Genomic DNA, 55,080 nt, shown 5'->3' on the forward strand with positions numbered 1-55,080 from the left:
CAGTCTTGTCAGGTGCATGTCGCTTCTCTAAAGTCCCTGCCGAACCGAGGGATTGGGAGCGCTCCCAAAAAAGTGCCTGCGGAAGTGCTCCGCGTCAACTCCCCCACCCCTTCGGAAGGAACCCGTATGCGACCGTCACCGCACCATGTCCGCAGGGCGCGCGGCCTGTTCGGCGCCCTGCTCACCACGCTCGTCTCACTGGCCGCACTGCTGACGACCGCCTCGGCGGCGCGAGCGGACACCGTCATCTGCGAACAGTTCGGATCGACGACGATCCAGGGCCGCTACGTCGTCCAGAACAACCGCTGGGGAACCAGCGACCCCCAGTGCGTCACCGCCTCGGACTCCGGATTCCGCGTCACCCAGGCCGACGGCTCGGTGCCCACGAACGGAGCACCGAAGTCCTACCCGTCCGTCTTCAACGGCTGCCACTACACCAACTGCTCACCGGGCACGAACCTCCCCGCCCGGCTCAGCACCATCTCCGCGGCGCCCACCAGCATCTCCTACAGCTACGTGAACAACGCGGTGTACGACGCCGCTTACGACATCTGGCTGGACCCCACGCCCCGCACCGACGGCGTGAACCGCACCGAGATCATGGTGTGGTTCAACAAGGTCGGATCCGTGCAGCCCGTGGGATCGCAGGTCGGCACGGCCACCGTCGCGGGACGCCAGTGGCAGGTGTGGTCCGGCAACAACGGATCCAACGACGTGCTGTCCTTCGTCGCCCCTACGGCGATCAGCGGCTGGACCTTCGACGTCATGGACTTCGCCCGTCAGGCCGTCTCCCGCGGACTGGCCCAGAACAGCTGGTATCTCACCAGTGTCCAGGCCGGTTTCGAACCCTGGCAGGGCGGCGCCGGGCTCGCGGTGACCTCCTTCTCCTCCACCGTCGACACCGGTGGCAACCCGGGTGATCCCGGTGGCTCGGCAGCCTGCAAGGTGACCTACGCGACCAACGTCTGGCAGGGCGGCTTCACCGCCGACGTCACCGTCACCAACACCGGCTCCTCGCCCCTCAACGGATGGAGCCTGGCGTTCACCCTGCCGGCCGGACAGCAGATCACCGGCAGCTGGAACGCCGGCCTCTCCGCGTCCTCGGGAACGGTCAGGGCGAACAACCTCGCCCACAACGCGCAGATCGCGCCCGGTGGCCAGACGTCCTTCGGCTTCCAGGGCGCCTACTCCGGCACGTTCGCCAAGCCCGCCGGCTTCAGCCTCAACGGCGCCGCCTGCACGACCAGTTGACATCACCGGCCCCGCCGTGGCCCGCCCGCCTTCCTCGCAGAGGGCGGGCGGGCACCATTCACGTCACGAGGGGAGACGCAGGGCGGCGAAGCCGTTCCGCCAGGTCGGCCACGCGGGCCGCCAACCCCGGCTTCGGGCGAGCCCGTTGAGCGCGCCGCGCTCCCAGTCCTGCCGGCCCGCCTCCGGGGCGGGTGCGGGCACGCCGAGCGCTTCGGCCAGGACGGGCAGCCACACGCGGGCGGGGGAGGGCTCGTCGTCCACGACGTTGACCGGTCCGCCCGGCCAGTCGAGCGCGGCCAGGGCGGCCCCCGCCGCGTCGGCGACGTGGACGAAGGAACCCACCGCGTCATTCGCCGCGGTGCTCCCCAGAAACGGCGTCGACCGATCGCCCGCCAGCGCCGCTGCGAAAGCACCGCCCGGCGCGTACCAGGTGCCGGGGCCGTAGAGCAGGCCGTACCGCAGCACGACCGCTGTCTCCACCTCGGCCACGGTCTCCTCCAGGGCCCTGACAGCGGCGACCATCCGGGCTCGTGGCTGAGCGGCTGTGCTGTCGAGCGGCACCGCCTCGTCCGCCGGATCGTCACCCGGGCCGTACGCCCAGGAGATCGACTGTGCGACGACCCGGCCGACCCCCGCCGCCTTCGCGGCATCCACCAGGTTCCTCGTACCTTCCCGGCGGATGCGGGAGTTGGCCGCCGCGTCCGCGCCGGAGAGGTCGGTGAGCTGGTGGACGACGGCTTCCGGAGCCGCCGCGCGGACCGCGCCCCGCAACCTCTCCGCGTCGAGCGCGTCCACCCGCAGTCCGGTCGCTCCGAGGCGTTCGATCCGCTCGACTCCGGCCGGTGACCTGGAGGTCCCGGTGACGGTGTGTCCGGCCTCCAGCAGCATCGGCACGAGCAGACTGCCGACGGCGCCGGTCGCGCCGGCGACGAAGACATGCATGACGACTCCCTCGTCCCGCACTGGGTGAGCTACCGGGCTGACGATACGTCGGCCAGCCCCGCCGAATCGTCGCGGGGGCGCCGTTGTCGCCGTGATGTGTGCCGTACGACATCCCGGCCGGCGACCGGGCCGTGAGCGCGCGGACCGGAGCCGCAGCGGTGCGCCCCGCCGACCGGCGACGCCGTGGTGGCGTCAGCCCGTAGGCACGGCCGGCGGCACCGGCGTCAGCAGGCCGCGCGCCTCGATGGCGGCGAGAGACAGGGTGCGATAGCCCACGCTTTCGAACAGGACCGTGATCCGGTCCCCCTCCTCGCTCATCACCTCGCCCTCGCCCCACACGCTGTGCCGCACCCGCGTCCCGGGCGAGAAGGCGCCGTCGGCCGCCATGGTCTCCAGCGGGCCCGGGCCCGGGCCCGTACCGGACAGGATGTCTCCCGGCCGGACGGTGACCTCCTCCCGCTCCTGCGTACGGCCGCAGTTGTCGCAGCCCGCGCAGTCGCCCTCCGCGAGACTCTCGCCGAAGTATCCGAGCATGTGGCGCCGTCGACAGCCGTTGGTCTCCGCGTACGCCCGCATCATCTCCACCCGGGAACGCTCCAGGTCCACCCGTGCGGAGGCGATCCGCACCGCCTCGCGGACGCAGACGTCCCGCCGGGCTCCGGTCACGGGCCGCACGCCGCCGCGCTTCTCCGTCGTCACGGCTCCGGCCTCCTCCAGCAGGTGCAGCATCGACGTCAGCGATGTCTGGGACAATCCCGTGCCCTCGCGCAGGCGGGTCGCCGTGACCGGCCCCCCGTGCTCGCGCACCGCGTCGATCAGCCCGCCCAGCACCTCCGGGTCGGGGTGGGCGCCCGTCCGGAAGCGCTGCACGCCGAGGTCCTCGGGCCGGTAGGCGAGGATCGCCGTCGACGGCTGTCCGTCGCGGCCCGCCCGCCCGATCTCCTGGTAGTACGTGTCGAGGGAACCCGGGACCGACGCGTGCAGCACGAAGCGGATGTTCGGCTTGTCGATGCCCATCCCGAACGCGGAGGTCGCCACGACCACGTCGAGTTCACCGTCCCGGAAGAGGTCGTGCGTCCGGGAGCGCTCCGCCGCCGGCAGCCCCGCGTGGTAAGCGGCACTGTCGAACCCGAGCGCCGACAGTTCCTGCGCGTACTCCTCGGCCTCCCGTCGCGTTCCCGCGTAGACGATGCCCGGTTTGGCCTCGGCCGCCGCCCGTTCCACCACCCACCGGCGCTTTCCCGCGTTCTCCCGGTGCCGTACGACCTCCAGCGTGATGTTGCGGCGGTCGAACCCCGCGACCACCTCGTGCGGCTCGCGCATGCCGAGCCGCTCCACGATGTCCGCCCGCACGGGGGCCGCCGCGCTGGCGGTGAGGGCCAGGAGCGGAGGCCGGCCGATGCGGTCGCGCGCATGGCACAGGGACAGGTAGTCGGGCCGGAAGTCGTATCCCCACGAGGACACGCAGTGCGCCTCGTCGACCACCATCAGCGCGGGTGCGGCCGCGGCGATCTGCTCCAGCACCTCGTCCTTCGCGAGCTGTTCGGGCGAGACGAACAGGAAGTCCAGGCTGCCTTCGCGTACGCGCTCCCACACGGCTTCGTTGTCCCGTGGGCGCTGCGCGGAGTTGACGGCCGAGGCGCTGGATCCCTTGACACGGGTGAGATGGGCGACCTGGTCCCGCTGGAGCGCTATCAGGGGGGAGACCACGACGGTCGGCCCCGGGAGCAGCACGCCGGGCACCTGGTACACGGCTGACTTCCCCGCGCCGGTCGGCATCACCACGATGGTGTCGCGGCCCTCCATCACAGCCGTCATGGCGTCGAGTTGGGACGGACGCAGACTCTCCCAGCCGAACACCTCACGGGCACAGCGGTGCAGGCGTCTCCTGAGTGACCTGGTCCTGAAGTATCCGACCTGCACGCGCATGGCACTCCTGACGCCGCTCTCCAGTGGGGTTCGGCGCTCGTGTACCCCCGGACGGGACGAAAAACGGTCTGCTCGCCGGGAGTTGTCGTTCCGTGTCCTCGGGGAGGCGGCGGGTGCGGTGTTCTCGGGCCCTGCCGATCGCACCCTGCGGGTTCAGCAGCCGCCGGCGGCCACCGGGGCGCCGGTCCCGATCTTGAGAGGGGTGGGAGCCGCGCAGCAGCCGCCGCTGTCGGCGGCCGGGGCGGCCTCGGAGTCGTCGAACAGGCCCGCTCCACCGCAGACTCCGGTCTCCGGCAGGATCAACTCGACGCGTTCGGCGGCCTCCTGGTCCCCGGCGATCGCGGCGGCGACGGAGCGGACCTGCTCGTAGCCGGTCATCGCGAGGAACGTGGGGGCGCGGCCGTAGGACTTCATGCCGACCAGGTAGATGCCCTTGTCGGGGTGTGAGAGCTCGTTCACGCCGTGGGGGTGGACGGTGCCGCAGGAGTGCTGGTTGGGGTCGATGAGAGGGGCCAGGGCGGTGGGGGCCTGGAGGCGGTCGTCGAGACCGAGTCGGATCTCGGACAGCAAGGAGAGGTCGGGGCGGAAGCCGGTCAGGACGATGACCTCGTCGACCGGTTCGAGGCGGCGTCCGTCCTCGCCGACGAGGACCAGGCGGCCTGCTTCGTCGCGCGCGACGGCATGGGTGCGGAACCCGGTGACCGCGTCGGCGTGGCCGTCGTCGACCGCGGCCTTCGCGGCGAGGCCGAGGGCGCCGCGGGCGGGAATCCGGTCGGCGGTGCCGCCGCCGAAGGTCGACCCCGAGATGCCGCGGCGCAGGACCCAGACCGCCTTGGTGCCGGTACCGTCTCCGGTCGCGGCGAGGTCGGCGAGACAGGCGAGCGCGGTGAACGCGGAGGCACCGGCGCCGATGACCGCGGTGTGCTTGCCCGCGTACCGGGCGCGCACGGCTGGGTCCTTCAGGTTTGGTACGCGGTAGGTGATCCGGTCCGAGGCGGCCCTTTCACCCAGGGCGTGGAGGCCGCTGCCGCCGGCCGGGCCGGGAGTGCTCCAGGTGCCCGAGGCGTCGATCACCGCGCGGGCGAACAGTCGCTCCTCGCAGCCCTCGGCGTGGGCGACGTGCACGACGAACGGTTGGGCCTCGCGATCGGCGTCCACGATCCGGTCCCGGCCCGCACGGGAGACACCGGTGACGGTGGCGCCGTAGCGCACGTGCTCGCCGAGGACGTCGGCGAGCGGCTGGAGGTACTGCTCGGCCCAGTCCCCTCCCGAGGGGTAGGTGGTCGCGTCAGGCTTCCTCCATCCCGCCTGGGCCAGCAGCTTCTCGGCGGCCGGGTCGGTGACCTCGCCCCAGGTCGAGAACAGGCGCACATGGGCCCACTCGCGCACCGCCGCTCCCGCGAACCGGCCTGCTTCGAGGACCAGGGGAGTGATGCCGCGATCGACCAGGTGAGCGGCGGCGGCGAGCCCGGCGGGGCCTGCTCCGATCACGATGACGGGCAGGTCTACGGGCAGGTCTGTGGTGGCGGGCGCGTTCACGGTCGACTCCTCGGTGTTTCGACATCTGTCGATGGCTTGCGCGGCTAGCATGGCGCCTGATTCGACAGGTGACAACATAGACATTCATCGAAATAAGATGGGCCCCATCTCATTGGTTCGATGTATGTCAACATAGACGCATGTCGAACACGAAGGCGCTGCCCCTGCTGGAACCCGAGGCGTCCGGTGGCGTGACAGCGTGCTGCCCGCCGCTGACCGAGCGCCCCTTCAGCGCGGAGGAGGCCGAGACGGCCGCGCGGATGTTCAAGGCGCTGGGCGATCCGGTGCGGCTACGGTTGTTCTCCGCCGTCGCCTCCCACGAGGGCGGAGAGGCGTGCGTGTGCGACATCTCCGACGTCGGGGTCTCCCAGCCGACCGTCTCCCACCACCTGAAGAAGCTCAAGGAGGCCGGTCTGCTCACCTCCGAGCGGCGCGGCACCTGGGTCTACTACCGGGTCGAGCCGTCCGTCCTGGCGGCCATGGGCCAACTGCTGACGACGGCGCCGGCCGCGCTTCCTGGCTGAGAGGTCCTTAACAAAGGCGTTGGACGTGGCGGTGGGTGATGAGGCAGGTCGCGAGGCCGAGGAAGGCTTCGTGGATGTCGTCGCGTCGTTCCCAGCGGATCCGCAGGCGGCGGAAAACCGTGCAGCCAGGCGATCGTCCTCTCGACCACCCAACGGAAAACGCCGAGGCCAGAGCCGTGTTCCGTGCCTCGTTCGGCGATGACCGGGCGGATGCCGCGTTGCCGGAGCAGGCGCCGGTACTTGTCGTGGTCGTAGCCGCGGTCGGCGAGCAGGGCGTCGGGGCGGCGTCTGGGCCGGCCGACGACGGACTACCGGCTGGTGGACGCGGGAGCACGCTGGGCCGACGGTGGCGGGACGACGGGTTCGGTGGCCCGGCGGCAACGGGTCGACGTCCGCCACGGGTTCCGCCTCTGTGGCGGACGCCGCCCCGTCCGTTCATGTGCTGCCGTCAGCGGTGAGCGGCCGGCGTGGCGGCTTCCCAGTCCCAGGAGTCGGAGGAGGTGGTGAAACTCGGGGTGACGGCCCCGATGATCCCGACGACGAGGAAGAGGACGAGCAGGGCCTGTCCGCCGCTCGAGATCAGCAGCGGTCGTGTCGCCGAGTGAACGGGCACGCCGACCGCCTCGGCGCGGTCACCGAAGAGCTTCTTCGGGTAGGCCGAAGTAAGCATCATCGTGTACGCGTCGAAGCGGGTCATGTAGCGCAGCGTCGCCGCGGTCGCCTCGAAGAGCGGGCCGGGCATCCGGCCGAGGATCAGGGTGATGAGCCACCAGATGAAGGAAAGCCCCCACCAGCCCGAGCCGACCAGGCTCTGCACGATCGCCGCGGGGATCATCAGGATCAGGCGGAAGAAGACGGCGAGCCGGTTGAGCGGACCGGGCCGCACTTCGATGCGGACCGGGAGGTCGGGCGGTGTGAGGGCGAACGGCGGATAGCTGCCAGTGAGGAGCATGAGCGAGGCCACCACACGCACGCGGTAGCCGAGGTAGTGGGTCAGGAACTCGGCGATGGGGTCCGGGAGCCGGCCGAGGACGAGGGCCGCGAACCAGCCCGCCACCGTGGCGAAGAAGGCGGCGATCGACAGCACGAACAGCACGATGAAGTGCGGGATCAGCAGCAGGGCCCGGAACAGCACGGTCAGCCTGTTCTGGTGTTCCGGAGCGGGGATGTCCAGCGCGGGCAGCCACTCGACCGGGGCCGGTGGGCCTCCGCTGCCGCCCCAGGGCTGCTGAGTCACCATACGATCGTCGCCTCCTCGGGCAGCACGGGCATCTCGGCGCGACGCGTGCACTGTTGCCGATGGTCGGCCGAGAAGGCGTCGAGCGCATCCGCCGGGGTCCGGACAGGTGACCTCGCCTGTGGGTGCGCCCGGCGTGCGGTTCCAACCGCTCGCTGAACAAGGAGTGGGTGGAGCTGACGAACACCTCCCGCTACGCGGTCAACCTGGACGGTTGGACCCTGAGGGACGAGTCCGTTCACAAGCACCCCATCGACCACTACCGTCTGGCGGGCCGCGCCACGGTCCGGATCCATGCCGGTGAGGGGCGTGACACCCGCAGCGACCTCTGCCAGGGCCGCCGCGCGTATGTGTGGAACAACGACCCGGACACCGCCACCCTGCGCAACGACCACGGCTGCTTCGTCGACGACGGGGCCTGGGGGCCCCAGGCGGTGTGCCCAGCCCACCCTCTCCAAGGGTGGGAACGCCGCCCGGCGTCATGCGCCGGCCACGGTGACCGCGGTCCCTGTTCGTAGCCGACCGTGGTGTCAGGGCAGGACTCCGCCGGGCGGGTCAGTGCGTCGCGCTCGGCAGGGTCGGCGGGAACCTGCCAGCGCGGCTTGGCCGCCACGACGGGCCGCCGCGGCAGGCGCACGGGTGCGTCAGCCGTCAGGTCGAGCGGGGTCTCGAAGAGCCGTGGACCCGGATGGCGAGGAACATGGAAGGCGGGCTCCCGTCCTGTGCACTCCCCCGAGCCGGGGCGGGAGTTCCCGGGCGGTGCGGACGGCGGGCGGGCGTGTCTCGGGGATGCGGGAGTGGCAGCTGAACCGCCACGCATCGGGGAGTCGGGCCGGCCGTATCTGAGCAAGTGCTTCACCGCGGCGCGTACAGGCGTTCCGGGTCTCGCCGCCCGGTGCCCGCTCCCCGCGCAGCGCACTGACGTCCGGAGTCACCGCCGTGGTCGCGCCCGCGCCGCGATCTCACTCGTTGCGTGGTGACGTCATCCGCGGTGCCTGCCGGGCGATCGTCCGCCCCTCCTGTGTGGCGGCCCAGGAGGCGAGGAGGCGCAGGCCCTCCTCCGAGGGGGAGCCGGGTTCGGCGGTGTAGACGGTGAGGGTGAGGCCGGGTTCGGCGGCCATCTCCAGGCCCTCGTAGGCGAGGGTGAGTTCGCCGACGGCCTGGTGGTGGAAGCGTTTGGTGCCGGTGCCGTGGTGGCGGACGTTGTGGGCGCCCCAGCGGGTGCGGAACGCGTCACTGCGTGTGGAGAGCTCGCCGACGAGGTCGTGCAGGTCCTTGTCGTGGGGGTTGCGGCCGGCCTCGGTACGCAGGATGGCGACGGCGACGTCGGCCGCCTGGTCCCAGTCGGGGTAGAACCGGCGGGAGGCCGGGTCGAGGAAGTTGAAGCGTGCCAGGTTGGCCTGGTTGCCGGGGGTGGCCTGGACGTCGGCGTAGAAGGCGCGGGCGAGCTGGTTGGCGGCGAGGATGTCCATGCGGCCGTTGCGGACGAAGGCGGGGCCCTCGGTGACGGCGTCGAGGACCCATTGCAGGCTGCGGTGCGGTGTCCACGCGCGGCCCGTGCGGCGCCGGGGGCGGGTGAGGGCGTCGGAGCCGTCGGCGGCCTGCGCCAGGTTCAGCAGGTGGGCGCGCTCGGCGTCGTCGAGTTGGAGGGCGCGGGCGACGGCTTCCAGGACGGCGGGTGAGACGCCGGCGAGGTTGCCGCGCTCGAGCTTGGCGTAGTACTCGACACTCATGTCCGCGAGCGCCGCGACCTCGCTTCTGCGCAGGCCGGGAACGCGTCGGCGGCCGCCGGCAGGCAGGCCCGCCCGCTCGGGGGTGATCTTCGCTCGCCGCGAGCTGAGGAACTCGCGGACCTCTGCTTGGTTGTTCACGCCTTCGACGGTACGTGCCGCACGCGGCCGCAGGGGTGTACTGCCGGTACACCTCTTGACGGTGACTCGCTGCGGGGACCGGGAGCGGGTTACCTGGATGGCGTGGTGCTGTCCGCCCGGCCCTGAAGGCGGAGCAGGCGGACGGCGCCCCTCTGGCCTTGCACACGGCGACGGCCGGTCCACCCGGCACGCACGCCCCGGTACGCAAAGGAACCTCCACATGCGCGGCGCAGTGATCCACGCCCCCCGTGACGTCCGTTTCGAGACCCTGGACGACCCCAAGATCCTCCATCCCACCGATGCGATCATCCGCACGGCCGTCAGCTGTGTGTGCGGCTCCGACCTGTGGCCCTACCGCGGCCTGGAGCCGATCGGCGATCCGCACCCGATGGGCCACGAGTACGTCGGCTTCGTCGAGGAGGTCGGAGCCGAGGTCACCACCGTCCGGCCCGGGCAGTTCGTGATCGGCTCGTTCGCCACCTCCGACAACACCTGCGCGAACTGCCGCAACGGGTTCCAGTCCAACTGCCTGCACCGCGAGTTCATGAGCACGTGCCAGGCCGACCACATCCGCGTCCCCAACGCGCAGGGCACCCTGGTCGCCACCGACCAGGTGCCCGGCGAGGAGCTGTGGCCCAGCCTGCTGGCCGTCTCCGACGTCATGGGCACCGGCTGGTGGGCCGCCGACGCCGCCCAGGTCACGCCGGGCTCCACCGCCGTGGTGGTCGGTGACGGTGCCGTCGGCCTGTGCGCGGTGATCGCCGCCAGGGAGATGGGCGCCGAGCGGATCATCGCCATGAGCCGCCACGCCTCACGCCAGCGACTCGCCCGGGAGTTCGGCGCCACCGACATCGTCACCGAACGCGGCGAGGAGGGCATCGCCCGGATCAAGGACCTCACCGGCGGGATAGGCGCGGACAGCGTGCTGGAGTGCGTCGGCACCGCCCAGGCCATGCGGCAGGCCCTGCACACCGCCCGCCCGGGCGGCAGCGTCGGTTTCGTCGGCGTCCCCCATGACGTCGCCGTCGACGGTCAGGAGCTGTTCTTCTCCCACGTCGGTCTGCGCGGCGGCCCCGCCCCCGTACGCCGTTACCTGCCCGACCTGATCGACCGCGTCCTCGACGGCAGGATCGACCCGGGCAAGGTCTTCGACCTGACCCTGCCGCTGGACCAGGTCGCCGAGGGCTACCAGGCGATGGACGAACGCCGCGCCATCAAGGCCCTCCTCAGGCCCTGACCCGCCCCGCACCGTGCCCTCGTCCTCGGCGGGCCGCCCGTGCGGCCGACCCGGGCCTGACTCGCTCTCAGGAGTACCAGCATGACCACCTACGCCCTCGTCGGCGCCGGCCCCGGTCTGGGGCTGGCCTGCGCCCTTCGCTTCGGTGCCGCCGGACACACCGTCGCTCTGCTGTCCCGCAGCGGCGAACACCTCGACAGCCTCGTCGCCGACCTGGACGGCGACGGCGTCCAGGCCCGCGGCTACACCGCCGACGTCCTCGACGCCACCTCCCTCACCACGGCTCTGCGGAAGGCGGCCCAGGACCTGGGGCCGGTGGAGATCCTGCAGTTCAGCCCGGTGCCGCGAGCCGACTTCATGAAGCCGGTCCTCGACACGCGTGCCCACGACCTGGAGGACCCGCTGGCCTTCTCGGTCAAGGGCCCCGTCACCTGCGTGAACGCCGTCCTCCGCGGTATGCGGGCGATCGGCCGCGGCACGCTGCTGTTCGTCAACGGCGCCAGCGCCGTGCGGCCCCACCCGGAGCGGGCCGGCACCTCGATCGCGTTCGCCGCCGAGAGCGCGTACGCGGCGATGCTCCACGACGCGCTCGCCGCGGAGAACATCCATGCCGCCCAGCTGATCGTCCCCGGCGCGATCCGGCCGGACGCGGAGCACTCCAGCCCCGCCTTCCTGGCCGAGCGCCTGTACGCGCTGCACACCGAACGCCAAGGGTTCCGTCACTACTCCGAACCGCTGCCGGACTGACGGGAAGACGACACCCTGCCCGCCCGCGAGGCCACACCCATGCCCGGCCGGAAGACCACACCCATGCCCGCTCGCAAAGCGACCCCCATGGCCGCTCGCAAAGCGACCCCCATGGTCGGCCGCAAGACGACGCCCCTGCCCGCCCCACCCCGAGGGGCCTTGCTCCGCGCCGTCCCGGCAGCCGCGTTGCTGCTGGCACTGACCGCCTGCTCCGATCCCTCACCGGACGCCGTCCCGTCGTCCGCGCCCTCGCCGGCGGCGCGGCGGACGACGCCGGCGTCCCCCACCTCGACCCACACCGACAGGAGCAGGGCCATGGACATCCGTGTCACTCTCGACGGTCGGCCCGCCGGCGCGACCCTGAACGACGGCCCCACCGCCCGGGACCTGCTCACCCTCCTTCCCCTCACCCTGGAGCTGGAGGACTTCCACGGCACGGAGCGGATCGCGTACCCGCCGCGCAGGCTCGACACCGCCGGCGCCCCCGAGCCGGTCGCGGCCGAGGCCGGGGACATCGCCTACTACGCGCCCTGGGGCAACCTCGCCCTCTTCCATCGGCGCGGCCCCGCCGCCTCCGCCGAGCTCCTCGTCCTCGGCCACATCGACACCGACCCCGACCGACTGGCCCGGGCCGAGCGGATCACGATCGAAGCCGCTCCCTGACCGCGCGCACGCCCTCCCTCAAGGAAAGAGGCTCCCCATGTCCTCAGCAGCCGGATCCGTCACCGGCAAGCTGCCCTTCGTCGTCCGGGTACTCGCGGTCGGCACGTTCCTGATGGGAACCACCGAGTTCGTCATCGCCGGCATGCTCCCCGAGATGGCCGGCGACCTGAACGTCAGCGTCTCCCAGGCCGGCCTGCTGATCACCGCCTTCGCCGTCGGCATGATCGTCGGCGGGCCGGTCATGGCCATGGCCACCCTGCGCCTCCCACAGCGCAGGACGCTCGTGCTGGCCCTCACCGTCTTCTCGCTCGGACACGTCGTCGCGGCACTCGGTACCTCGTTCACGATCGTCCTCGCCGCTCGGGTGGTCACCGCCCTGGCCACCGGCGCGTTCTGGGCCGTCGGCTTCGTGATCGCCACCGCCGCCGCGGGTCCCGGCAACTCCACCCGCGCCGTCAGCGTCATGATGGGCGGCCTGACCCTGGCCAACGTCATCGGCGTGCCCATCGGCTCCCTCGCGGGCCAGGTCACCGGCTGGCGCGGCCCCTTCTGGGCACTGGCCGTGCTGTCCGGTCTCGCCGCCGTGCTCGTCGGCCGGTTCGTCCCCACGACCAGGCGGCAGGCCGAGGTGTCGGTGCGGGCCGAGATCCGCGCCCTGCGGCAGGGCCGCCTGTGGCTGGCCCTGTCCGCGGCAGTCCTGATCATGGGCGGTGTCCTCGCCACGTACACCTATCTCACGCCGCTGCTGACCGACCGCGCGGGCATCGCGGAGAGTGTCGTCCCCGTCGTCCTGATCGCCTTCGGTATCGGCGCGCTGGGCGGGAACGCCGTCGGCGGGCGTTTCGGTGGCCGGCGGCCCATGGCGACGACGATCACCGCCGCCGCGGCCACCGCCGTCACACTGATGATGCTGATCCGGCTGTCGGACAGCCCGGTGGCGGCCGTCGTCCTGGTCTTCCTCATGGCGCTGACGGGCTTCACCGTCAACCCGGTCGTCACCTCCCTCGCCGTTCGCTTCGCCGGGGACGCCCCCACTCTCACCTCGGCCCTGACGACCTCCGCCTACAACACCGGAATCGCCGCGGGGTCCGCCCTCGCCGGCCGCGCCCTCGACTCCTCCCTCGGCCTGACCGGCCCCGCCTTCGTCGGCACCGTCTCCGCCGCCCTCACGCTGCTTCCGCTCACCGCACTCGCCCTCGGCGGCACCGCACGCCCGGCACGCATCGTCGCCGAGCGCACGGAGGCGACCAGTCGGCGAACGTCCCGGCCTCCGGTGACAACCACCCGCTGAAATCCGCACCGCGTCAACCCAGTTGGAGAGACCTCCATGAACCCCACGTACGACTTCACCGGGCAGGTCGCCTTCGTCACCGGCGCCAGTTCCGGCATGGGCCTGGCCACCGCCGCGGCGTTCGCCGCCTCCGGTGCCGCCGTGGCCCTGGCCGACATCGACGAAGCCGCCGTGAACAAGGCCGCGAAGACGCTCACCGACGCGGGCCACCGGGCCCTCGCCCTGGTCTGCGACGTCACGGACGAGAACCAGGTCGCCACGGCCGTCGACCGTACGGTGGAGACCTACGGCCGCCTCGACATGGCCTACAACAACGCGGGCGTCCAGATCCCGCCGGCGGACGCCGCCGAGGAGAGCGCCGACGTCTTCGACAAGGTGAACGCCATCAACCTGCGCGGCATCTGGGCGTCGATGAAGCACGAACTGCGCCACATGCGCACCCAGGGCAGCGGCGCCATCGTCAACTGCTCGTCGCTCGGCGGACTCGTCGGCATCCCCGGCCGCGCCTCCTATCACGCCTCCAAGCACGGCGTGATCGGGCTGACCGGCAGCGCCGCCCTCGAGTACGCGCCCCGTGGCATCCGCGTCAACGCCATCTGCCCGGGCACCATCGACACCCCCATGGTCGGCGACATGATCTCCAGAGGAGAGCTGGACCGCGCCCGGGCCGAGGCCGGCCAGCCCATCGGCCGGCTGGGAACCGCCGACGAGATCGCTCAGGCCGTCCTGTGGCTGTGCAGCCCCGGCGCCGGCTTCGTCGTCGGCGTCGCACTGCCCGTCGACGGTGGCTACGTCGCCCAGTGATCACGTCCGGTTGCAGCCCGAGAGGTTCGCTGTCTCGCGGGCCTCCGCATGACTACCCTGACGTCATCGGTGCCACTAGAATTGACGTCATGACCGCCATCACGTTGCGCATTCCCGACGCCATGGACAAGCAGCTGCGCGACGCCGCAGCCGGTTCCCCGTCATTGAACGACTACATCCTTCGAGCCGTACGGCGGCAGATGACGCTCGATGCCGCCCGCAGGCTCACCTCCCTCGCGCCCCTCGACCTCGCGGGCGAGGGCGACGCCCTGTGACCGTCCGCAAGGGCGACGTCTGGGACGTCGACACCGGCAAGGGCACCCGCACGGTTCTGGTCGTCAGCCTCGACGGGCTCGCCGAGGCGTACGGTGCCGTCGTGGCCCTGGTGCTCCACGCTCCGGCGCAGCACCCCGACACGGCGATGAGCGTGCACCTGACCGCCCCGGTCGACGCCTCCCTCGTCGCCGTCAACCTCCTTCAGCTGTCCGCCCTTCGCTTCGAGACCGGCACGCTGCACGGCAACATCGGCTCCGAGCAGCAAGAACTCGTCGACAACGCCCTCCGTGCGGTCCTCGACCTGTAGCTGCCGGGTTCAGTCGTCGCGCCCGGTACCGCGATCGGGTGCGGTCATGTCCCCCGTAGCGGGCGTGCCTTCGGCAAGGCCGTAGCGCAGGTAGACCGTGCCCTTGGCGTTGGCCACCGGCGGTTGGAGGAGGGTGAGGTTGGTGGGCACCGCGCCACCGTCGAACAGCTGCTTCCCGACGCCGAGCACGATCGGGTGCACCCAGAGGTCGAGACGGTCGAAGAGCTTCTCGCGCAGGAGGGTCTGCACCAGGTCCAGGCTTCCGACGACCCTCACGTGCTCGTGCCGGTCGCGGATCTCGCGCACCGCGCCGGGCAGATCCGGGCCGAGCTGTGTGGACCCGGCCCACGAGAGGTCGGGCGTGCCGCGGGAGGCCACGTACTTCGGGACGCTGTTGAACAGCGTGGCGATCTCGTTGTCCGGGCCGCCCTTCTGGTGCGGCCAGTAGGCGGCGAAGATGTCGTAGGTCCGCCGGCCCAGGAGGAGCGCGTCCGTGTCCTCGTATGCGGCGAGGACCTGAGCCCCCGCGACCTCGTCCAGCAGGGGTGCCTGCCAACCGCCGAACGGGAACCCCTCCGGGTCCTCGTCGGGGCCGCCGGGCGCCTGCCCGACGAGGTCGAGGGTGGCGAACAGCTCGACGTGGATGAGGCCCATGACGTACTCCTGATGCCTTAGTTGTCTCGGTCGGGTTGTAGACCCGCGGAGGTCGGCAGACTCATCGCTTCCACGAATTCCGGCTGTGCCGCACTCACCGGCTCAGTTGCCCGGCGCATCGAGTGACACAGGCGCCGGTCCGGGCGCGCGCGGCCCCGGTGCGCGGCTGACACCGCCAGGGCCCGGTGCGTCTGCGGTTGCGGTGGGGCGAGGTGCTGTTTGAATCATCGTATGACCAAGCGTGACGATGCGGCTCTTTTCGGTAACCGGTTCCTGACGGTGTCCGCTCCCTCGGAGACCTTCCCCGAGGAGGGGATGGTCGCGACGGACGCGATGAGGCTGGTGGACGAGGACCTCGCCATGGAGGGCGATCCGCAGCGCAACCTCGCCACGTTCGTCACCACCTGGATGGAGCCCGAGGCGCAACGGCTCATCGCCGAGAATTTGCACCGCAACTTCATCGACCACGCGGAGTATCCGATCTCGGCCGAGATCGAGCAGCGCTGCGTGCGGATGCTCGCCGACCTGTTCCACGCGCCGGGCAGGACGACCGGATGCCGGACCCAGGGATCCTCCGAGGCGATCATGCTCGGCGCGCTGTCGCTGAAGTGGAAGTGGCGCGAGCGGCGCCAGGCGGCCGGTCTGTCACCCGACCGGCCGAATCTGGTCTTCGGCGGGGACGTCCACGTGGTGTGGGAGAAGTTCTGCCGCTACTTCGACGTCGAACCGCGGATCGTGCCGCTGGCGGAGGGCAAGTACACGATCGGTCCGCAGGACGTGGAGCCCTACCTCGACGAGAACACGATCGGCGTCGTCGCCGTGCTGGGTACCACGTTCACCGGCCACATGGACGATGTCGTGGGCATCGACAAGCTGCTGCGGGACGTGCGCAAGAAGCGGGACCTCGACATCCCCATCCACGTGGACGGAGCCAGCGGCGCCTTCGTGTGGCCTTTCCTCTATCCGGACACGGCATGGGACTTCCGGCTGGAGCAGGTCCGCTCGATCAACGTCTCGGGACACAAGTACGGCCTGGTCTACCCCGGGATCGGATGGCTGGTCTTCCGTGAGGAGGCCGACCTGGCCAAGGACCTCGTGTTCTACGAGAACTACCTGGGCAAGACCGACGCGACGTTCACGCTGAACTTCTCCACCGGCGCGTCGATGGTGCTCGCGCAGTACTACAACTTCGTTCGGCTCGGTCGCCAGGGCTACACCTACGTCATGAAGATGATGCAGGACAACGCCCGCGCGTTGGCGGACAACCTGCGGAGCACCGGCCGATTCGAAGTGATCGGGAGTGATCTCGAGCAACTGCCCCTGGTGGCCTTCCGTCTCGCCGGTGAGCACGCCTACGACGAGTCCGACATCGCCTGGCAGCTCTCGGCCGAGCGGGGCTGGATGGTGCCGGCCTACACGCTCCCGCCCAACGCGCAGCGGGTGAAGATCCTGCGTGCCCTGGTCAAGGAGACCCTGAGCCGTGAACAGATCGACCGCCTGAGCCAGGACATCGCCGACGCGTGTCGCACGCTGGACGACAAGGGCGCGGCCCACGGAGCCGAGCGGGCCCAGGTGAAGCGCGGCACCGGCTACTGACGCACCGTCCGTCCCACCCGGTACGGCAGACCGCCGTATCCACGACGCACCCCGCCGAACGAACACGTCATCAGCGAGTGAGCCTCCGGCCCAGCGCTACAAGGCTCGAACCATCGAGGGAGCACTACGAGCCTCTGCGAGAACGGCAGCAGCCGGGGCGGCGGGGGAGTGCGTCACAGGCAGGCCTCCCCGGTGCGACACAGGCGAGGCCACCGACGCCGTGTCCTCCGGCTGCCGCGCCCGCCGTCGCCGGTTACCGCCCCCCGGCCGACCCGCGCGATCCGGGCGCGCGCCGTTCCGCCTGCGAAGCGCTGAGGTCGTGTCGTCGGCGTGTCAAGAGGTGCGGCGGAGACGGGCCCGGAAAGATTTCAACTTTCGAAGGCTTGCAGAGCGTGTAACTCATTAGTTAAATCAAGACGTGAACTAAGCGTCGCAGTAGTCGCCTTGGCGCACTGCCACGTCTGCTGCCCACGCCCTCGTGTCCTTTCCCCACGCACCCGCAGGGACCTTCATGAGACTCAGATCCCTGGGTGTCGCGCTCGCCGCCACGGCAGCGCTGATCACCCTGCCCACCATCCGGCCGACGGCGGCCGCGGCCGCCGACGCCAACCTGTCCCAGGGCAGAACGGCGACGGCATCCTCGAACGAGAACGCGGGCACGCCCGCGGCCTACGCGGTCGACGGCGACACCGGCACCCGGTGGTCGTCGGCCACCACCGACGACCAGTGGCTTCAGGTCGACCTCGGCACCAGCGCGACGATCAGCCAGGTCGTCGTCAACTGGGAGGCGGCCTACGGCAAGGACTACAAGATCCAGTCATCGTCCGACGGCAATTCCTGGACCGACCTGCGCACGGTGACCGACGGCGACGGCGGCACCGACACGCTCGCCGTCTTTGGCCAGGGCCGTTACGTACGTCTGCAGGGCGTCCACCGGGCGACCCAATGGGGCTACTCCGTCTGGGAGTTCCAGGTGTTCGGCACCACCGGAACGACCCAGCCCGCTACCTGTTCGACCGCCAACGCGGCACAGGGCAAGACCGCTTCGGCGTCCTCGACGGAGAACGCCGGCACGCCGGCCTCCGCCGCGTTCGACGGCAACGACGCCACCCGCTGGTCCAGCCAGGCCTCGGACCCGCAGCGGCTGCGCGTCGACCTGGGCTCCTCCCAGAACATCTGCAAGCTCGACCTGAACTGGGAAGCCGCGTACGGCAAGGACTTCCAGATCCAGACCTCCGCCGACGGTCAGAACTGGACCACCCTCAAGACGGTCACTGGCGCGACCGGCGGCCGGGCCTCCTACGACATCGGCGGCACCGGCCGCTACGTCCGCGTCCTCGGTACGGCTCGGGGCACCGGCTACGGCTATTCGCTCTGGGAGGTCGCCGTCCACACCACCTCCGACGGCACCGGAGGACCGGTCCAGGGCGGAGGCGACCTCGGCCCGAACGTGATCGTCGTCGACCCCTCCACGCCCAACCTCCAGCAGAAGTTCGACCAGGTCTTCGCCCAGCAGGAGTCCGCCCAGTTCGGCTCCGGGCGCTACCAGTTCCTGCTGAAGCCGGGAACGTACAACGGCATCAACGCCCAACTCGGTTTCTACACCTCCATCTCCGGTCTCGGGCTGAACCCCGACGACACGCAGATCAACGGTGACGTCACCGTGGACGCGGGCTGGTTCGACGGCAACGCCACGCAGAACTTCTGGCGTTCGGCGGAGAACATGGCGATCACACCCTCCAACGGCACCGACCGCTGGGCCGTCGCCCAGGCCGCTCCGTTCCGCCGTATCCACGTCAAGGGCGGCCTCAACCTCGCCCCCAACGGCTACGGTTGGGCCTCCGGCGGCTACATCGCCGACTCCAGGATCGACGGCACGGTGGGCCCCTACTCCCAGCAGCAGTGGTACACCCGTGACAGCTCCGTGGGCGGTTGGACCAACGGTGTGTGGAACATGACGTTCAGCGGGGTCCAGGGCGCCCCGGCCACCAACTTCGACACCGGGCCGTACACCACGCTGGACACCACCCCGGTCTCCCGCGAGAAGCCGTTCCTCTACCTCGACGGCAACGACTACAAGGTCTTCGTCCCCGCCAAGCGCACCAACGCGCGCGGCGTGTCCTGGCCGGCCAACGCCGGAACCTCCCTTCCGCTCAGCCAGTTCTACGTCGTCAAACCCGGGGCGACGGCCGCCACCGTCAACACCGCACTCGCGCAGGGCCTGAACCTGCTGTTCACGCCCGGCGTCTACCACCTCGACCAGACCATCAACGTGACCCGCGCCGACACCGTGGTGCTCGGGCTGGGCCTGGCGACCATCGTGCCCGACGGAGGAATCGACGCCCTGCACGTCGCGGACGTCGACGGCGTCCGGCTGGCAGGATTCCTCATCGACGCCGGCGCCACCCGGTCCGACACCCTGCTGCGGATCGGCCCCGCCGGAGCGGCGGCGGACCACTCCGCCGACCCGACCACCATGCAGGACGTGTTCATACGCATCGGCGGTGCCGGCCCCGGCCTGGCGACGAACTCCGTCGTGGTCAACAGCGACGACGTCGTCATCGACCACACCTGGATCTGGCGCGCCGACCATGGCGAAGGCGTCGGCTGGGAGACCAACCGGGCCGACTACGGACTCCGGGTCAACGGCGACGACGTCCTGGCCACCGGCCTGTTCGTGGAGCACTTCAACAAGTACGACGTCGAATGGAGCGGTGAGAGGGGGCGAACGATCTTCTACCAGAACGAGAAGGCGTACGACGTCCCCAACGCCGCCGCCATCACCCACGACGGCATCGTCGGATGGGCCGCCTACAAGGTCGACGACACCGTGGCCGTGCATGAGGCGTGGGGACTGGGCAGTTACTGCAACTTCACCTCGGATCCCACGATCGTGCAGCGGCACGGCTTCCAGGTCCCGGTCAAGGCGGGCGTGAAGATGCACGACCTCCAAGTGATCTCCCTGGGGGGCAAGGGCCAGTACGCCCACGTCATCAACGACTCGGGCGCCCCGACCTCCGGAACGGACACCGTGCCCTCGAAGGTGACCTCCTTCCCCTGATCCACCAGATCGCCGGCGCACCACGCCGTTGAACCGCTGCCGGGGGCGATGCGTCACCCGCCCCCGGCAGCGGGCCGACGGCAGGCCGGCCTCGGGGTTCGGGTGCCGCGTCGCCTGGTCCGGTCGACATGATCGCGTGACGGCGGTATCACCGCAGAGTGATCTCCTCGCCGACCGACCTCTCGCGGGCGGCGGCGACGACCAGGGCCGTGGCGGCGGCGTCCTGCACCGCCACGCCGACCGACTTGTAGAGGGTGATCTGGTCCGGCGCGGTGCGCCCCGGTCTGCTGCCGGCGACGAGTTCGCCCAACTCGGCGTGCACGTGATCGGCTGTGATGAGGCCATCGCGGATCGGCATGAGCAGGTCGTTGCTGCCCGCGGGGAACGGGGCGAGCGCGGCCTGTCGTGACTCGACGCACACCAGTGCCTCGGTGACCGTGGCGTCGTCGATCTCGCGGCCGGCCGGGTTGTAGCCCACCGACGTGATGTGCGCTCCGGGGGGCCAGCCAGGCCCGGCGGACCACGGGTTCCACCGCGTGGGTCGTCGCGGCGACGATGTCCGCACCGTCGAGTGCCTCCGCGTAGCCGGACACGGCCTGGACGTCGGCCTCCAGTACGGCGGAGAGTTCTTCGGCCAGAGCAGCGGCTTTCGCCGGATCCCGGCCCGACACGCGGATCGACCGGATGGGCCGGACCCGGCACAGCGCGTGGGCGTGCGACCGGGCCTGCACGCCGGTGCCCAGCAGTGCCAGCACCGCCGCGTCCTCGCGAGCCAGCAGTCGCGCCGACAGAGCGGAGCAGGCGCCGGTCCGGGCGGCGGTGATGGCCGTACCGTCCAGCAACGCGGCGGGCTCGCCGGTGTCCGGGTCGAACGCCACGATGAGCGCCTGGTGCGTGGGCAGCCGTGCCCGCTCGTTGTGCGGGAAGAGCGACACCAGCTTGGTCATGAGCACCCCCGCCGACGGCAGGAAGCCCGGCATCGCCGCCAGAAATCCATCGTGTTCGGACACCAGGGCGGCGACCCGGTCCGGTACCGAAGCGCGGCCCGCACTGAGGTCTGCCATCGCCGGGGCCAGGGCATCGATCAGCGAGTCCACGTCGAGCAGGGATTCGACCTGCGACTGGTCCAGAACAAGCATGCGCCTCAACCTCCAGATCGAGCATCCGGTCGGCGACCGCAGGGCCACAGAGTCAACCGCGACATCGTCGCCTTGGCTGTGACACGCGGTTCCTCCTGACCATGGTGATCGGTCCGCCCCGGCGGACGCACCAGGGCGGACGCCGACACCCCGCCGTGTGGGGAACTTCGTCGCCCGCGCAGACGCCTCCGTCGGACGGTGGTCACGGCACCGGCTGTGATGGCGTACGGTAGGGGGACCGACGCGGGGTGGAGCAGCTCGGTAGCTCGCTGGGCTCATAACCCAGAGGTCGCAGGTTCAAATCCTGTCCCCGCTACTGCTGGAAAGGGCCCGGATCCTACGCGGATCCGGGCCCTTCCGCGTTCCCGGACCACCGGGAGCAACGCGATCAGGGGTTCCAGGGGTGCAGAGCCTGTTCGACGGTGGGGTGGCAGGGGATGAGCGCGTCGATGCCGACCATGTGCAGCAGACGACTGACCGAATCGGTGGCTCCGGCGATCCGCAGCCATCCCCCCGCACCACTCACCTGTTGGTGGGCTGCGACGAAGACGTTGATCCCGCTGGAGTCCATGAAGCTCACGCCGCTCAGGTCCGCCACGACCCGGGGTGGGGGAGTGCCGTCCTCGGGCAGCAGCGCCTGACTCAGGACGTCCTTGACGTCGTGGTCGATCTCGCCGCGTACGGTCACGACGAGGACCCCGTCGACCAGCTTGCGCTGGACGGAGAGGTGCTCTGGCCGGTCGGCCCTCTTTTTGTCGGTCACCGTTTCCTCGACTGCGTTCAGGCTCGCCGGTCAGGCCGTGCGCAGACGATTCTGCCTCACTGCCATGGCGGCATGCACCCGGCTGTGCCGAATGACACCTCTGGGGCATGCGGGAGACTGTCGCGGGTACCCGTGCGCGGTAGGAGGAGTGAGGGCGACACATGGGATCCCATGGCGACGGTGACGGCCGTACCGGGCCGGAAGAGCATCTGATGCGTGCCGGCTACGCGCTGGGGGGAGACGGCGGCTGTATCGCCGACGCCCGCCACCATGCCGTCGCCTTCCTCGAACTGGCCCAGGCCGAACATCACCTGCCCGTCCCGGCGCGTGCGAGGGATCTTACCCAGCTGGTTGTCAGCGAGCTGGTCACCAACGCCCGTAAGTACGCGCCCGGTCCCGTGCTGATGGAGTTGCGTATCACCGCCCAGGCTGTGGACATCGTGGTGTGGGACAGCGACCCGACCGTTCCCGCGGCCCGGCCCGCGGACCCCGCCAGGATCGGCCAGCACGGCCTGGAGATCGTCAAAGCCGTCACGCAGGACCTTTTCACCGAGCAGGATCCGGTCGGCAAGCGCATCACGGCCCGGATCGCTCTGCTGGACGACCAGGACGGCGCCGTCACCGGGCAGCTGCCCCTGCGGTAGAACGCGGAACGGAGCGGCGTCTTCATCGGGGCGGGCCGTCGTCGGTGGTGACCCGGCGAATCGGAAGCCCTGTGACGGGCCCCCGACACCGGAAACCCGGATCGATCAGAGCTCCGTCGGCTGGAGGGGTCCTGCGTGTCGTGTCGGCCTGCCGGACCTCCACGTGTGAAATCACGGTGTCCGGATACCTGCGGCTCATGAGTGCGTTCGCGAGAGTGAGTGAGGTCGACGGGGTGCTGACACGGCAGGCTGCCTTCCGTGTGTCACCGGGTGTCGGCAAGGCGCTGTCGGTGGTGGAGGAGGCCGCGGAGAGCTCGAAGCTGTGGTGTGGCGCTGCGGTGTTGATGGCCGTGGCCGGGGGCCGGCGCGGCCGGAAGGCGGCGGCCGGGGGACTGGCGGCGCTGGCGGTGGCGCAGTTGGTGTCCAACGGGCTGTGCAAGCAGATCGCGGGCCGGGAACGGCCGCCCAAGGAGTGGTTTCCGCACGACGAGGTGGACGACCGTCCGGAGTCGTCCTCGTTTCCCTCCGGCCACACCGCCGCCGCGGTCGCCTTCACGGCTGCCGTGGCGCCTGTCTGGCCGGTCGTCGGTGCGGTGTGCGCGGTGCCCGCGGCCATGGTGGCCCTGGAACGCGTGCAGTCCGGCGCCCACTACCCCAGTGACGTGGTCGCAGGCGCCGTGGTCGGGCAGGCCGCCGCCGCTCTGGTCCGGCGCGCACCGCGGCTTGTTCTGCGCTGGTGGCGTTGACGAGCATCCCCCACTGACTCCCCACCGAGCCTGCCGGCCGTCCCGGTCCAAGCCCGACGGCGGCCGGCTCGGTCAGGCGGCCGCGAGCCCCGGCCGCCCGGCGCGGGATGTGGGTCCGGGTGCCAAGCCCGCTCGGTGATACGGGTATTGGCGGGGCCGTCGCTTCGCTTCTCCGCTTGAATGCCTGTGTGGCACAGGACGTGGATTTCGACGAGGACGACCTGCGGACCCTGGCGGGACCGCGTTCCTTCGAACGGGGCCGAGGGTACGTGGACGCGGTGACCGCGATGGAGGTCAGCGACGGCTGGATCTCAGCCACCGTGCACGGGACGGACGCCTACGAGGCCGAGTTGACCCTCGACGACAGCCACGGCCTCGCCGGCCGCTGCGACTGCCCGTTCGGGGCGGAGGGCAACTTCTGCAAACACCTGGTCGCCCTGGGCCTGGCCGTGCTCGCCGAGCCCGAAGCGGTACCGAGGCAGCGCGGCCGGGCCAGGACGCGTGCCCGGGAGCTGGATGCGTGGCTGGTCGCGCTCTCCAGGGGCGAGCTGCTCGCCCTGGTACGCGAACAGGTGAGCGGGGACCGGCAGTTGGCGCGTCGGCTGGAGCTGCGGGCGGCAAGCGCCCGCGGAGACCTGTCAGAGGTCGGCGCCCGGATCCGGGAACTCCTCGACACCGCCTCCTTCGCACGGTACGGCTATGTGGAGTACGCCGATGCCCCCGCCTACGGCGAACAGGCCTCGCAGGCGGTGTCCGCGATCACCGCGCTGACCGCCGCCGGGCGGCCCGCGGACGCGATGTCCCTGTCCCGGGAGGCGATGCGGCTGCTGAGCGAGGCGCAGGACGTCATCGACGACTCCGACGGCCACCTGGATCGAGTCGGAGCCGCGCTCGCCGAAGCCCACCTCGACGCGTGCCGTGCGGCACACCCCGACCCCGGGGAGACCGCGCGGTGGCTGGTCGGCCACTTGCTCAGCGACCTGGACGATCTCACCGGCATCGATCCCCTCGACTACGCGGAGGTGCTCGGCGTCCCGGGGTCCCTCCGAGTGAGAGAACTGGCAGCCGCGGCCTGGGACCGCAACCGCACCGGCTGGGCGGAGAAGCACCTGATGGAGCGGCTGGCCAAGGCGGAAGGGGATGTGGACGGCTGGATCGCCGTACAGGCGGCCGACCTCGCCCCCGACGGCACCACCCACCTGGGCGTCGCCCGCGAACTGGATACCGCGGGCCGCGCGGCGGAAGCCCTGCGGTGGGCGGAACGCGGTGTCGAGGAAACACCCGACGACATCACCCCCGACCTCGCCCTGATCGACTATCTCTGTGACCGCTACCTCAGCGCCGGCCGGCTGTCGGACGCGGTCGCCCTGCGCCGCGTCCAGTTCACCGCCCGTCGCTCCCTGGCGGCGTACCGGCAGTTGCGCACGGCGGCACAGGCGGCCGGCTGCTGGCAGGCCGAGCGAGAAGGGGCGCTCGTGCGACTGCGCGCCGACGCCGCGCGGCAACAGTCCTCGTACGGCGGCCCGGTCCTGGTCGACGCCCTGCTCGACGACGGGGACGTGGACGCTGCCTGGCAGGCCGCGGCCGAAACCGGCGCGCACGACCGTCAGTGGCGCGCCCTCGCCGACCAGGCACAGGCCGTTCGTCCCGCCGACGCGCTCGCGGTCCACCTGCGGCTGGCCGAGCCGCTCATGAGGCAAACGGGCAACGCCGTCTACGAGCAACTCGCCGGCCTGCTGCTGAGCATGCGCGACTGCCACCACCGCCTGGGCACAGAAGACGAGTTCACCGCGTACCTCGCCGACCTGCGCGCCGGCCACAAGCGCAAGCGGAACCTGATGCGGCTCCTCGCCCAGCACGGTCTGTGAGCCGGCAGGTCATGATCGCGGCGGGATCGTCAGCGGCGCCGCGGTCCCCGAGCCCGGCGCAGCGGGCGCGGCCCGCGCGCTGTCCTGCGGTGAGCCTTCGGGCAGGACCGCCAAGGGCCGCCTACCTGGTCGTGGCCCGGCGGATCAGCAGGGTGCCGTTTCCTCGGTGCGGTCAGTGCTGTGCCGGTACGCCGAGGTCGTCGAGGAGTTCGCGGACGCGGCGTTCGATGGTGTCGCGGATGGGACGGACGTCGTCGGCGGTCTTTCCGGCGGGGTCGTCCAGGGTCCAGTCGAGGTACCGCTTGCCGGGGAAGACGGGGCAGGCGTCGCCGCAGCCCATGGTGACGCAGACGTCCGAGTCCTGCACCGTGTCGACGGTGAGCATCTTCGGGACCTCCGCGGAGATGTCGATCCCGACCTCGGCCATGGCCTCGACGGCGGCCGGGTTGACGCTGTCGCCCGGGTTCGAGCCGGCGGAACGGACCTCGACACGGTTCCCGGCGAGGTGGGCCAGCCACGCGGCGGCCATCTGGGAACGGCCGGCGTTGTGGACACAGACGAAGAGCACGGAGGGCTTCTCGGACATCGAAGGTCTCTCTTGCCTCGTGACGACATCAGGCGCGATGACGTCAGCACCCGGTGGTGTCAGCCACCACTGATGTGACAGTATCAGCCCATGATGACGTCAGTCGACACTGACCTGATCCGGGTGCTGGCCGACCCGCTCAGGCTTCGTATCGTGACCCTGCTCGCCGAAGAGACGTTGTGCACCACCCACCTCGTGGAGGAGACCGGTGCCCGGCAGACCAACCTCTCCAACCATCTGAGGGTGCTGCGCGAAGCCGGAGTCGTCGAGACGGAGCCGTGCGGCCGGTACATCTACTACCGGCTCAAGCCCGACGTCATCGCCACGCTCGCCGGCCAGTTCGCCGACCTGGCCGAGTCCGCTCGCACCGCCGCCGAGAACAAGAGGGCCTGCCCATGACCCCCGCCGAAGCCGCCCCGACGACGGAGCCCGCCCCGGCCGCACCCGCCGTCATCGCGGCCGCGCCCGGTGCCACCCCGCCGCGCGCCCCCCTGGTGGCCCGGGCCGCCGCCGAACTCATCGGCACGGCGCTGCTGGTGGCGGTCGTGGTCGGCTCCGGCATCCAGGCCACCGAACTGACCAAGGACGTCGGACTGCAGTTGCTGGCCAACTCCCTGGCCACCGTCTTCGGTTTGGGCATCCTGATCCTCCTGTTCGGCCCGGTCTCCGGCGCCCACTTCAATCCCGTCGTCACCCTGGCCGAGTGGTGGACGGCCCGACGAGGAGGCGACGGCGTCGTCTGGCGCGAGGTGGCGGCGTACGTGCCCGCGCAGATCGTCGGCGCGATCGCTGGCGCGATCCTGGCCGACGCGATGTTCGGCGAACAGCTCGTCAAGTGGTCCACGCACGACCGCTCGGCCGGACACCTGCTGCTCGGCGAAGTCGTCGCGACCGCCGGCCTGATCCTGCTGATCTTCGGCCTGGCCCGCACGGACCAGCTGCGCTTCGCACCGGTGGCCGTCGCCTCGTACATCGGTGCCGCCTACTGGTTCACCTCGTCGACGTCCTTCGCCAACCCGGCGGTGACCATCGGCCGCGCCTTCACCGACGCCTTCGCGGGCATCGCCCCGGGCTCACTCCCGGGCTTCATCGGGATGCAACTCCTCGGCGCCGTGGTCGGGTTGGCACTGGTGGCCCTCGTCTTCAGGCCCGGACGACCGACCACATGACCCACCGCACGCAGGTGGCGGTGACCGGAGGCAGCCGGCCAGTCCGGGCTCGCCGCGAGGCGGCCCGCGACATCAGCGCGCTGCCGGTCTGATCCCCGATCCCGCGGTGAAGTCGACAGCCGGTCACGCGAGGACCCGCAGTGCTCTCGTCACCGTTTCCGTCGTGCGGGTGCGGGCGGCCGCGAGCCAGGGGCGGGGGTCGACGGCGTGCGGGCCGTCGGCGAAGGCGTCGCGGACGGCCCCGGTGAAGGCGATGTTCAGTGCCGTACCGATGTTGATTTTGGTCATGCCCGCGGTGACGGCCCGGCGCAGTTCGTCCTCGGGCACGCCGGTGGATCCGTGCAGGACGAGCGGAACGGGGACGAACTCCCGCAGCCGGGTGATCAGTTCGTGGTCGAGCCGTGCGGTGCGGGTGGTCATGGCGTGCGAACTGCCGACCGCGACGGCCAGGGCGTCGACCCCCGTCTCGGCGACGAACTCGCGTGCCTGCCGGGGGTCGGTACGGGCGCCGGGCGCGTGCACGCCGTCCTTGCCGCCCACCTCGCCGAGTTCTGCCTCCAGCCACAACCCGTGCGCGTGCGCCCACTCGGCGGCGGCGCGGGTGGCGGCCAGGTTGCGGTCGTGCGGAAGCGCCGAGGCGTCGTACATCACGGACCCGAACCCGTCCTCCGCGGCGCGGCGCAGCAGGGCCTCGTCGGTGACGTGGTCCAGGTGCAGCGCGACCGGGACGCCGGCCGCCTCGGCCACCGCCGCGGTGGCGCGGGCGATCGGCGTCAGGGCGCCGCCGTGGAAGCGCACCGCGTTCTCGCTGATCTGGCAGATCACGGGGGAGCCCACGGCCTCGGCCGCGGCCACGATCGCCTCGGCGTGCTCCAGGGTGATGACGTTGAACGCACCGACCGCGCGTCCCTCGGCGTGCGCGGCCCGAACCAGCTGGGCGGTGGGAGTCAGGGGCATGGTGCGATGGCCTTTCCGGGCGACGGCTCCCGGCACGGAAAGTGACGGAGAACGTGGAGGCGGCTGCGGGAAATTGCTGCTTTCACAGCGATAAAGTTCTGAAATAAGCGGCATGCGCCAGCTCGCGCGGCCCGGCCCGTGGTTTCATGGGCGCCCACACCACCGACGAGGAGTGAGTGAGATGGCGGCACCGCAGGCCAGGTGGAGTGCGCTGCTGGACATGCTGACCCGGGACGGACGCATCGAGGTGGAGGCGGCCGCGGCCGAACTCACGGTGTCCGCCGCCACGATCCGGCGTGACCTGGACGAACTCGCCCGCCAGCAGATGGTCACCCGTACCCATGGTGGCGCGGTGATCAACGCGATCGCGTACGACCTGCCCCTGCGCTACAAGGCGGCGCGTCACGCCCCCGAGAAGGAGCGGATCGCGCATGCGGCGGCCGGCCTGGTGAAGGCCGGGGCGGTGGTGGGCCTCAACGGTGGCACCACGACCACTGAGGTCGCGCGGGCGCTGGCGACCCGAAGCGACCTGGGCTCCGAGGGCGGGGCCGAGCCGTCGCTGACGGTCGTCACCAACGCCCTGAACATCGCCAACGAGCTGGTGGTGCGCCGCCATGTGAAGCTCGTGGTCACCGGCGGGGTGGCGCGCCCCGCCTCGTACGAGCTGATCGGGCCGCTGGCCACCGAACTGCTCGCCGAGATCACGCTGGATCACGTCTTCATAGGAGTCGACGCGATCGACTCCGTGCATGGCGCGACCGCCCATCACGAGGGCGAGGCCAGCATCAACCGCATGCTGGCCCGGCGCGCGCAGCAGGTCGTCGTGGTCGCCGACTCCTCCAAGCTGGGCAAGCGGGCGTTCGCGCGGATCTGCCCGCTGGAGGACGTCGACGTGCTGGTGACCGACAAGGACGCGCCCGCCGGACTGATCGAACCGTTCGCCGCCGCCGGCGTGGAGATCGTCCGCGCCTGAACACCCCTTCTCCGCAGGGGTGTCGGCGGCGTCCGGCACCGGGGGAGTGGCCTGTGCCCTCCTCACCTCCTCACCCCTTGACGCCGCCCGCCGTCAGGCCGCTGACCAGGTGGCGCTCCACGAAGACGAACAGCACGACGACCGGGACGATGGAGATCAGCGAAGCGGCGAAGAGGTACTGCCACTGCTCCTGGTAGGCGGTGACGAACCCCGGGATGGCCTTGGTCAGCGTCGTGCGGTCCTTCGAGGACGTGATGGTGAGCGCGACGACGTACTCGTTCCACGCGGCGATGAAGGTGTACACCACCGCCGTCACCACACCGGGCATGGCCAGCGGCAGGGTGATCCGGGTCAGGGCCCCCAGCTTGCCCACGCCGTCCAGGTACGCCGCCTCCTCCAACTCCTCGGGCACGCCGGCGAAGTAGGCGTTGAGGATCCAGACGCAGAACGGAAGGTTGAACGCCGCGTTGACGAGGATCAGCGCCTCGCCGGTGTCGGTCAGGTCGAGGCTGACCATCTCCCGGTAGATGCCGACCAGCAGCGCGGTGGGTGCGAACATCTGGGTGACCAGAACCAGCAGCAGGAACGCGCCGCGTCCGCGGAAACGGTGGCGCGCGGTGTAGTACGCCGCCGGCAGCCCGACGAGCAGCGCGAGCAGCGTGGACGTCCCGGCGACGTACAGGGAGAAGCCGAGCGAGCCGGCGACCGGCGGATCGTCGAGCGACCACACGTCGGTGAAGTTCGACCACTGCCAGTCGGAGGGCAGGTACGAGGGCGGGGACTTCATCAGTTCCGGTGTCGGTTTGAGCGCCGTCAGCAGCATCTGGAGGTACGGGGAGACGAAGACCAGGGCGACCAGCCAGCCGGTCCCGGCGAGCAGCACGGTGCGCAGACGGCCCGTGGCCCGTGGTCCCGTCCGTGTGGCGGGCGTTGTCATCGGATCTCCTCCCGCCGGCGGACGACCCGCAGATACGCCAGCACCACGACGAGGATCAGTGCGAAGTTCACGACTGCCATCGCGGCCGATTCGCCGACGGACTGGTTGTCGAAGGCGAGCTTGTACATGAAGGTCGTCGTCGTGTCGGTGGCGAACCCGGGGCCGCCGCGGGTCATCGCCCAGATGATCGGGAACGAGTTGAACACGTTGATGATGTTGATGATCGCGGCCACCAGCAGTGAGGGCCGAAGCAGCGGCAGCGTGACGGAGAGGTAGGTCCTGGCCGTGCCGGCGCCGTCCATGCGGGCCGCCTCGTAGACCTCCGAGGGGATGGTCTGGAGTCCGGAGAGGACGACGAAGGAGGTGAACGGCAGGGAGACGAACACCGCCACCGCCATCATCGCCGCGAACCCGAGAACGGGGTCGGCCAGCCAGTTCACCGGCTTGTCGAGGAGTCCCACGTCCATCAGGACGCGGTTGACGACGCCGTAGAAGTCGTTGAGCATCCAGCGCCAGATGAGCGCGGTCATCAGCACGGACGCCGCCCAGGGCACGATGAGCGCCCAGCGGACCACCCGTTGCCCGGGGAAGCGGGCGTTGAGCAGCTGGGCGAGACCGAGGGAGAGGAAGAGCGTGACCGTGACGACGCCTACGACCCAGATCAGCGTGCGCAGCAGTACGCCCGAGAGGTCCTCCTCGGCGAAGAGGTCGGCGTAGTTGCCGAGGCCCGCGGAGCCGAGGGAGAGCCCGGTGGAGCTGATCCGGGTGAGGGAGGTGCGGACCATCTCGACGACGGGCCAGACCACCATGGTCAGGATGAGGACGACGGCGGGGCCGAGCCACAGCAGCGGTTCGAGGGCCCGCAGGCCGCGCCCCCGTTGTCGGCGGGGGCCACCGGGCGGTGGCGCACCCTGGGCGGCGGGCTCCCGCCGGTCCGGGGGCACGTCTACGGAGATGTCGTGGACGGCCATGCGTCAGCCGGCCTTCCGCGCGGTCTTCTGTATCTTCTCCAGGACCTTCTCGGGATCGCCGCCGGCCACGGCGGTGCCTATCTGCTGCTTCACCGCGCCGTCGACGGCTGCCCAGCCCGGGTTGCCGGCCGGGGCGAACTTGGCGCCCGAGAGGGCGTCGACGAACGGCTTGTAGTAGGCGGTGTCCGAACTGAGCGCGTCGCCGGCCGACTTGGTCACCGACAGGAATCCCTCGGTGGACAGGAACGTGGAGGCGTTCTGCTTCTGGTAGACGAAGTCGAGGAACCTGTTGACGGCCTTGCGGTTCTTGCCCCCGTCCTTCTTGAACGCCACCAGGTAGTCCTGGACGCCCAGGGTGTGGTGGGTGGTGCCGTCCTTGCTGGGCAGCGGTGCGACACCGTAGTCGAGGTTCTTGTCGACGGGGTCGATGAAGCCCTTGCGCATGAAGACGGCGCCGTTGAGCATGCCGATCCGGCCCTGCGCGAACTGGTTGAAGACGTCCTTGCGGTTGGTGGTCTCCGGGTTGGGCTGGGTCAGTCCTTCCCTGGTCAGCTTCCTGAGGTAGGTCAGGGTGTCCACGTTCGCCGGCTGGTCGACGGCCCACTCGCCGGAGGTGTCGACCCAGCCGCCGCCGTTGTTCATCGCCCAGATGCCGAACTCGCCCTGGGCTTCCTCCGGTCCGAGCGGCAGGCCCAGCGGGATGACCCCGCTGCCCTCGCTCTCCTTGATCTTCTTGGCGGCGGCCTCGACCTCGGCCCAGCTCGTGGGCGGAGCGGTGAGACCCGCCTTTTTGAAGATCGCCTTGTTGTAGAAGAACAGCCGCGCGCTGGAGATGAACGGCAGGCCGTACTGGGTTCCCTTGTATGTGGCCTGATCGGCGAAGAGGGGCAGGAAGTCGTCGAGCACCTTCGCCGACACCGCCTCGTCCGCCTTGTAGACGAGGCCGTCGCGGGCGAAGTCCGAGAACTTGTTGTAGTTGAGGACGTCCGGCTGCTGCTTGGTCTGGATGTACGTCTTGACCTTGGAGTCCATCTGCTCCCAGTCGACGACTTCCAGGTGGACCTTGTAGCCGGGGTTGCGGTCCTCGAAGTCCCCGATGAGTTTTTCCCAGTAGGGCTGGGTGTCGTCGTCGTACTTCGCGGCCACGAAGGTGATCGTCCGGCCGTCCGAGGCGCCGCCGCCCGAGGAGCCTCCCTTGCCGCATCCGGTGAGAACCAAGGCCAGGACCATGCCTGCGGCCGTGCCTGCGAGGTGACGTTTCACGCGAGTACCACCCTCTCTTCGTGCCGATGTGCGTGGGTGACTGCTACGGCTCCGTGCTTGATTCTGCTCGTATGTTGCTAGAATCAAGCATTAAACGACATCATGCTCAATCGATCGCGCATAGTGTCAAGGGGCCGCAGGATCACGACTCGGTCACACCGGGCCGGATCTCATTGGGTGCCCGCACCCGCGAGAAGGCGGCGCCGCACCGCGCGACCACGTCAGGTGTGTCCGAGACGGGAGTCCCCCATGAACCAGACAGAGACCGAGATCGCCACCCAGCCGGAGTGCTGGAACCGCGCCGTCGCGCTCGCACGCCGGCCGGACGCCGCAGGCGCCGCGGAACTGCCCGGGGCCGGTGAGCGCGTGGCCGTGGTCGGCTGCGGCACTTCGTGGTTCATGGCCCACGCCTACGCGCTGCTCCGCGAGTCCCGCGGCCATGGCGAGACCGATGCCTTCGCCGCGTCCGAGATGCCGGTCGGCCGACGCTACGACCGGGTGGTGGCGCTGACCCGGTCGGGCACCACCACGGAGGTGCTGGAAGTGCTTCGCCGGCTGCGCGGGGTGACGCCCACCGTCGCGGTCACCGCCGATCCGGCGACCCCCGTCATGGAGCTCGCGGACGCGGCCTGCGTCCTGGAGTTCGCCGACGAGACGTCGGTCGTGCAGACCCGGTTCGCCACCACTGAACTGGTGTTTCTGCGGGCCCTGCTGGGGGAGGACCTGAGTCGGCTGGCGGTGCAGGGGGCGGCGGCCCTCGCCGAGCCGCTGACCGACGAACTCCTCGGCGCGGAGCAGTTCACCTTCCTCGGGCGGGGATGGGCCTACGGGATCGCGCAGGAGGCGGCGCTGAAGATGCGTGAGGCGGCGGGCGCCTGGACGGAGGCGTACCCCGTGATGGAGTACCGGCACGGGCCGATCAGCGTCAGCGGGCCGGGCCGGGTGGCCTGGTGGTTCGGCGACCCCTCCGGCATTCCCGACGGGCTGCCGGACGAGATCGCCCGGACCGGTGGCCGACTGGTGGCCTTCGGGCGCGATCCGCTGGCGGACCTCGTCGTGGTGCAGCGGCTCGCCGCGGCTCTCGGCACGGCGCGCGGCCTCGACCCGGACAACCCGCGCCATCTCACGCGTTCGGTGATCCTCACCTGACGCCGTTCACGCGCAATTCACACCCCTTCGAAGCCAGGCCCGCTGCCCGCGGCTCATGCCGTGAGCAGCGGGCCCGCCCTTTGTCGGCGGTGCCGTCGGGCAACGGACCCCGTGGGAATCAAGGACGGCATCGTTGACAGATGAATGTTCCTGCAAGAGTATGTGCGCAAAACTACAAGATCTTGCATCGCTCATCAGAGACTCCCGGCCTTTGCCCGCTGGAGGACAACAGTGCGTGCACACCCCCGCAGACTCGGCGCCCTCTGTGCCGCCGCCCTGACCCTGACGCTCGCCTCACTCGGCTCGGAGCCCCTGGCCCAGCCGGCCCAGGCCGATTCGGCCCCACGGCCGAAGGTGACCGAAACCGCGAAGGTGACCGAAACCGCGGACCTTCTCACCCTGTCCGTACCGGCCACGGGGAAGACCCCCGGTTACACCGTCGACGTACCCACCGACGGCGATCTCGCCCTCAGCACCGAACGTGCCGACACCCCCGTCCTTTCGACCGCGGGTGGCGGCACGGGCGCCTTACGGTTCCGGGCCGGCGGCGGGTGGCAACACGCCACCGACGTCACCGGCTGGCGCTGGAAGGAGGGCGTCCTGACGCTGACCGCCGACACCACGCTCGACCGGGCCACCGTCGAGGCGCGTCTCACCCCGGCCGCCGACCGCTACCAACTCGACTGGAACGTCGAGGGAGTCGAGCCTGACCGGCTGGGCCTGGCCTACGACCTGGCCTCCGCTGGGCACTGGTACGGGCACGGTGAGGCCGAGACCCCGCAGGGCGGCCCCGGCACCGACCAGCCCTGGCCGCTGGACAGCGGCGAGGTCGACCACCCGGCCTTCTCCCCGGCCTCGTACCACATGATCGACCCGTTCTGGTACACCTCCAGCTCGGCCGGGCTCCGCGTCGACACCGGGCATGTCATGGACGTGTCGATCAATCAGGGGAAGGGCGGACTCGGCCGCTTCGACATCCAGTCCGCCGACCCTTACAAAGCCACCGTGTTCGTCGAGTCGACGCCGCTGGAGGTCTACCGCGACTACGTCGGCATCGTCGGGAAGCCGGAGAAGAGTGACGCCACGTACGAGCAGTACGCCAAGCCGGTGTGGAACTCCTGGGCGCAGTTCTACACCAAAGTCGACCAGGAGAAGGTCCTCGACTACGCCACCGACCTGAAGGACAACGGGCTCGAAGGGCACGCCCTCCAGCTCGACGACAAGTGGGAGTCGAACTACGGCAACCTGACCTTCGACTCCACGGCCTACCCCGACCCGAAGGCCATGTCGAAGAAGATCCACGACCTCGGATTCGACTTCGGGCTCTGGACGACCCTGTGGATCAACCTCGACTCCGACAACTACCAGTTCGCGGTCGACAAGGGCTACTTGCTCAAGGACGCGGCCGACACCTCCAAACCCTGCACCGTGACGTGGTGGAACGGAACGGCGGGCATCATCGACCTAGCCAACCCGGAGGCCAGGGCCTGGTACACGGGCCGCGTCAAGGCGCTGATGAGCGACTACGGCATCGACGGCCTGAAGTTCGACACCCGCTTCTTCGACGACAGATGCGCCCCGCGCGACGGTTACGAGCCGACCGACTACCAGCGGCTCGGCACCGAACTCGCCGACGAGTTCGACCTGCAGGGCGTCGGCATCCGCGTGCACTGGGACTCCACGGCCCACCGGGCCGGATTCGTCACCCGCCAGGTCGACAAAGGCACCGGCTGGGACTCGGTGCGCGCCTCGGTCAGCCAGAACCTCGCGATCTCCACGATCGGCTACCCCTTCGTCACCACCGACATGATCGGCGGCTCCGGAGGCCAACCAGCGCCCGAGAAGGACGTGTTGATCCGCTCGGCACAGGTCGCGTCGCTGATGCCGCTGATGTACTCCTCCACCTCGCCTGTGGACACCATCGACGTGACCACCGGGAAGAAGGTCGTCTACGACCAGCAGACCATCGACCTCTACCGAGCGGCGATCAAGAAGCACGAATGCCTCGCGCCCTACATCTGGGACCAGGTGCAGCAGACGCTGAGGACCGGTGACCCCATCGTCCGGCCGCTGTTCTTCGACTTCCCGAAGGACACGGCGGGTTACACCGTCTCCGACGAGTGGATGCTCGGCCCCGCCGTCCTCGCCGCGCCGCAGGTCGCCGACAGGGCCACCCGCACCGTGCACCTGCCCCCGGGCACCTGGTACGACGTCAACCAGGGCACCGTGATCCGCGGTCCGAAGGACCTCAAGGGCTACGGCGCTCCGCTGGGCGTCACCCCCGCCTTCGTGAACCTCAGGGCGAAGGACGCCGACAAGGCCCTGCGCGCCCTGCGGAGCACCAGGGCCCCCGCCGCCTCCGTGCTGCTCGCCCCCGACGCGCCGGAGACCGGCAGCGGCGAGGCCGTCGAGATCACCACCACGGCCACCAACTGGGGCTCGCGGCCGCTGCGGCGGGTCACGGCCGCGCTGGGGACACCCGACGGCTGGCACGCGAAGGCCACCACCGCCGCGGCCGCCAGATCGCTCGCCGCCGGCGCCACGCTCACCACCCGGTGGACGGTCACCCCGCCCGCCGACGCCCGCTGGGGCAGCCACATCCTGACCGGGACGGTGACCTACGACGGCGGCGCGACGGCCTCCGACCGCATACCCGTGAAGGTGAAGCCGCAGCCGGGCGCGCTCTCGGCGCCGTACCGCACCGCGGACACCACGGGCGACGCCCAATTCGCCCAGGCCGGTGACCAGTTCGCCATCTGGGCGGGCGGCCAGGACCTGTCCGGCTGGAAGGATGAGAAGGCCGCCGTCTACGAGAGCGGAGTGGTCGGTGAGAGGGCCACCGTGCGGGCACGCCTCGTCTCGCAGCAGTCCGCCAGCCCCGTCGGCAAGGCTGGGATCGCCGTCGCCAACGACCTGACCGCCCCCGACAAGGGCGGATACGCGGTCCTCGTCATGACGGACAAGTACGGCCTGGAGTTCATGACCGACAGCGACGGCGACGGAAAGCTCGACACCTGGGCGGGCGGCGGCCAGACATACCACCCGGCCCACCTCAAGCTGGTGCGCGACGGCACGACCTGCACCGCGTACGCGAGCAAGGACGGCACCACCTGGTCCACCGTCGGCACGGCCACGGTCGCCGCGGCCGCCGGCACCGGCGACGCGGGCCTGGTCGCCTCGGGCGTCAACGTCAACTACCCCGGCGAACGGATCCAGGCCGTCTTCGACGACTTCTCGGTCACCGCCCCCTGACGGTCACCGCCTTCCGCGCTCCCGGCCGGCGCGGCCCGGCAGCGCCCCCCGCTCAGCTTCGGCAGCACCCGACGACCCTTTTGCGAAAGGGGTTCACCATGCCAAGGCCCGCACGCACGCCCGCCCTCATCGCCTCCTTCCTCGCCGGCGCACTCGTCGCGACCACCACCACCGTCATCGCGGTCACCGACGACGACCAGCACAGACCCACCACCACCTGGCTGACGGTGAAGGTCGCCGACGCCATGGGCACCAGGGACACCATCACCTGGATCCCCTCCGCCTCCTTCGCCAGTTCCGCCGAGGTCCGCGTCCCGCGCTACCCGATGACCGCCATCCAGGGCAAGGACACCAAAACCCTCGCCCTCGACGCCGTACGCGGTGAGCAGGTCTCCGCGCAGATCGCCATCGCCTCCGGCCACAGCCTCGACGACGTGCACGCGAAGGTCGGCGACCTGACCGGGCCGGGCGGTGCGCAGCTCGACGGCGACAGCACCCAGGTGCGGTTCGTGAAGTACGTGCCCGTGCAACGCTCCAAGAGCGAGGTCGACTGGTCGGCCACCATCGACCAGGTCAGTTCCGCCCAGGAGGTCTCCGGCGACCGCAACCCGGACGTCGTCGGAGACCCACTGGAGGAGCGCGACTCGCTCGACGTCCCCGCGTACGCCGCCCAGCCGCTCTGGTTCACCTTCCACATCCCGAAGAGCGCCAGGCCCGGCACCTACAGGGGCACGGTCCGCATCGACGTCGGCGACGACACCCAGGCCACCTACCCGCTCACCATCGACGTCGGGGACCCCACCGTGCCGGCCCCCGCCGCCTACAAGTTCTTCCTCGACGTCTGGGCGCAACCGGAGACCATCGCACAGGCCAACAAGGTCAACCTGTGGTCGAAGGAGCACTGGAAGCTCATCTCGGCATACGACCAGGACCTGGCGTCGCGCGGGCAGAAGGTCATCAACACGACGATCGTCGACAACCCCTGGCACCACCAGTGGTCGCTCGGCACCCGGCAGTCGCAGACCGCGACGCCGTACTCCAGCATGGTCGGCTGGACGTGGAACGGATCGAGGTTCGCCTTCGACTTCGCCCGCTGGGACAAGTACGTCGAGACCGCCAGGGAGGCCGGGCTCGGCCCCGACATCGGTGCCTTCTCGATGCTGGCGTTCCAGGACCAGGAACACCTCACCTACACCGACACCCGCACCGGGAAGACCGTCCACGAGAACGTCGATCTGGGCGGGGACCGATGGCGCCGGGCCTGGGGCGCGTATCTGCCCGCCTTCGAGGCCCATCTGAAGAAGAAGGGCTGGCTGGAGAACACCTGGCTGTCCTTCGACGAGCGGCCGATCAGCACCATGACAATCGTCAAGGACTTCGTGCACGAGGTGGCGCCGGTCTTCGACGACCGTATCTCCGTCGCGGGCTCGATCACCACGGAGGGCGTCGCGTCGAACCTGTCCGTGGACTGGGGCGGCATCGACGCGATGACGAAGGAGAAGGCGGCCGAGCGTCGCGCGGCGGGCAGGACGACCACGTTCTACGTGTACGGCGAGCCGGCCCACCCCAACACCCTGTCGTACTCCCCGGCCGTCGAGTCGCGGATGCTGCCGTGGATCTCCGCGCAACGCGACCTCGACGGGTTCCTGCGCTGGTCGTACAACAGCTGGACCAGCGACCCCTTCAAGCAGCCGGTGCACATCTTCACGCAGGGCGACGAGTACCTCGTCTACCCGGGGAAGAACGGGCCGATGTCCAGCATCCGCTGGGAGCAGCTGAAGGAGGGGATCGAGGACTACGAGCTCATCACAGAGCTCCGTACGAAGGACGGCGGCGACAGCGCCGCCCTCACCGAGGCCCTCACCCGGGCCACCCGGAACGTGGACGGCCGGACAAAGGACGTGACCGACATCGAGGCCGCGCGGGCGGTCGTGGTGAAGGGGCTGACGTCATGAGGGGGCGCGGAAGATCCCTGCTGCTCGCCACGGTCCTACTCGCCATGTCCCTGACCGCTCCCGCCGCCACGGCAGCGGTGTCACCGGCCCAGGGCGAGGCCCGGGCGGTGACCCCGACGGGCAAACGGCACACGGTGACCTACGACCGGTACTCCGTGCGGGTCGACGGCAAGCCCCTCTACCTCTGGGGCGCCGAGTTGCACTACTTCCGGCTGCCCAGCCCGGACGCCTGGCGTGACGTACTGCAGAAGATCAAGGCGGGCGGCTTCAACGCGGTCTCCCTGTACTTCGACTGGGGCTACCACTCCGCCAAGCCGGGTTCCTACGACTTCACCGGCATCCGTGACGTGGAGCGGCTCCTCGACGAGGCCGAGCGAGCGGGTCTGTATGTGATCGCGCGGCCCGGCCCCTACATCAACGCCGAGGTGTCCGGCGGCGGCATGCCCGCCTGGCGCTCGGCCCAGGCGGGCGTGAACCGCACCTCCGAGCCGGCGTACCTCAAGGCGGCGCGGGAGTGGATGAGCCGGATCAACCCGATCATCGCGCGCCACCAACTCACCCGCGGCACCGGCTCGGTGATCCTGTACCAGGTCGAGAACGAGTACCAGGGCGGGCGTCACGACGCCGACTACATGCAGACGCTCATCGACTGGGCCGAGCAGGACGGCATCGACGTGCCGACCTTCGTGAACGACGGCGGCGCCAACCAGAACTGGGTGAGCGGCAGGGGCGCCCCCGACATCTACGGTTTCGACGCCTACCCGCAGGGCTTCGACTGCAAGAACCCCGACGCGTGGAACAACCTCCCCGACTACTCCTACGTGAAGGAGTGGAAGCCCGGATCGCCCCTGATCATCCCGGAGGCGCAGGGCGGCGCCTTCGACCCGTGGGGCGGCACCGGTTACCAGGACTGCGCGAAACTCACCGGCACCGACTTCACCCGGGTCTTCGGCAAGATGAACATCGCCGCCGGAGTCACCGGTCAGTCCTTCTACATGACGTACGGCGGCACCAACTGGGGCTGGCTCGCCGACCCGAACGCCGTCTACACGTCGTACGACTACGGCGCACCGATCAACGAGTCCCGGCAACTCACCGACAAGTACCAGGAGTTCAAGCGCCTCGGGTACTTCGTGAACTCGGTGGGCTCGCTGGCACGCACCGACAAGGCCGAGGCGCCCACCCCGTCGGTCGACGCGCTGCGCGTCGACCGGCGCGTGAACCCCGACGACGGCACTCAGTTCCTCACCGTCCGGCACGCCGACACCAGGGTGACGGACAGGGACGAGACGACGCTGTTCCTCTCGGGAGCCGACGGCCACTATCCGCGCGTCCCGCAGAAGGGCGCCATCACAGTCGACGGCAGGGACGCGAAACTCCTCGTCGCCGGCTACGACCTGGGCGACCAGCGGCTGGTGTACTCCACCTCGGAGATCATGACGCACGCCGCCATCGCCGGCCGTGAGGTGGCCCTGCTGTACGGACGCGCGGGGGAGGCCGGCGAGACCGTGCTGCGGTACGCGAAGCGGCCCCGGGTGAAGGTGCTGGACGGCGACGTCACCACCACCTGGGACGCCGAACGCGGCGACCTGCGGCTGGACTACACCCACAAGGGCCTGGCCAGGGTGCGGGTCGACGGCCTGGACCTGCTGATCGCCGACGTCGCCGAGACCGCCCGCTGGTGGCGGCAGGACACCTCCGCCGGGCCGGTGCTGGTACGCGGCCCGTCCCTGGTGCGTACGGCCGAAGTCAGCGGTGGCACACTCAAGTTGACGGGCGACTCCGACAGGGCCGGGAAGATCGAGGTCATCGCGGACGCGAGGAAGGTCACCTGGAACGGCCGCAGGACCACCGTCACCGGAGCACCGAGCCCGGTCCGGCTTCCCCGGCTGTCAGCGTGGAAGTACCAGGAGGAAGCCCCGGAATCCGCCCCGGACTTCGACGACTCCGCCTGGACCACGGCCACCCGCCTCACCGCGAACAACCCCGCGCTCGACGGCTCGCTGCCGGTGCTCGCGATGGACGAGTACGGCTACCACCACGGCGACGTCTGGTACCGGGGCCGGTTCAGGACCACCGGCGCCGCGACCGCGCTCGCGCTGAACGCCGACACGGGGCCCACCGGCCAGTACGCGGTCTGGCTCAACGGCCGCTACCTCGGCAGCTCCGGCGACGGCGCGCACACCTTCGGCATTCCGGCGGGCACCCTCAAGGGCAGCGGGGACAACGTCCTCGCCGTCCTCGCCGAGAACGCGGGCCACAACGAGGAATGGGGCCACGACTACTCCAAGGAGCCGCGCGGCCTGCTCGGCGCCGAGGTGATCGGCGGGGCCTCCACCCTCACCTGGAGGATCCAGGGCAGCCGGGGCGGCGAGAACCCCGTCGACACCGCACGCGGCCCGTACAACAACGGCGGGTTGTACGGAGAACGGGCCGGCTGGTCCCTGCCCGGGTACCCGGACGGCGACTGGAAGCGCACCACCCTGCACGCCCGGTCCGCAGCGACCGCACCGGGTGTGCGGTGGTACCGGACCCGCGCGACACTCGATCTGCCGAAGGGGCAGGACAACGCGATCGCGCTGGACCTGGCGCAGGCCGAGGGCGACAGCAAGGCGTACCGCGCCCAGATCTTCGTCAACGGCTGGCTGATAGGACGCTTCCTGCCCGCCACCGGACCCCAGACACGCTTCGTCATCCCGAAGGGCATCCTGCGCGAGCAGGGCGACAACACCATCGCGCTCGCGGTGTGGTCCACCGGCAGGGCCGCCGGGCCCGGTTCGGCGAAACTCGTCGACCTCGGCGCGACGGCCGGCGGGATCACGGTGCGCACGGTGGCCGCACCTTCGTACGACGCGAAGACCTACGCCATTGCGGTCGCCGGCGCCCGGATCGCCGTGGACGCCGAGCCGTTCCTGAGCACCGGCACGGCCACCAGGGTCCCCGTCTCCCTCACCGTCCCGAAGGACGCCCCCACCGCCCGTGACGTCACGTTGTCCCTGACCGTCCCGGACGGCTGGACCGTGGCAGCCGGTGGAGCCACCCGCTTCGACCGGGTCCGGCCCGGCGCGTCGGTGACCGCGGTCTACACCGTGACCCCGCCCGCCGACCCGGTGCACTACGCCGTGCTGACGGCGACCGCCGGGCTGCGACAGGCTGGTCGGCCCAGGAGCGTCACCGGGCAGCGGGCCGTGCAAGTGCCGCCGCCAGGGCTCTCCAAGGACGCGTATGTCAGCGATCTGACCCTGGTCAAGGCGGTCAACGGCTGGGGCCCCGTCGAGAAGGACCTGTCCAACGGCGAGGCCGCCGCGGGTGACGGACACACCCTCACCATCGGCGGAGCCACCTACGACAAGGGCCTCGGCGTGCACGCGAACAGCCAGGTCCGGGTCTATCTCGGCGGCGGCTGCACCCGGTTCACCGCCGTCGCCGGGCTGGACGACGAGGTCGGAGACGGCGGCAGCGTCTCCTTCCAGGTGGTCGCCGACGGCCGCACCCTCGCCACCACCCCGGCCGTCTCCGGCTCCGACGGCGGCACCGCCGTCGACGTGGCCGTTTCCGGCGCCCGCTGGCTGGATCTGCTGGTCGACGGGAACGGCGATGTCTCCGGCGACCACGCCGACTGGGCGGACGCCGAGCTGAGCTGTACGGGGGGTTCCTGATGGCCGTCGGGACGCGTGCGGCACGCGCCTGGCCGGTAAGCCTGCTGCTGGCGCTCGTCGCCGTCCTGGCGGGGCCCGTGGTGCCCGCCGGGGCCGGCCAGTCGACCGACGGGCACGGCTGGACCGGAACCTGGGCGACCGCCCCGAGCGAGCACTACGAGGTCTCGGGAATGTCCGAGGTCACCGTGCGGATGCCGGTGCGCACCAGCGTCGGCGGCTCCCGGGTCCGGGTCCGGCTGTCCAACGCGTACGCCGGCGACCCGGTGACGATCGGTCACGCGACCGTGGGGCTGCGCGGCGGCGGGTCCACCGTCGAGCGCCCGTACGAGCTGAGGTTCGGCGGGAAGCGGCAGGTGACCGTCCCGGCGGGCGGCCAGGCGGTCAGCGACCCGGTCCGATTCCCGCTGCCGGCCCGTGCGGACCTGGTGGTCAGCCTCTATCTGTCCGGCCAGGTCACGCACATCACCGACCACTGGTGGGCGCAGCAGACCGTCTACTGGACGGACTACGGAGCGGGCGACCACGCCGCCGACACCGGCGGCGACGCCTTCACCTGGACCACGACGAGCTGGCCGTTCCTCTCCGGCGTCGACGTGACCGCTCCGCCCGCCGCCGCGGTGGTGGCGCTCGGCGACTCGATCACCGACGGGTCCTACTCGACGGCCGACACCAACCGGCGCTGGCCCGACCTGCTGTCCGCGCGGCTGAACGCCTGCCGGCCCGGCGCCGGGGTGCTCAACGCGGGCATCACCAGCAACCGGATCACCGCCGGGAGCGAGACCAACCCCTCCGCGCTGGACCGTCTCGAACGGGACGCGCTGTCCCAGCCGGGGGCCCGGACCCTGCTCCTCTTCGAGGGGATCAACGACCTCGGCGGAGCCGGTGCGGAGCAGATCATCGCCGGGATGAGGACCATCGCCGACCGGGCCCACCAGCGCGGTATGCGGGTCGTCGGCGCCACGATCACCCCCTACAAGGACTTCACCTGGGGCGGCTGGACCGAGGAACGCGAAGCCCGGCGGCAGCACGTCAACGCCTTCGTCCGGGACTCCGGCGGGGTCTTCGACGACTACGCCGACTTCGACCGGGCGGTACGCGATCCGGCCGACCCGCAGCGGCTCGGCCCCGCGTACGACTCCGGCGACCATCTGCATCCCAACGACGCCGGCATGCGCGCCTTCGCCGACTCCGTCGACCTGACCTCGCTCGGCCTGGGCCGGGGCTGCTCCTGAGGAGGACCAGCAGTGCTCGCAGTGGTGGGACACCGAAGAAGAAGACTGGCAACTCTGGCCGCTGGCATGGCCGTCGTGCTGGCAGGGCTGCTGCTCCCCGCGGCCCCGCCGGCCGGGGCGGCACAGCGGACACAGACCCAGCCGCAGAAGCAGAAGCAGAAGTGGACGGGGACGTGGGCGACCGCGCAACACGCCGCGTACGACCCGGGCACCTCCGAGGTGACCGTACGCATACCGGTGCGGGTGAGCGCGGGCGGGTCGGGCGTGCGCATCCGGCTGACCAACGACTTCACCACCGAGCCGGTGACGATCGGGCACGCGACCGTCGGTCTCCGTGACGGCGGCGGCGCCGTCACGAAGCCACGCGAGCTGAGCTTCGGCGGGAAGGGCCGGGTGACGATCCCGGCCGGTGAGCAGGCGGCCGGCGACCCGGTCCGGCTCACCGTGCCCGCACGGAGTGACCTGGTGGTCAGCCTGTACTTCCCGGGCCGGCTCACCCACATCAGCCAGCACTGGATGGGCCTGCAGACCGTCTACTGGACCCCGGACGGCGGCGGCGACCACGCCGGGGACGCCGAAGCGGACGCCTTCACCAGAAGCGACTCCTCCTTCCCGTTCCTGACCGGGGTCGATGTGCGGGGCGGCAGCGCGGCGGGTTCCGTCGTGGCGCTCGGCGACTCGATCACGGACGGGGCGTCCTCCACGGCCGACAGCAACCGGCGCTGGCCCGACTACCTCGCCGCCCGGCTGTCCGGCTGCTTCACCACCGCCGGAGTGCTGAACGAGGGCATCAGCGGCAACCGGATCACCGCCGGTACGGACGGCAACCCCTCGGCGCTCGACCGGCTGGAGCGCGACGTCCTGTCCCAGCCGAACGCCCGTACCGTGCTCCTGTTCGAGGGCGTCAACGACCTCAGCTGGGGCGGTGCCACCGGCGATCAGGTGATCGACGGCATGAAGGAGATCGCGCGGCGCGTGCACGCCCGCGGCATGCGGCTGGTCGGCGCGACCGTCGTCCCGTACCGCGGCTGGGGCGACTGGTGGACCGAGGCCGAGGAAGCGGACAGGCAGAAGGTCAACGCGTTCGTCCGGGACTCCGGCGGAGTCCTCGACGGGTACGCCGACTTCGACCGGGCGGTACGGGACCCCGACGACCACACCCGGTATGGCGCCGAGTTCGACTCCGGTGACCATCTGCATCCCAACGACACCGGGATGAAGGCGTTCGCCGACGCCGTCGACCTCCCCGGACTGCGCGTGGCCCGCGACTGCCCCTCGACCCGCGTCCGCCTCACCTCGTACCGGCCGAGCCTGCAGACCGGCGGTCAGGGCACGAGGATCACGGCGACGCTGACGAACGAGGGCAGCTCGGCGGCCGGCGACGTCCGTACCCGGCTGGAGCTCCCGGCCGGCTGGTCCGCCGAACCGGCGGGCGGCGCACGCCTGCGCACCCTGCACCCCGGGCAGAGCGCCACCGTCGGCTGGACCGTCACCCCCGGGCCCGACACCGCCTGGGGCTCCCACCCGCTGGGAGTGCGCAGCACCTACCGCCAAAGCGGCCGGCAGCGGTTCGACGCCGACGAGGTGGACGCCACGGTCACCCCGGTCCCCTCCGGTGTGGAAACGCCGTATCGCACGACCGCGACCACCGACGACGCCCACTACGCCCAGAACGGCGGCCAGTTCGCCATCTGGGCCGGCGGTCGGGACCTGTCCGGCTGGAAGGACGAGAAGGCCGCCGTCTATCTGCCCGGCGCCGCACCCGCCTTCGGCTCCGTCGCGGCCCGCGTCGTCTCACAGACCGGCAGCGGGCCCTCCGCAAAAGCCGGGATCGCCGTCGCCAACGATCTGACCGCGCCGGAGAAGGGCGGCTACGCCGTGCTGACCATGTCCGCGCGGTTCGGCCTGGAGTTCATGACCGACAGCGACGGCGACGGCCGCCTGGACACCTGGGCCGGCGGCGGCTCCTCCTACCATCCTGCCTGGCTGAGGCTCGTCCGCGCCGGCACCACCTACACGGCCTACGCCAGCGCCGACGGCGTCGCCTGGCAGCAGGTCGCCGCCGCCACCGTGCCGTCCGCCGGCGGCGACGGCGACGCGGGCCTGGTCGCGAGCGCCGTCAACCTCGACCACCCCGGCCAGACCACCACCGCGGTCCTCGACTCCTTCTCACCCTCCGGGGCCTCGGTCACCTTCGACGCGGTCCCCGGCCCCTCTTCGCGATGAAGGTCGCCCGATCCGAGATCCCGCACCTGTTGAGAGGACGTTCATGACAGGCAATCGACCCCTCAGCCGCAGAAGTCTGCTGACGGGAACGGCCGCGTTCGGCGGTGTGGTGCTGCTGTCCCCGCCCCCGGGCGCCCACGCGGCCCCGGCCCCCGGCACGGCCGCGAAGCCCTTCGACACGGCTCCCGCATCGGTCGCGCTGCGAAGGCTGCTGCCCGCTCACCACCGGCAGGTCGCGCTGCGCGCGCTGGCCGCCGGCAGCGCCGACCGCTTCCGGGTCACCGGCCGCAGGGGGGCGATCACCGTGGAGGGCACCAGCCCGGCGGTGCTGCTCACCGGGCTCCACGCCTACCTCCGGCGGGTGGCACGGGCCGACATCTCCTGGAACGGCGAACAGCTGGACCTGCCCGGACTGCTGCCCGCCCCCGACACGGAGATCACCGCGACGGCCGACGTGCCGCACCGGTTCGCCCTCAACGACACCAACGACGGCTACACCGGCCCCTACCGCGGCTGGGACGCGTGGGAACGGGAACTGGACGTCCTCGCCCTGCACGGCGTCAACGAAATCCTCGTCCACACCGGAGCAGACGCCGTCTACTACGACACCTTCCGCCGGTTCGGCTACTCCGACGCGGAGTTGAGGTCGTGGATCCCGGCCCCGGCCCATCAGCCGTGGTGGCTGCTGCAGAACATGTCGGGATTCGGCGGGCCGATCCCCCGACGGCTCATCGAGCGGCGCGCCGACCTCGCGGCGAAGATCACCGACCGCGTGCGGGAACTGGGCATGACCCCGGTGCTGCCCGGCTACTTCGGGACCGTACCCGACGCGTTCGTGGCGAAGAACGGCGGTGACGCGGCGGTGGTGTCCCAGGGCGACTGGGGCGCCTTCAAGCGACCCGACTGGCTCGATCCGCGGACGACGGCGTTCCAGCAGGTCGCCGCCGCCTTCTACCACGCCCAGTCGGAGCGCTTCGGCGACAGCACGATGTACAAGATGGATCTTCTGCACGAAGGCGGCAACCCGGGGGACGTGCCCGTCGGGCAGGCCGCGAAAGCCGTGGAGGCGGCGCTGCGCAAGGCCCACCCCGGCGCCGTATGGGCGATCCTCGGCTGGCAGAACAACCCCAGCAAGGAGATCCTCGACGCCGTCGACAAGCGCGGCATGTTCGTCGTCGACGGCCTCTCGGACCGCTACACCACGGTCACCGACCGGGAGAGCGACTGGGGCGGCACCCCGTACGCGTTCGGCAGCATATGGAACTTCGGGGGCCACACCCCGATGGGAGCCAACGCCCCCGACTGGGTGGAGCAGTACCCGAAGTGGCGGGACAAGGACGACAGTGCCCTGGCCGGCATCGCCGCGATGCCGGAGGCCGCCGACAACAACTACGCCGCGCTGGCCCTGCTCACCGACCTGGCCTGGACGCCCGGCTCCATCGACCTCGACGACTGGTTCGCCTCGTACGCCGTGTCCCGTTACGGCGCCGCGGACCCGCACGCCCTCGCGGCCTGGCAGATCATCCGCGACACGGCGTACGGTATGACCCGCGCCGACGCCTGGAGCGAGGCGCCCGACGGACTGTTCGGGGCCCGCCCGAGCCTGGGCGCGAACAAGGCCGCGGCCTGGGGACCGGAGGCGGATCGCTACGACACCACCGCCTTCGACCTGGCGCTGACCGAACTGCTCCAGGTGACGCCCGCGCTGCGTGCGAACTCGGCATACCGCTACGACCTGGCGGACGTGGCCCGGCAGGTGCTGTCCAACCGCAGCCGCATGCTGCTGCCGCAGATCAAGGCGGCTTACGACACTGCCGACCGCGCCCGCTTCGACGAGCTCACCGGCGTCTGGCTGGACTGGATGAGGCTCATGGACAAGGTGCTCGCCACCAGCGAGCAGCACCTGCTGGGCAGATGGCTGGCCGACGCCCGCTCCTGGGGCGGCACGAAGACCGAGAAGGACCAACTGGAGTACGACGCCCGTTCGATCCTCACCACCTGGGGCGGCCGGGTCAGCAGCGAGGAGGGCTTGCACGACTACGCCAACCGGGAGTGGTCCGGGCTGGTCGGCGGCCTCTACCTGACCCGCTGGAAGCTGTACTTCGACGAACTCTCCCGGGCCCTGAAGGAGGGCCGCCCGCCGAAGACGGTCGACTGGTTCGCGCTGGAGGACGACTGGGCGCACCGCCACGACAGCCACCCGACGAAGACCACCGGCGACGTCCACAGGCTGGCGCGGCGCATCCACGACATCCTGGCGGCCGACCCGCACCAGGCCACGCTGACCGCTTCCTCCCCCGAGGGCGCGGTCGCGCAGGGTGGCACCGTCACCGTGACGGTGGCGTTCACCAACCGCAACGGCTTCGCCCCGGCCACCGGCGTGGCGCTGTCCGTGAAGGCGCCCGAGGGGATGACCGCCCGGCCGGTGGGGAGGGTGACCGCCGACTCGGTCGCGCCCGGCGAGACGTTCTCCGCGGCCTTCGAGATCGCGCTCACCGGCTCGGTCACCGATCTGGTGACCGACGTCGTGGCCATCGCCTCCTACCGCAGTGGCGCCTCGGCGCGCTCACCCAGGGGATCGGCCACGGCGTCGGTGCGGCTCATGGCCGGCACCGGAGTGCGGGCTCCGTACCGGACCGCGAGCTTCAACGACGCCGTCTTCGGCCAGTCGGGAACCGCGCTGGCCATCGAGGGAGCGGGCGCCGACCTGTGGGGCGCCACGAACCAGTTCGGCGCCATCCACCGGGCGGGCGCCTTCGGGACCACTTCCTCCGCCACGGTGAAGGTCGCCTCGCAGGACAGCACCGGCGGCTGGATACGTCAACCTCGCCGTGACCCCGTCCAACGGATGCGTGCTGTCCTGGGACTCCGGCCAGGACGGCAGGTTCGACTCGATCAGGATCGACGGCACCTACGCCGCACCGGTGTACCTGCGACTGACCCGTTCAGGCTCCGCCTACAGAGGCGAGGCCAGCACCGACGGCACCACCTGGACCACCATCGGGACGGCCACGCCCGGCGGCGCCACCGACACCCAGGACGTGGGCGTCTTCATGACGGCTGCGAACGGCTGGACCACCACCCGCGGGATCGCGGAGTTCCAGCACTTCACGGTCGCCTGACCCGCGGCCCTCGACACCGCCCCGGCCCGGGGCGGTGTCGAGCACCCGGCCAGGGCCCGTCCCGACTCGCAATGACGTGGCTGGATAAAGAGTTGAGCGATGATCGCGGGGGTTGGTATTTTCAGTCGACCGTGACACCGCCCGAGGAGGTGAGACCCATGAACGCTGTATCCACGTGGGTGCTCCCCCTTCCCATCACGGCCGGCGATTGACGTAGGTGTCGCCGGGAGCGCCTCGACCACAAGGCACTCCCGAAAGGCAACACCTGTGCGCTCTCCGCAGTTCACCGCCGAGTCGTCATCGAACGGCATGCTCGAACGCGAGTTCATCGTGGGCGGCGTCCCCGGCGTTCTCTGGTCGCCGCTTTCCGGCGCGGCCGATCGCGCGCCCCTGGTCCTGATGGCCCACGGGGGCGGCCACCACAAGAAGCATCCGGCGATGTCCGGCCGCGCCCGTCTCCTCGTGACCGGCTGCGGCTCGCACGTCGCCGTCATCGACGCGCCCGGTCACGGCGACCGGCCGCGCACGACGCACGACGAGGCGGAGATCGCCGAGCTCTTCCGGGCGCGCGCGGCGGGCGAGCCGGAAGGCCCGATCGTCGTGCGCTACAACGCGCACCTGGCGGAGCTCGCCGTACCCGAGTACCAGGCGACCCTGGACGCCCTCCAGGAACTCCCGGAGATCGGCACCGACGGGCCGGTCGGCTTCTGGGGCATCAACATGGGCACCGCGATCGGCATCCCGTTCGTGGCGAACGAACCCAGGATCACCGCCGCGGTCTTCGGCCAGCACTGGCCCGACGCCCTGGCCGAGAAGGCGAAGCGGATCACCGTCCCGATCGAGTTCGATCTGCAGTGGGACGACGAGCACATCTCCCGCGAGGAAGGTCTCGCGCTGTTCGACGCCTTCGCCTCGAAGGAGAAGTCCTTGCACGTGAACTCGGGCAGGCACAAGGAGCTGCCCCGGTTCGAGGCCGACAGCGCGGTCCGGTTCTTCGCCCGGCACCTCGGCCGGCCGACCACCTCCCCGGCCTGACGTCCGCGGTCGCGGCGCCCGGCTCGCCGGCCGGGCGCCGCAACCCCGGGCGGGCCCGGTGCGGTGCGGACGAGCACGAAGGCGCAGCGGTGCCCGGGCCGGCCGATCCGGCGAGGGCGCGCGGCCGGTCGTCGCCGAGCAGCCGCACGACCGTGGGCCGGGCAGGTAGCTGTCAGCTGTGGGACCCGTGGGGTTAGTCTGTCCTCGGCGGTCGTTCATGGTGACTGCCGACGGCGGTGGGGCTCGCCGTACCCGAACCGCGGCACCGTTGCCGCCAACAGTCCCTACTTGCAGTGGTGTGTGCCCGAGTGCGAGTGGGCCCCGGCGAGTAGGAGACGCGCGTTCATGACAGCCCGGAAGTCCCAGGCGGTGGGCGAACCCACGGACCCCGATGTCGACGTGCGTGTGCCTGCCCAGCGACCGCGGTCCTGGCGGGGGCAGGGGCCGATCGTGGCGGTGGTGGCGCTCGGCGGAGCCGCCGGGGCCTGCGCCCGCTACGGGGCGACACTTCTGTGGCCGGCCGCGGCGGGGGCGTTCCCGTGGACCACGCTGTGGATCAACGTCGCCGGCTGCGCGGTGATCGGCGTGTTCATGGTGGTGATCACGGATGTGTGGGCAGCCCACCGGCTGGTGCGTCCGTTCTTCGGCACCGGTGTGCTGGGCGGCTTCACGACCTTCTCGACGTACGCCGTCGACATCCAGAAACTCGTGGACGCGGGCCACGCCCGCACCGGTCTGACCTATCTCGCGGCGACGTTGCTGGCGGCGCTCGCCGCCGTATGGCTCGCGGTGACCGCGACGCGCCGCGTTCTGGCTTGGAGGCAGGGATGACGAGGCTGACGGGCAGGGCCCTGCGGGTGACGGTCTTCATCGGCGAGAACGACACCTGGCACCACAAGCCGCTGTACTCGGAGATCGTGCACCGCGCGCACCGGGCCGGACTGGCGGGCGCCTCCGTCTTCCGGGGCATCGAGGGCTTCGGGGCGTCGTCGCTGATCCACACCTCGCGGCTGCTGTCGCTGAGCGAGGACCTGCCGGTGGCGATCGTGATCGTGGACGACGAGGAGCGGGTGCGCGCCTTCCTGCCGCAGCTGGACGAACTCGTGGGCGAGGGACTGGTGATCCTCGACGACTGCGAGGTCATCAGGTACGTGGGCAGGGGACACGAGGCGTGAACGCGGGCAGGAGGCACACGGCGTGAACTGGCTGCTGGTCGTCGTCGGCGGCGCGATGGGAGCTCCGCTGCGCTACCTGACCGACCGTGCCGTACAGATGCGGCACGACACCGTCTTCCCGTGGGGCACCTTCACCGTGAACGTCGTGGGCAGCTTCGTGCTCGGCCTGCTGAGCGGGGCGGTGGTGGCCGGTGCCGCCTCCTCGCACGTGCAACTGCTGCTGGGCACCGGGCTGTGCGGGGCGCTGACGACATACTCGACGTTCTCCTACGAGACGCTGCGGCTGGCCGAGGACGGGGCGCGGTTCTTCGCCGCCGCCAACGTGATCGCGAGCGTGGTCGCCGGACTGGGCGCCGTGTTCGTCGGGGTGGCCCTCGCCGAGGCGCTGTGGATGTGACGAGCGCTTCCGCCCGGCAGCCGGCCGGGATGCGGCCGTGGCGGTTCGTGATCTGGTTCGGCACGGTCAGCCTGCTCGCGGACTTCGTGTACGAGGGCGCGCGCTCGATCACCGGCCCGCTGCTGGCCTCGCTGGGCGCGTCGGCGCTGCTGGTGGGCGTGGTGACGGGAGCCGGCGAGGCGGCGGCGCTGGGCCTGCGGCTGGTCTCCGGCCCGCTGGCGGACCGCACCCGCCGCTTCTGGGGCCTGGCGATCGCCGGATACGCCCTGACGGTGGTCTCCGTACCGCTGCTGGGGGTGGTCGGGGCGTTGTGGGCGGCGTGCGCGCTGGTGGTCGCCGAGCGGGTGGGCAAGGCGGTGCGCTCACCGGCCAAGGACACGATGCTGTCGCACGCCACCGCCGCCACGGGACGCGGACGCGGTTTCGCCGTGCACGAGGCGATGGACCAGGTCGGGGCTCTGGTCGGGCCGCTCGTCGTCGCGGGCGTGCTGGCGATCACCGGCGGCGACTACGGACCCGCGCTCGGTGTGCTCGCCATCCCGGGTGTCGCGGTGCTGGGGCTGCTGGTGTGGCTGCGGGCCCGGGTGCCCGACCCGGAGGCGTACGAGCGGGAGATGGCCGCCCCCGAAGCCCTACCCGCGACGGACGGCCCGCTGCCCACCGCGTTCTGGACGTACGCGGCCTTCACCGCAGCCACCACCGCCGGGTTCGCCACCTTCGGCGTGCTGTCCTACCACCTGGTCGAGCGGCACCTGATGGCAGCGGCCTGGGTGCCGGTGCTGTACGCCGCCGCCATGGCCGTCGACGCGCTCGCCGCACTCGCCACCGGGTGGCTGTACGACCGCCACGGCGCTCGCGTGCTGATGGCACTGCCGCCCCTGACCGCGGCCGTCGCGGTACTGGCGTTCACGAACACGGTCGCGATCGCGGTGGTCGGATCCCTGGTGTGGGGCGCGGCCCTGGGCATCCAGGAGTCCACCCTGCGCGCCGTGGTCGCGGACCTGGTGCCCAGCGGACGCCGGGCGACCGCCTACGGCCTGTTCGCCGGTGTCGTCGGCGCGGCAAGCCTCGCCGGTGGGGCGCTGACCGGCGGCTTGTACGGCTACTCGATCCCGGTGCTGATCACGGTGGTGGTCGCCGTCCAGGTCCTCGCTCTGGTGCTGTTGGCCGTTACGCGAGCCACCTGGCGCTGATCGCGGGAGAGCCCCGGGCGGGGCACGCCACCCGTCGGGGGCGTGCCCCGCCCGTACCCTTCGCCGTGTGGCGACGGGAGCAGCGTGCCCGGCACGGTCACGCGGGCTTCCTCGTGGACCTGTCCGCGGCCCGCCTGCGGGACGCCTCGATCTCCGCGTACGCCTGCTCCCGTCCCTCCCAGTGGGAGCCTTCGACGGACTTGCCGGGCTCCAGGTCCTTGTAGACCTCGAAGAAGTGGGTGATCTCCAACTGGTCGAAGGAGGGGATGTCGCCGATGTCCCGCACCTGCGCCCAGCGCGGATCGTGGGCCGGCACGCACAGGATCTTCTCGTCCGGGCCCTGTTCGTCCCTCATCACGAACATGCCGACGGCCCTGCACTCGATGGTGCAGCCGGGGAAGGTCGGCTCCCCGACCATCACCAGGGCGTCGAGGGGATCCCCGTCACCGCCGAGGGTGTGGTCGATGTAGCCGTAGTCGGCCGGGTACCTCGTCGAGGTGAACAGCAGCCGGTCCAGGCGGATGCGGTGCAGTTCGTGGTCCATCTCGTACTTGTTCCGGGACCCCTGCGGGATCTCCACGATCACGTCGAACTCCATGACGCCTCCTTGCCTCGTCGATGTCCCGGGAGCGTAAGGGCGTTTCGATCAACCCGCCTCGCAGGCTGTGTCCGCCTTGAGGGACTCGCACAGCCGACGCAGGTCGTCGGCCGGCCGCCCCAGACCGTTCAGCTGCCGCCGGGCCGCCTCGGTACGGGCGTCCGGGTGCACGGAGAAGGCCAGGTCCGCCGACTGACGCACCATCCACTGGTCGTAGGCGAGCAGCCGCCCCGCGTACGCCCGCGCCCGGACAAGGTCGAGGTCGGTGAGCGGCAGGTCCCGCAACCGGGCCCGCAGATGGACGAAGGCGGAACTCGCCCGGCCGCAGTCCCGGGCGGCCTCCCCGCAGACGGGGCCGGGCGCCCCGCACGCGGCCACCGCGGCGTCGGCGGGCCGCTGCGCCGTCAGCGCGTCCTCCAGCACCGCGAGCAGCATGCGCCTCTGGACCGTGCGCGGCAGGGGGGCGGGCGTGGGGGCGGCTCGCAGGCGAATGAGGAGGACGAGGGCGCGGCGTCGGAAGGCTGCGCCGGTGCGGGGCGAGGGTGCGGGCATGGGTCCTCCTGGTCAGCATCGCTGGACCAGGGACTGTCAGCGGACGCCTCCGCGGTTGCGGTGAGCCCCATCACCGGCGCACCACGAGCGGCGGTGCACTTCTCCAGTGTGCTCCTCGCCCGGTTCTGGGGCAGCGCACCGATGCATCCGAGTGGCCGGACGGGTGGGTCCGTCTGGTGCCGTTCATCGGATACCTCCGAGGAAACCCCGGCCTTCAGGCCGGGGAGGGATCGGACTCCTGCGGAGCAGGGCAGGGAGCCGGGATTCGCCGCCAGGGCGAATCACGGTGCTCTGACCCGCAGGTTTGGTCCTGTCCAGTAGTGGCGCTAGTGTCCTGCGCCAGAGATCCGTCGGCAGAAGCGGGCGAGGGAGTCGAGGATCTCTTCGGCTGTCTTGGTCCAGATGAACGGCTTGGGGTCTTCGTTCCAGTCCTTGACCCAGGTACGGATGTCGGCTTCGAGAGCCTGGATGTTCTTGTGTGCGCCGCGGCGGATCATCTGGTGGGCGAGGTAGCCGAACCATCGCTCGACCTGGTTGATCCAGGAGGAGCCGGTCGGGGTGAAGTGCAGCTCGAAGCGCGGGTGTTTGGCCAGCCAGGCCTTGATCGCCGGTGTTTTGTGGGTGCCGTAGTTGTCCACGATCAGGTGGACCTGCAGGTGTGCGGGCACCGTCTTGTCGATGCGGATCAGGAACTTCTTGAACTCCACGGCCCGGTGCCGGCGGTGCAGGGCGGTGATGACTTCGCCGGTGGCGACGTCGAAGGCGGCGAACAGGGTGGTGAGGCCGTTGCGGACGTAGTCGTGGGTGCGCCGCTCGGGCATGCCCGACATTATCGGCAGCACGGGCTGGGACCGGTCCAGGGCCTGGATCTGCGACTTCTCGTCCACCGAGAGCACCACAGCGCCCTCAGGCGGGTTGAAATAGAGGCCGACGACGTCGTAGACCTTCTCGATGAACAACGGGTCCGTCGACAGCTTGAAGGTGTCCGCCAGGTGCGGCTTGAGCTGGAACTGCCGCCAGATCCGGCCGACCGTGGACTTCGACAGACCACTGTGCTCGGCCATCGATTTCCGGGACCAGTGGGTGGCGTTCTTCGGCAGTCGTTCCAGGGTGGTGACCACGACCTCTTCCACCTGGTCGACGCTGATGGTGGGCGGCCGGCCCGGCCGCGGCTCATCGGCCAGACCATCCAGCCGCTCGGCGAGGAAGCGCCGCCGCCACTTGCGGACGGTGTCCGCGGTCACCCGAAGCTCCCGGGCGACCGCGACGACCGGCGGCACCTGCGGCCCGGCGCACGCCAGCACAATCCGCGCCCGCAGGGCCAGCGCCTGGGCAGATGTCGCCCGACGCGTCCACCGCTCCAACACCGCCCGCTCGTCATCAGACAGCAGCAACGGTTCCAGCTTCGGGCCCCGACGAGGAACTGACGCACCAGCAGCAGAAGTCATACAACTTCTAACGATCAACTACTGACGCAGGACACTAGTTTGCGGGCGTGACCGCAAACCATGTGAAGCGGGCGTTCAAGTACCGTTTCTATCCGACGGATGTGCAGGCGGCTGAGCTGTCGCGCACCTTCGGATGTGTGCG

General features: G+C 70.8%; 46 protein-coding genes, 1 tRNA gene and 3 pseudogenes. 32 read left to right on the top strand and 18 right to left on the bottom strand.

The window, feature by feature from the left end; all coding sequences use genetic code 11:
• Positions 1 to 126 precede the first annotated feature (126 nt).
• Positions 127 to 1,251 carry a cellulose binding domain-containing protein gene (locus tag ABZT03_RS05940; RefSeq protein ID WP_356034039.1) on the top strand — a complete coding sequence of 375 codons (1,125 nt, stop codon included), beginning with the start codon at positions 127 to 129 and terminating at the stop codon, positions 1,249 to 1,251.
• 63 nt (positions 1,252 to 1,314) lie between these two features.
• Here the strand turns inward: ABZT03_RS05940 and ABZT03_RS05945 are convergent, their stop codons facing one another.
• The 3 genes from ABZT03_RS05945 to ABZT03_RS05955 form a co-directional block, all read right to left on the bottom strand.
• Positions 1,315 to 2,193, bottom strand: a complete 879-nt coding sequence (locus ABZT03_RS05945; RefSeq protein WP_356034041.1) for an NAD(P)-dependent oxidoreductase — start codon at positions 2,191 to 2,193, stop codon at positions 1,315 to 1,317.
• A 192-nt stretch (positions 2,194 to 2,385) separates the two neighbouring features.
• Positions 2,386 to 4,122 (bottom strand): RecQ family ATP-dependent DNA helicase, encoded by a 1,737-nt coding sequence (locus tag ABZT03_RS05950; protein WP_356034043.1) that lies wholly within the window; start codon positions 4,120 to 4,122, stop codon positions 2,386 to 2,388.
• 153 nt (positions 4,123 to 4,275) lie between these two features.
• Complete coding sequence (locus ABZT03_RS05955) at positions 4,276 to 5,661, bottom strand: NAD(P)-binding domain-containing protein (protein ID WP_356034045.1); 1,386 nt, start codon at positions 5,659 to 5,661, stop codon at positions 4,276 to 4,278.
• A gap of 140 nt (positions 5,662 to 5,801) precedes the next feature.
• Between ABZT03_RS05955 and ABZT03_RS05960 the strand changes: the two genes are divergently transcribed.
• Positions 5,802 to 6,185, top strand: a complete 384-nt coding sequence (locus ABZT03_RS05960) for a metalloregulator ArsR/SmtB family transcription factor (protein ID WP_356034047.1) — start codon at positions 5,802 to 5,804, stop codon at positions 6,183 to 6,185.
• Positions 6,186 to 6,192: 7 nt separating this feature from the next.
• Here ABZT03_RS05960 and ABZT03_RS05965 read toward each other — a convergent pair.
• Both ABZT03_RS05965 and ABZT03_RS05970 read right to left on the bottom strand, forming a co-directional pair.
• Positions 6,193 to 6,484: pseudogene (locus ABZT03_RS05965) on the bottom strand (transposase); the annotation flags it as partial.
• A 149-nt stretch (positions 6,485 to 6,633) separates the two neighbouring features.
• Positions 6,634 to 7,425, bottom strand: coding sequence for a DUF4389 domain-containing protein (locus ABZT03_RS05970; protein ID WP_356034049.1), 792 nt, complete (start codon positions 7,423 to 7,425; stop codon positions 6,634 to 6,636).
• 140 nt (positions 7,426 to 7,565) lie between these two features.
• Here ABZT03_RS05970 and ABZT03_RS05975 point away from each other — a divergent pair.
• Positions 7,566 to 7,940: pseudogene (locus ABZT03_RS05975) on the top strand (lamin tail domain-containing protein); the annotation flags it as partial.
• Between the two features lie 444 nt (positions 7,941 to 8,384).
• Here ABZT03_RS05975 and ABZT03_RS05980 read toward each other — a convergent pair.
• Positions 8,385 to 9,293, bottom strand: coding sequence for a helix-turn-helix transcriptional regulator (locus ABZT03_RS05980; RefSeq protein ID WP_356034051.1), 909 nt, complete (start codon positions 9,291 to 9,293; stop codon positions 8,385 to 8,387).
• Positions 9,294 to 9,513: 220 nt separating this feature from the next.
• Here ABZT03_RS05980 and ABZT03_RS05985 point away from each other — a divergent pair, with 220 nt between their 5' ends.
• From ABZT03_RS05985 to ABZT03_RS06015, 7 genes are all read left to right on the top strand, one after another.
• Positions 9,514 to 10,530, top strand: coding sequence for a zinc-dependent alcohol dehydrogenase family protein (locus ABZT03_RS05985; RefSeq protein ID WP_356034053.1), 1,017 nt, complete (start codon positions 9,514 to 9,516; stop codon positions 10,528 to 10,530).
• Positions 10,531 to 10,611: 81 nt separating this feature from the next.
• On the top strand, positions 10,612 to 11,277 hold the full coding sequence (locus tag ABZT03_RS05990) for an SDR family NAD(P)-dependent oxidoreductase (protein WP_356034055.1): 666 nt from the start codon (positions 10,612 to 10,614) through the stop codon (positions 11,275 to 11,277).
• Between the two features lie 87 nt (positions 11,278 to 11,364).
• Complete coding sequence (locus tag ABZT03_RS05995; RefSeq protein WP_356034057.1) at positions 11,365 to 11,940, top strand: cyclophilin-like fold protein; 576 nt, start codon at positions 11,365 to 11,367, stop codon at positions 11,938 to 11,940.
• A 37-nt stretch (positions 11,941 to 11,977) separates the two neighbouring features.
• Positions 11,978 to 13,231 carry an MFS transporter gene (locus tag ABZT03_RS06000; RefSeq protein ID WP_356034059.1) on the top strand — a complete coding sequence of 418 codons (1,254 nt, stop codon included), beginning with the start codon at positions 11,978 to 11,980 and terminating at the stop codon, positions 13,229 to 13,231.
• Positions 13,232 to 13,267: 36 nt separating this feature from the next.
• Complete coding sequence (locus ABZT03_RS06005; RefSeq protein ID WP_356034063.1) at positions 13,268 to 14,035, top strand: glucose 1-dehydrogenase; 768 nt, start codon at positions 13,268 to 13,270, stop codon at positions 14,033 to 14,035.
• An 89-nt stretch (positions 14,036 to 14,124) separates the two neighbouring features.
• The gene (locus ABZT03_RS06010) at positions 14,125 to 14,310 is read left to right on the top strand and encodes a hypothetical protein (RefSeq protein ID WP_356034065.1); all 186 of its coding nucleotides are present in this window, start codon (positions 14,125 to 14,127) and stop codon (positions 14,308 to 14,310) included.
• Positions 14,307 to 14,618 carry a hypothetical protein gene (locus ABZT03_RS06015; protein WP_356034068.1) on the top strand — a complete coding sequence of 104 codons (312 nt, stop codon included), beginning with the start codon at positions 14,307 to 14,309 and terminating at the stop codon, positions 14,616 to 14,618. Before ABZT03_RS06010 ends, ABZT03_RS06015 begins: the two co-directional genes overlap by 4 nt.
• Before the next feature lie 9 nt (positions 14,619 to 14,627).
• On the opposite strand, the gene ABZT03_RS06020 is transcribed toward ABZT03_RS06015, so the two are convergent.
• Positions 14,628 to 15,272: a dihydrofolate reductase family protein gene (locus tag ABZT03_RS06020; RefSeq protein ID WP_356034071.1), complete on the bottom strand. Its 645-nt coding sequence runs from the start codon at positions 15,270 to 15,272 to the stop codon at positions 14,628 to 14,630.
• 231 nt (positions 15,273 to 15,503) lie between these two features.
• Here ABZT03_RS06020 and ABZT03_RS06025 point away from each other — a divergent pair, with 231 nt between their 5' ends.
• Both ABZT03_RS06025 and ABZT03_RS06030 read left to right on the top strand, forming a co-directional pair.
• Complete coding sequence (locus ABZT03_RS06025) at positions 15,504 to 16,868, top strand: glutamate decarboxylase (RefSeq protein ID WP_356034074.1); 1,365 nt, start codon at positions 15,504 to 15,506, stop codon at positions 16,866 to 16,868.
• Positions 16,869 to 17,379: 511 nt separating this feature from the next.
• The gene (locus ABZT03_RS06030) at positions 17,380 to 19,929 is read left to right on the top strand and encodes a discoidin domain-containing protein (RefSeq protein ID WP_356034077.1); all 2,550 of its coding nucleotides are present in this window, start codon (positions 17,380 to 17,382) and stop codon (positions 19,927 to 19,929) included.
• Positions 19,930 to 20,077: 148 nt separating this feature from the next.
• On the opposite strand, the gene ABZT03_RS06035 is transcribed toward ABZT03_RS06030, so the two are convergent.
• Together ABZT03_RS06035 and ABZT03_RS06040 are read right to left on the bottom strand one after the other, a co-directional pair.
• Positions 20,078 to 20,407, bottom strand: a complete 330-nt coding sequence (locus ABZT03_RS06035) for a hypothetical protein (RefSeq protein ID WP_356034080.1) — start codon at positions 20,405 to 20,407, stop codon at positions 20,078 to 20,080.
• A 79-nt stretch (positions 20,408 to 20,486) separates the two neighbouring features.
• Positions 20,487 to 21,347 (bottom strand): annotated as a pseudogene (locus tag ABZT03_RS06040) (hypothetical protein); the annotation flags it as partial.
• On the opposite strand from ABZT03_RS06040, the gene ABZT03_RS06045 reads away from it, so the two are divergent.
• Positions 21,311 to 21,384, top strand: a tRNA-Met gene (locus tag ABZT03_RS06045). The pseudogene ABZT03_RS06040 and the gene ABZT03_RS06045 sit on opposite strands and share 37 nt — an antisense overlap.
• A 72-nt stretch (positions 21,385 to 21,456) precedes the next feature.
• Here the strand turns inward: ABZT03_RS06045 and ABZT03_RS06050 are convergent.
• The gene (locus ABZT03_RS06050) at positions 21,457 to 21,831 is read right to left on the bottom strand and encodes an STAS domain-containing protein (RefSeq protein WP_356034083.1); all 375 of its coding nucleotides are present in this window, start codon (positions 21,829 to 21,831) and stop codon (positions 21,457 to 21,459) included.
• A gap of 161 nt (positions 21,832 to 21,992) precedes the next feature.
• On the opposite strand from ABZT03_RS06050, the gene ABZT03_RS06055 reads away from it, so the two are divergent.
• From ABZT03_RS06055 to ABZT03_RS06065, 3 genes are all read left to right on the top strand, one after another.
• Positions 21,993 to 22,475: an ATP-binding protein gene (locus ABZT03_RS06055; protein WP_356034085.1), complete on the top strand. Its 483-nt coding sequence runs from the start codon at positions 21,993 to 21,995 to the stop codon at positions 22,473 to 22,475.
• A gap of 215 nt (positions 22,476 to 22,690) precedes the next feature.
• Positions 22,691 to 23,221 carry a phosphatase PAP2 family protein gene (locus ABZT03_RS06060; protein WP_356034088.1) on the top strand — a complete coding sequence of 177 codons (531 nt, stop codon included), beginning with the start codon at positions 22,691 to 22,693 and terminating at the stop codon, positions 23,219 to 23,221.
• 188 nt (positions 23,222 to 23,409) lie between these two features.
• Complete coding sequence (locus ABZT03_RS06065; RefSeq protein WP_356034091.1) at positions 23,410 to 25,089, top strand: hypothetical protein; 1,680 nt, start codon at positions 23,410 to 23,412, stop codon at positions 25,087 to 25,089.
• A gap of 172 nt (positions 25,090 to 25,261) precedes the next feature.
• On the opposite strand, the gene ABZT03_RS06070 is transcribed toward ABZT03_RS06065, so the two are convergent.
• Entirely contained in the window at positions 25,262 to 25,675 is a 414-nt protein-coding gene (locus ABZT03_RS06070; protein ID WP_356034093.1) for an arsenate reductase ArsC, read from the bottom strand.
• Positions 25,676 to 25,765: 90 nt separating this feature from the next.
• Here ABZT03_RS06070 and ABZT03_RS06075 point away from each other — a divergent pair, with 90 nt between their 5' ends.
• Positions 25,766 to 26,074, top strand: coding sequence for a metalloregulator ArsR/SmtB family transcription factor (locus tag ABZT03_RS06075; RefSeq protein WP_356034096.1), 309 nt, complete (start codon positions 25,766 to 25,768; stop codon positions 26,072 to 26,074).
• Positions 26,071 to 26,844, top strand: a complete 774-nt coding sequence (locus ABZT03_RS06080; protein ID WP_356034099.1) for an MIP/aquaporin family protein — start codon at positions 26,071 to 26,073, stop codon at positions 26,842 to 26,844. Before ABZT03_RS06075 ends, ABZT03_RS06080 begins: the two co-directional genes overlap by 4 nt.
• 123 nt (positions 26,845 to 26,967) lie before the next feature.
• On the opposite strand, the gene ABZT03_RS06085 is transcribed toward ABZT03_RS06080, so the two are convergent.
• Positions 26,968 to 27,801: a class II fructose-bisphosphate aldolase gene (locus ABZT03_RS06085; protein ID WP_356034102.1), complete on the bottom strand. Its 834-nt coding sequence runs from the start codon at positions 27,799 to 27,801 to the stop codon at positions 26,968 to 26,970.
• Between the two features lie 181 nt (positions 27,802 to 27,982).
• Here ABZT03_RS06085 and ABZT03_RS06090 point away from each other — a divergent pair, with 181 nt between their 5' ends.
• Positions 27,983 to 28,774 (top strand): DeoR/GlpR family DNA-binding transcription regulator, encoded by a 792-nt coding sequence (locus ABZT03_RS06090; RefSeq protein WP_356034104.1) that lies wholly within the window; start codon positions 27,983 to 27,985, stop codon positions 28,772 to 28,774.
• A 70-nt stretch (positions 28,775 to 28,844) separates the two neighbouring features.
• Here the strand turns inward: ABZT03_RS06090 and ABZT03_RS06095 are convergent, their stop codons facing one another.
• The 3 genes from ABZT03_RS06095 to ABZT03_RS06105 are packed head-to-tail and all read right to left on the bottom strand — an operon-like array spanning position 28,845 to position 31,945.
• Positions 28,845 to 29,711, bottom strand: coding sequence for a carbohydrate ABC transporter permease (locus ABZT03_RS06095; protein ID WP_356034107.1), 867 nt, complete (start codon positions 29,709 to 29,711; stop codon positions 28,845 to 28,847).
• Positions 29,708 to 30,682 carry a sugar ABC transporter permease gene (locus tag ABZT03_RS06100; RefSeq protein WP_356034109.1) on the bottom strand — a complete coding sequence of 325 codons (975 nt, stop codon included), beginning with the start codon at positions 30,680 to 30,682 and terminating at the stop codon, positions 29,708 to 29,710. The genes ABZT03_RS06095 and ABZT03_RS06100 overlap by 4 nt, the downstream gene beginning before the upstream one ends.
• A gap of 3 nt (positions 30,683 to 30,685) precedes the next feature.
• On the bottom strand, positions 30,686 to 31,945 hold the full coding sequence (locus ABZT03_RS06105) for an extracellular solute-binding protein (RefSeq protein WP_356034112.1): 1,260 nt from the start codon (positions 31,943 to 31,945) through the stop codon (positions 30,686 to 30,688).
• 249 nt (positions 31,946 to 32,194) lie between these two features.
• Between ABZT03_RS06105 and ABZT03_RS06110 the strand changes: the two genes are divergently transcribed.
• The 12 genes from ABZT03_RS06110 to ABZT03_RS06165 all read left to right on the top strand — a co-directional run bounded on the left by ABZT03_RS06110 (position 32,195) and on the right by ABZT03_RS06165 (position 52,340).
• Positions 32,195 to 33,094 (top strand): sugar isomerase, encoded by a 900-nt coding sequence (locus ABZT03_RS06110; RefSeq protein ID WP_356034115.1) that lies wholly within the window; start codon positions 32,195 to 32,197, stop codon positions 33,092 to 33,094.
• Between the two features lie 231 nt (positions 33,095 to 33,325).
• Positions 33,326 to 36,346, top strand: a complete 3,021-nt coding sequence (locus tag ABZT03_RS06115) for a TIM-barrel domain-containing protein (RefSeq protein WP_356034117.1) — start codon at positions 33,326 to 33,328, stop codon at positions 36,344 to 36,346.
• Positions 36,347 to 36,444: 98 nt separating this feature from the next.
• A complete protein-coding gene (locus ABZT03_RS06120; protein WP_356034120.1) occupies positions 36,445 to 38,301 on the top strand; it encodes a glycoside hydrolase domain-containing protein in 1,857 nt (618 codons plus the stop codon).
• On the top strand, positions 38,298 to 41,960 hold the full coding sequence (locus ABZT03_RS06125) for a beta-galactosidase (RefSeq protein WP_356034122.1): 3,663 nt from the start codon (positions 38,298 to 38,300) through the stop codon (positions 41,958 to 41,960). The genes ABZT03_RS06120 and ABZT03_RS06125 overlap by 4 nt, the downstream gene beginning before the upstream one ends.
• Positions 41,960 to 43,192, top strand: coding sequence for an SGNH/GDSL hydrolase family protein (locus tag ABZT03_RS06130; RefSeq protein ID WP_356034125.1), 1,233 nt, complete (start codon positions 41,960 to 41,962; stop codon positions 43,190 to 43,192). Before ABZT03_RS06125 ends, ABZT03_RS06130 begins: the two co-directional genes overlap by 1 nt.
• A gap of 66 nt (positions 43,193 to 43,258) precedes the next feature.
• The gene (locus ABZT03_RS06135) at positions 43,259 to 45,418 is read left to right on the top strand and encodes a GDSL-type esterase/lipase family protein (RefSeq protein WP_356034127.1); all 2,160 of its coding nucleotides are present in this window, start codon (positions 43,259 to 43,261) and stop codon (positions 45,416 to 45,418) included.
• Positions 45,419 to 45,461: 43 nt separating this feature from the next.
• Positions 45,462 to 48,752, top strand: coding sequence for an alpha-N-acetylglucosaminidase TIM-barrel domain-containing protein (locus tag ABZT03_RS06140; RefSeq protein ID WP_356034131.1), 3,291 nt, complete (start codon positions 45,462 to 45,464; stop codon positions 48,750 to 48,752).
• A gap of 55 nt (positions 48,753 to 48,807) precedes the next feature.
• Complete coding sequence (locus tag ABZT03_RS06145) at positions 48,808 to 49,575, top strand: alpha/beta hydrolase (RefSeq protein WP_356034135.1); 768 nt, start codon at positions 48,808 to 48,810, stop codon at positions 49,573 to 49,575.
• A gap of 345 nt (positions 49,576 to 49,920) precedes the next feature.
• On the top strand, positions 49,921 to 50,406 hold the full coding sequence (gene crcB / locus ABZT03_RS06150; protein WP_356034137.1) for a fluoride efflux transporter CrcB: 486 nt from the start codon (positions 49,921 to 49,923) through the stop codon (positions 50,404 to 50,406).
• Positions 50,403 to 50,750 carry a DUF190 domain-containing protein gene (locus ABZT03_RS06155; RefSeq protein ID WP_356034140.1) on the top strand — a complete coding sequence of 116 codons (348 nt, stop codon included), beginning with the start codon at positions 50,403 to 50,405 and terminating at the stop codon, positions 50,748 to 50,750. The genes crcB (ABZT03_RS06150) and ABZT03_RS06155 overlap by 4 nt, the downstream gene beginning before the upstream one ends.
• Positions 50,751 to 50,772: 22 nt before the next feature.
• A complete protein-coding gene (crcB, locus tag ABZT03_RS06160; RefSeq protein ID WP_356034142.1) occupies positions 50,773 to 51,147 on the top strand; it encodes a fluoride efflux transporter CrcB in 375 nt (124 codons plus the stop codon).
• Complete coding sequence (locus ABZT03_RS06165) at positions 51,144 to 52,340, top strand: MFS transporter (RefSeq protein WP_356034145.1); 1,197 nt, start codon at positions 51,144 to 51,146, stop codon at positions 52,338 to 52,340. Before crcB (ABZT03_RS06160) ends, ABZT03_RS06165 begins: the two co-directional genes overlap by 4 nt.
• Before the next feature lie 97 nt (positions 52,341 to 52,437).
• Here ABZT03_RS06165 and ABZT03_RS06170 read toward each other — a convergent pair whose 3' ends face one another.
• From ABZT03_RS06170 to ABZT03_RS06180, 3 genes are all read right to left on the bottom strand, one after another.
• The gene (locus ABZT03_RS06170) at positions 52,438 to 52,938 is read right to left on the bottom strand and encodes an inorganic diphosphatase (RefSeq protein WP_356034147.1); all 501 of its coding nucleotides are present in this window, start codon (positions 52,936 to 52,938) and stop codon (positions 52,438 to 52,440) included.
• Between the two features lie 48 nt (positions 52,939 to 52,986).
• Entirely contained in the window at positions 52,987 to 53,490 is a 504-nt protein-coding gene (locus tag ABZT03_RS06175; protein ID WP_356034150.1) for a hypothetical protein, read from the bottom strand.
• Positions 53,491 to 53,816: 326 nt separating this feature from the next.
• On the bottom strand, positions 53,817 to 54,938 hold the full coding sequence (locus ABZT03_RS06180) for an IS630 family transposase (RefSeq protein ID WP_356034153.1): 1,122 nt from the start codon (positions 54,936 to 54,938) through the stop codon (positions 53,817 to 53,819).
• 47 nt (positions 54,939 to 54,985) lie between these two features.
• On the opposite strand from ABZT03_RS06180, the gene ABZT03_RS06185 reads away from it, so the two are divergent.
• Positions 54,986 to 55,080 (top strand): helix-turn-helix domain-containing protein (locus ABZT03_RS06185; RefSeq protein ID WP_356034179.1); only part of this gene is annotated, 95 nt, incomplete at its 3' end.

It is taken from the genome of Streptomyces sp. NPDC005574, from assembly GCF_040605435.1.
Taxonomy (GTDB): Bacteria; Actinomycetota; Actinomycetes; order Streptomycetales; family Streptomycetaceae; genus Streptomyces.

What these genes read in the sequence shown, in the direction of transcription:
- ABZT03_RS06175 (WP_356034150.1), bottom strand. Translation starts at nt 53,490, where the DNA reads ATGCCCGCACCCTCGCCCCGCACCGGCGCAGCCTTCCGACGCCGCGCC.
- ABZT03_RS06080 (WP_356034099.1), top strand. Translation starts at nt 26,071, where the DNA reads ATGACCCCCGCCGAAGCCGCCCCGACGACGGAGCCCGCCCCGGCCGCA.
- ABZT03_RS06130 (WP_356034125.1), top strand. Translation starts at nt 41,960, where the DNA reads ATGGCCGTCGGGACGCGTGCGGCACGCGCCTGGCCGGTAAGCCTGCTG.
- ABZT03_RS06070 (WP_356034093.1), bottom strand. Translation starts at nt 25,675, where the DNA reads ATGTCCGAGAAGCCCTCCGTGCTCTTCGTCTGTGTCCACAACGCCGGC.
- ABZT03_RS06095 (WP_356034107.1), bottom strand. Translation starts at nt 29,711, where the DNA reads ATGACAACGCCCGCCACACGGACGGGACCACGGGCCACGGGCCGTCTG.
- ABZT03_RS05995 (WP_356034057.1), top strand. Translation starts at nt 11,365, where the DNA reads ATGGCCGCTCGCAAAGCGACCCCCATGGTCGGCCGCAAGACGACGCCC.
- ABZT03_RS06090 (WP_356034104.1), top strand. Translation starts at nt 27,983, where the DNA reads ATGGCGGCACCGCAGGCCAGGTGGAGTGCGCTGCTGGACATGCTGACC.
- ABZT03_RS06010 (WP_356034065.1), top strand. Translation starts at nt 14,125, where the DNA reads ATGACCGCCATCACGTTGCGCATTCCCGACGCCATGGACAAGCAGCTG.
- ABZT03_RS06155 (WP_356034140.1), top strand. Translation starts at nt 50,403, where the DNA reads ATGACGAGGCTGACGGGCAGGGCCCTGCGGGTGACGGTCTTCATCGGC.
- ABZT03_RS06120 (WP_356034120.1), top strand. Translation starts at nt 36,445, where the DNA reads ATGCCAAGGCCCGCACGCACGCCCGCCCTCATCGCCTCCTTCCTCGCC.
- ABZT03_RS06055 (WP_356034085.1), top strand. Translation starts at nt 21,993, where the DNA reads ATGGGATCCCATGGCGACGGTGACGGCCGTACCGGGCCGGAAGAGCAT.
- ABZT03_RS06030 (WP_356034077.1), top strand. Translation starts at nt 17,380, where the DNA reads ATGAGACTCAGATCCCTGGGTGTCGCGCTCGCCGCCACGGCAGCGCTG.
- ABZT03_RS06020 (WP_356034071.1), bottom strand. Translation starts at nt 15,272, where the DNA reads ATGGGCCTCATCCACGTCGAGCTGTTCGCCACCCTCGACCTCGTCGGG.
- ABZT03_RS06005 (WP_356034063.1), top strand. Translation starts at nt 13,268, where the DNA reads ATGAACCCCACGTACGACTTCACCGGGCAGGTCGCCTTCGTCACCGGC.
- ABZT03_RS05940 (WP_356034039.1), top strand. Translation starts at nt 127, where the DNA reads ATGCGACCGTCACCGCACCATGTCCGCAGGGCGCGCGGCCTGTTCGGC.
- ABZT03_RS06025 (WP_356034074.1), top strand. Translation starts at nt 15,504, where the DNA reads ATGACCAAGCGTGACGATGCGGCTCTTTTCGGTAACCGGTTCCTGACG.
- ABZT03_RS06085 (WP_356034102.1), bottom strand. Translation starts at nt 27,801, where the DNA reads ATGCCCCTGACTCCCACCGCCCAGCTGGTTCGGGCCGCGCACGCCGAG.
- ABZT03_RS06135 (WP_356034127.1), top strand. Translation starts at nt 43,259, where the DNA reads ATGGCCGTCGTGCTGGCAGGGCTGCTGCTCCCCGCGGCCCCGCCGGCC.
- ABZT03_RS06180 (WP_356034153.1), bottom strand. Translation starts at nt 54,938, where the DNA reads ATGACTTCTGCTGCTGGTGCGTCAGTTCCTCGTCGGGGCCCGAAGCTG.
- ABZT03_RS06075 (WP_356034096.1), top strand. Translation starts at nt 25,766, where the DNA reads ATGATGACGTCAGTCGACACTGACCTGATCCGGGTGCTGGCCGACCCG.
- ABZT03_RS06140 (WP_356034131.1), top strand. Translation starts at nt 45,462, where the DNA reads ATGACAGGCAATCGACCCCTCAGCCGCAGAAGTCTGCTGACGGGAACG.
- ABZT03_RS06110 (WP_356034115.1), top strand. Translation starts at nt 32,195, where the DNA reads ATGAACCAGACAGAGACCGAGATCGCCACCCAGCCGGAGTGCTGGAAC.
- ABZT03_RS05970 (WP_356034049.1), bottom strand. Translation starts at nt 7,425, where the DNA reads ATGGTGACTCAGCAGCCCTGGGGCGGCAGCGGAGGCCCACCGGCCCCG.
- crcB (WP_356034137.1), top strand. Translation starts at nt 49,921, where the DNA reads ATGACAGCCCGGAAGTCCCAGGCGGTGGGCGAACCCACGGACCCCGAT.
- ABZT03_RS05960 (WP_356034047.1), top strand. Translation starts at nt 5,802, where the DNA reads ATGTCGAACACGAAGGCGCTGCCCCTGCTGGAACCCGAGGCGTCCGGT.
- ABZT03_RS05990 (WP_356034055.1), top strand. Translation starts at nt 10,612, where the DNA reads ATGACCACCTACGCCCTCGTCGGCGCCGGCCCCGGTCTGGGGCTGGCC.
- ABZT03_RS05945 (WP_356034041.1), bottom strand. Translation starts at nt 2,193, where the DNA reads ATGCATGTCTTCGTCGCCGGCGCGACCGGCGCCGTCGGCAGTCTGCTC.
- ABZT03_RS06125 (WP_356034122.1), top strand. Translation starts at nt 38,298, where the DNA reads ATGAGGGGGCGCGGAAGATCCCTGCTGCTCGCCACGGTCCTACTCGCC.
- ABZT03_RS05985 (WP_356034053.1), top strand. Translation starts at nt 9,514, where the DNA reads ATGCGCGGCGCAGTGATCCACGCCCCCCGTGACGTCCGTTTCGAGACC.
- ABZT03_RS06100 (WP_356034109.1), bottom strand. Translation starts at nt 30,682, where the DNA reads ATGGCCGTCCACGACATCTCCGTAGACGTGCCCCCGGACCGGCGGGAG.
- ABZT03_RS05950 (WP_356034043.1), bottom strand. Translation starts at nt 4,122, where the DNA reads ATGCGCGTGCAGGTCGGATACTTCAGGACCAGGTCACTCAGGAGACGC.
- ABZT03_RS06170 (WP_356034147.1), bottom strand. Translation starts at nt 52,938, where the DNA reads ATGGAGTTCGACGTGATCGTGGAGATCCCGCAGGGGTCCCGGAACAAG.
- ABZT03_RS06000 (WP_356034059.1), top strand. Translation starts at nt 11,978, where the DNA reads ATGTCCTCAGCAGCCGGATCCGTCACCGGCAAGCTGCCCTTCGTCGTC.